At 35.2% G+C, this 57,671-nt stretch carries 56 protein-coding genes (2 of these 56 running past the window's edge); 17 read left to right on the top strand and 39 right to left on the bottom strand.

Annotation, left to right across the window (positions count from 1 at the left end; translation table 11 throughout):
• On the bottom strand, window positions 1-342 hold the 5' portion of the coding sequence (locus tag QA612_RS01320; RefSeq protein ID WP_278281927.1) for a lysophospholipid acyltransferase family protein. 384 nt of this gene lie to the left of the window's left edge; the window shows 342 of its 726 coding nt (coding positions 1-342); the start codon lies at window positions 340-342; its stop codon lies off the left edge, out of view.
• 499 nt (window positions 343-841) lie between these two features.
• On the opposite strand from QA612_RS01320, the gene QA612_RS01315 reads away from it, so the two are divergent.
• Both QA612_RS01315 and QA612_RS01310 read left to right on the top strand, forming a co-directional pair.
• Window positions 842-1,345 (top strand): DoxX family membrane protein, encoded by a 504-nt coding sequence (locus QA612_RS01315; RefSeq protein WP_278281926.1) that lies wholly within the window; start codon window positions 842-844, stop codon window positions 1,343-1,345.
• A gap of 716 nt (window positions 1,346-2,061) precedes the next feature.
• Window positions 2,062-3,279: a GNAT family N-acetyltransferase gene (locus QA612_RS01310; RefSeq protein ID WP_278281925.1), complete on the top strand. Its 1,218-nt coding sequence runs from the start codon at window positions 2,062-2,064 to the stop codon at window positions 3,277-3,279.
• A gap of 358 nt (window positions 3,280-3,637) precedes the next feature.
• Here QA612_RS01310 and QA612_RS01305 read toward each other — a convergent pair whose 3' ends face one another.
• On the bottom strand, window positions 3,638-5,014 hold the full coding sequence (locus QA612_RS01305; protein ID WP_278281924.1) for an aldehyde dehydrogenase: 1,377 nt from the start codon (window positions 5,012-5,014) through the stop codon (window positions 3,638-3,640).
• Between the two features lie 109 nt (window positions 5,015-5,123).
• The gene (locus tag QA612_RS01300; protein WP_278281923.1) at window positions 5,124-6,485 is read right to left on the bottom strand and encodes an MATE family efflux transporter; all 1,362 of its coding nucleotides are present in this window, start codon (window positions 6,483-6,485) and stop codon (window positions 5,124-5,126) included.
• Between the two features lie 236 nt (window positions 6,486-6,721).
• Here QA612_RS01300 and QA612_RS01295 point away from each other — a divergent pair, with 236 nt between their 5' ends.
• Entirely contained in the window at window positions 6,722-7,228 is a 507-nt protein-coding gene (locus tag QA612_RS01295) for a small multi-drug export protein (protein WP_278281922.1), read from the top strand.
• A 21-nt stretch (window positions 7,229-7,249) separates the two neighbouring features.
• Here QA612_RS01295 and QA612_RS01290 read toward each other — a convergent pair whose 3' ends face one another.
• Window positions 7,250-8,368 carry an alanine racemase gene (locus QA612_RS01290; RefSeq protein WP_278281921.1) on the bottom strand — a complete coding sequence of 373 codons (1,119 nt, stop codon included), beginning with the start codon at window positions 8,366-8,368 and terminating at the stop codon, window positions 7,250-7,252.
• A 154-nt stretch (window positions 8,369-8,522) separates the two neighbouring features.
• On the opposite strand from QA612_RS01290, the gene QA612_RS01285 reads away from it, so the two are divergent.
• The 5 genes from QA612_RS01285 to QA612_RS01265 all read left to right on the top strand — a co-directional run bounded on the left by QA612_RS01285 (window position 8,523) and on the right by QA612_RS01265 (window position 11,883).
• Entirely contained in the window at window positions 8,523-8,726 is a 204-nt protein-coding gene (locus QA612_RS01285) for a DUF1657 domain-containing protein (RefSeq protein ID WP_278281920.1), read from the top strand.
• A gap of 511 nt (window positions 8,727-9,237) precedes the next feature.
• Window positions 9,238-9,717 (top strand): stage V sporulation protein AC, encoded by a 480-nt coding sequence (gene spoVAC, locus QA612_RS01280; RefSeq protein WP_278281919.1) that lies wholly within the window; start codon window positions 9,238-9,240, stop codon window positions 9,715-9,717.
• Complete coding sequence (spoVAD, locus tag QA612_RS01275) at window positions 9,718-10,737, top strand: stage V sporulation protein AD (RefSeq protein ID WP_278281918.1); 1,020 nt, start codon at window positions 9,718-9,720, stop codon at window positions 10,735-10,737.
• 36 nt (window positions 10,738-10,773) lie between these two features.
• On the top strand, window positions 10,774-10,980 hold the full coding sequence (locus QA612_RS01270) for a DUF1657 domain-containing protein (RefSeq protein ID WP_278281917.1): 207 nt from the start codon (window positions 10,774-10,776) through the stop codon (window positions 10,978-10,980).
• A gap of 42 nt (window positions 10,981-11,022) precedes the next feature.
• Window positions 11,023-11,883, top strand: coding sequence for a DUF421 domain-containing protein (locus QA612_RS01265; RefSeq protein WP_278281916.1), 861 nt, complete (start codon window positions 11,023-11,025; stop codon window positions 11,881-11,883).
• 38 nt (window positions 11,884-11,921) lie between these two features.
• Here the strand turns inward: QA612_RS01265 and QA612_RS01260 are convergent, their stop codons facing one another.
• From QA612_RS01260 to ymzB, 13 genes are all read right to left on the bottom strand, one after another.
• Window positions 11,922-12,257: a nucleoside triphosphate pyrophosphohydrolase gene (locus QA612_RS01260; RefSeq protein ID WP_278281915.1), complete on the bottom strand. Its 336-nt coding sequence runs from the start codon at window positions 12,255-12,257 to the stop codon at window positions 11,922-11,924.
• Window positions 12,258-12,339: 82 nt separating this feature from the next.
• Window positions 12,340-13,785 carry a sodium/pantothenate symporter gene (gene panF, locus QA612_RS01255; RefSeq protein ID WP_278281914.1) on the bottom strand — a complete coding sequence of 482 codons (1,446 nt, stop codon included), beginning with the start codon at window positions 13,783-13,785 and terminating at the stop codon, window positions 12,340-12,342.
• Complete coding sequence (locus QA612_RS01250) at window positions 13,782-14,069, bottom strand: YhdT family protein (protein ID WP_278281913.1); 288 nt, start codon at window positions 14,067-14,069, stop codon at window positions 13,782-13,784. Before QA612_RS01250 ends, panF begins: the two co-directional genes overlap by 4 nt.
• Window positions 14,070-14,281: 212 nt before the next feature.
• Window positions 14,282-14,932 carry a response regulator transcription factor gene (locus QA612_RS01245; protein WP_278281912.1) on the bottom strand — a complete coding sequence of 217 codons (651 nt, stop codon included), beginning with the start codon at window positions 14,930-14,932 and terminating at the stop codon, window positions 14,282-14,284.
• Window positions 14,922-16,808: a histidine kinase gene (locus QA612_RS01240; protein WP_278281911.1), complete on the bottom strand. Its 1,887-nt coding sequence runs from the start codon at window positions 16,806-16,808 to the stop codon at window positions 14,922-14,924. The genes QA612_RS01245 and QA612_RS01240 overlap by 11 nt, the downstream gene beginning before the upstream one ends.
• Entirely contained in the window at window positions 16,805-17,755 is a 951-nt protein-coding gene (locus QA612_RS01235) for a substrate-binding domain-containing protein (RefSeq protein WP_278281910.1), read from the bottom strand. Before QA612_RS01235 ends, QA612_RS01240 begins: the two co-directional genes overlap by 4 nt.
• A 132-nt stretch (window positions 17,756-17,887) precedes the next feature.
• The gene (gene nrfD / locus QA612_RS01230) at window positions 17,888-19,036 is read right to left on the bottom strand and encodes an NrfD/PsrC family molybdoenzyme membrane anchor subunit (RefSeq protein ID WP_278281909.1); all 1,149 of its coding nucleotides are present in this window, start codon (window positions 19,034-19,036) and stop codon (window positions 17,888-17,890) included.
• A gap of 47 nt (window positions 19,037-19,083) precedes the next feature.
• Entirely contained in the window at window positions 19,084-20,169 is a 1,086-nt protein-coding gene (locus QA612_RS01225; RefSeq protein ID WP_278281908.1) for a 4Fe-4S binding protein, read from the bottom strand.
• 22 nt (window positions 20,170-20,191) lie between these two features.
• Window positions 20,192-20,815, bottom strand: coding sequence for a TorD/DmsD family molecular chaperone (locus QA612_RS01220; RefSeq protein WP_278281907.1), 624 nt, complete (start codon window positions 20,813-20,815; stop codon window positions 20,192-20,194).
• A 28-nt stretch (window positions 20,816-20,843) separates the two neighbouring features.
• Window positions 20,844-21,533 carry a 4Fe-4S dicluster domain-containing protein gene (locus QA612_RS01215; protein ID WP_278281906.1) on the bottom strand — a complete coding sequence of 230 codons (690 nt, stop codon included), beginning with the start codon at window positions 21,531-21,533 and terminating at the stop codon, window positions 20,844-20,846.
• A gap of 30 nt (window positions 21,534-21,563) precedes the next feature.
• On the bottom strand, window positions 21,564-24,107 hold the full coding sequence (locus QA612_RS01210) for a molybdopterin-dependent oxidoreductase (protein WP_278281905.1): 2,544 nt from the start codon (window positions 24,105-24,107) through the stop codon (window positions 21,564-21,566).
• Window positions 24,108-24,185: 78 nt separating this feature from the next.
• Window positions 24,186-24,377, bottom strand: coding sequence for a twin-arginine translocase TatA/TatE family subunit (gene tatA / locus QA612_RS01205; RefSeq protein ID WP_278281904.1), 192 nt, complete (start codon window positions 24,375-24,377; stop codon window positions 24,186-24,188).
• A gap of 307 nt (window positions 24,378-24,684) precedes the next feature.
• Entirely contained in the window at window positions 24,685-25,044 is a 360-nt protein-coding gene (gene ymzB / locus QA612_RS01200) for a protein YmzB (protein ID WP_278281903.1), read from the bottom strand.
• A 242-nt stretch (window positions 25,045-25,286) separates the two neighbouring features.
• Here ymzB and QA612_RS01195 point away from each other — a divergent pair, with 242 nt between their 5' ends.
• Entirely contained in the window at window positions 25,287-26,276 is a 990-nt protein-coding gene (locus QA612_RS01195) for a sodium-dependent bicarbonate transport family permease (protein WP_278281902.1), read from the top strand.
• A 78-nt stretch (window positions 26,277-26,354) separates the two neighbouring features.
• Here the strand turns inward: QA612_RS01195 and QA612_RS01190 are convergent, their stop codons facing one another.
• Entirely contained in the window at window positions 26,355-27,032 is a 678-nt protein-coding gene (locus tag QA612_RS01190) for an MOSC domain-containing protein (RefSeq protein WP_278281901.1), read from the bottom strand.
• A 495-nt stretch (window positions 27,033-27,527) separates the two neighbouring features.
• Window positions 27,528-28,697 (bottom strand): acyl-CoA dehydrogenase family protein, encoded by a 1,170-nt coding sequence (locus QA612_RS01185; protein WP_278281900.1) that lies wholly within the window; start codon window positions 28,695-28,697, stop codon window positions 27,528-27,530.
• 446 nt (window positions 28,698-29,143) lie between these two features.
• Here QA612_RS01185 and mreBH point away from each other — a divergent pair, with 446 nt between their 5' ends.
• Window positions 29,144-30,157 (top strand): rod-share determining protein MreBH, encoded by a 1,014-nt coding sequence (mreBH, locus tag QA612_RS01180; protein ID WP_278281899.1) that lies wholly within the window; start codon window positions 29,144-29,146, stop codon window positions 30,155-30,157.
• Between the two features lie 143 nt (window positions 30,158-30,300).
• Here the strand turns inward: mreBH and QA612_RS01175 are convergent, their stop codons facing one another.
• Together QA612_RS01175 and QA612_RS01170 are read right to left on the bottom strand one after the other, a co-directional pair.
• Window positions 30,301-31,560 (bottom strand): SulP family inorganic anion transporter, encoded by a 1,260-nt coding sequence (locus QA612_RS01175; protein ID WP_278281898.1) that lies wholly within the window; start codon window positions 31,558-31,560, stop codon window positions 30,301-30,303.
• A gap of 153 nt (window positions 31,561-31,713) precedes the next feature.
• A complete protein-coding gene (locus QA612_RS01170) occupies window positions 31,714-31,860 on the bottom strand; it encodes a lmo0937 family membrane protein (protein WP_347568851.1) in 147 nt (48 codons plus the stop codon).
• A gap of 273 nt (window positions 31,861-32,133) precedes the next feature.
• Here QA612_RS01170 and QA612_RS01165 point away from each other — a divergent pair, with 273 nt between their 5' ends.
• Together QA612_RS01165 and QA612_RS01160 are read left to right on the top strand one after the other, a co-directional pair.
• Window positions 32,134-32,697 carry a VanZ family protein gene (locus QA612_RS01165; protein WP_278281897.1) on the top strand — a complete coding sequence of 188 codons (564 nt, stop codon included), beginning with the start codon at window positions 32,134-32,136 and terminating at the stop codon, window positions 32,695-32,697.
• Window positions 32,698-32,766: 69 nt separating this feature from the next.
• Window positions 32,767-33,585, top strand: coding sequence for a GNAT family N-acetyltransferase (locus tag QA612_RS01160; protein WP_278281896.1), 819 nt, complete (start codon window positions 32,767-32,769; stop codon window positions 33,583-33,585).
• A 61-nt stretch (window positions 33,586-33,646) separates the two neighbouring features.
• On the opposite strand, the gene QA612_RS01155 is transcribed toward QA612_RS01160, so the two are convergent.
• Entirely contained in the window at window positions 33,647-34,432 is a 786-nt protein-coding gene (locus QA612_RS01155) for an SDR family oxidoreductase (protein ID WP_278281895.1), read from the bottom strand.
• 154 nt (window positions 34,433-34,586) lie between these two features.
• Between QA612_RS01155 and QA612_RS01150 the strand changes: the two genes are divergently transcribed.
• Window positions 34,587-35,741, top strand: coding sequence for a glycosyltransferase family 2 protein (locus QA612_RS01150; RefSeq protein ID WP_278281894.1), 1,155 nt, complete (start codon window positions 34,587-34,589; stop codon window positions 35,739-35,741).
• A gap of 73 nt (window positions 35,742-35,814) precedes the next feature.
• Here the strand turns inward: QA612_RS01150 and QA612_RS01145 are convergent, their stop codons facing one another.
• From QA612_RS01145 to QA612_RS01125, 5 genes are all read right to left on the bottom strand, one after another.
• Window positions 35,815-36,237 carry an RDD family protein gene (locus QA612_RS01145; protein ID WP_278281893.1) on the bottom strand — a complete coding sequence of 141 codons (423 nt, stop codon included), beginning with the start codon at window positions 36,235-36,237 and terminating at the stop codon, window positions 35,815-35,817.
• Window positions 36,238-36,267: 30 nt separating this feature from the next.
• A complete protein-coding gene (locus tag QA612_RS01140; protein ID WP_278281892.1) occupies window positions 36,268-36,399 on the bottom strand; it encodes a hypothetical protein in 132 nt (43 codons plus the stop codon).
• A 26-nt stretch (window positions 36,400-36,425) separates the two neighbouring features.
• Window positions 36,426-36,584 (bottom strand): YrzI family small protein, encoded by a 159-nt coding sequence (locus QA612_RS01135; RefSeq protein ID WP_278281891.1) that lies wholly within the window; start codon window positions 36,582-36,584, stop codon window positions 36,426-36,428.
• 20 nt (window positions 36,585-36,604) lie between these two features.
• Entirely contained in the window at window positions 36,605-37,468 is an 864-nt protein-coding gene (locus QA612_RS01130; RefSeq protein WP_278281890.1) for a permease, read from the bottom strand.
• 202 nt (window positions 37,469-37,670) lie between these two features.
• Window positions 37,671-37,994, bottom strand: coding sequence for an ArsR/SmtB family transcription factor (locus QA612_RS01125; protein ID WP_278281889.1), 324 nt, complete (start codon window positions 37,992-37,994; stop codon window positions 37,671-37,673).
• A 179-nt stretch (window positions 37,995-38,173) separates the two neighbouring features.
• Between QA612_RS01125 and QA612_RS01120 the strand changes: the two genes are divergently transcribed.
• On the top strand, window positions 38,174-39,427 hold the full coding sequence (locus QA612_RS01120; RefSeq protein WP_278281888.1) for an erythromycin esterase family protein: 1,254 nt from the start codon (window positions 38,174-38,176) through the stop codon (window positions 39,425-39,427).
• 1,165 nt (window positions 39,428-40,592) lie between these two features.
• On the opposite strand, the gene QA612_RS01115 is transcribed toward QA612_RS01120, so the two are convergent.
• The 10 genes from QA612_RS01115 to QA612_RS01070 form a co-directional block, all read right to left on the bottom strand.
• On the bottom strand, window positions 40,593-41,426 hold the full coding sequence (locus QA612_RS01115; protein WP_278281887.1) for a hypothetical protein: 834 nt from the start codon (window positions 41,424-41,426) through the stop codon (window positions 40,593-40,595).
• Window positions 41,427-41,615: 189 nt separating this feature from the next.
• Window positions 41,616-42,761, bottom strand: coding sequence for a hypothetical protein (locus tag QA612_RS01110; RefSeq protein WP_278281886.1), 1,146 nt, complete (start codon window positions 42,759-42,761; stop codon window positions 41,616-41,618).
• On the bottom strand, window positions 42,736-43,263 hold the full coding sequence (locus QA612_RS01105) for an RNA polymerase sigma factor (protein ID WP_278281885.1): 528 nt from the start codon (window positions 43,261-43,263) through the stop codon (window positions 42,736-42,738). The genes QA612_RS01110 and QA612_RS01105 overlap by 26 nt, the downstream gene beginning before the upstream one ends.
• A 173-nt stretch (window positions 43,264-43,436) precedes the next feature.
• Complete coding sequence (locus QA612_RS01100; protein WP_278281884.1) at window positions 43,437-43,883, bottom strand: GNAT family N-acetyltransferase; 447 nt, start codon at window positions 43,881-43,883, stop codon at window positions 43,437-43,439.
• Between the two features lie 100 nt (window positions 43,884-43,983).
• Window positions 43,984-44,811, bottom strand: coding sequence for an endonuclease/exonuclease/phosphatase family protein (locus QA612_RS01095; protein ID WP_278281883.1), 828 nt, complete (start codon window positions 44,809-44,811; stop codon window positions 43,984-43,986).
• A gap of 163 nt (window positions 44,812-44,974) precedes the next feature.
• The gene (gene pflA, locus QA612_RS01090) at window positions 44,975-45,703 is read right to left on the bottom strand and encodes a pyruvate formate-lyase-activating protein (RefSeq protein ID WP_278281882.1); all 729 of its coding nucleotides are present in this window, start codon (window positions 45,701-45,703) and stop codon (window positions 44,975-44,977) included.
• A 190-nt stretch (window positions 45,704-45,893) separates the two neighbouring features.
• Window positions 45,894-48,140 (bottom strand): formate C-acetyltransferase, encoded by a 2,247-nt coding sequence (gene pflB / locus QA612_RS01085; protein WP_278281881.1) that lies wholly within the window; start codon window positions 48,138-48,140, stop codon window positions 45,894-45,896.
• Between the two features lie 385 nt (window positions 48,141-48,525).
• Window positions 48,526-49,371: a 2-oxoacid:ferredoxin oxidoreductase subunit beta gene (locus tag QA612_RS01080; protein ID WP_278281880.1), complete on the bottom strand. Its 846-nt coding sequence runs from the start codon at window positions 49,369-49,371 to the stop codon at window positions 48,526-48,528.
• Complete coding sequence (locus QA612_RS01075) at window positions 49,359-51,113, bottom strand: 2-oxoacid:acceptor oxidoreductase subunit alpha (RefSeq protein WP_278281879.1); 1,755 nt, start codon at window positions 51,111-51,113, stop codon at window positions 49,359-49,361. The genes QA612_RS01080 and QA612_RS01075 overlap by 13 nt, the downstream gene beginning before the upstream one ends.
• Window positions 51,114-52,052: 939 nt before the next feature.
• Window positions 52,053-52,808, bottom strand: coding sequence for a (S)-benzoin forming benzil reductase (locus QA612_RS01070; protein ID WP_278281878.1), 756 nt, complete (start codon window positions 52,806-52,808; stop codon window positions 52,053-52,055).
• Between the two features lie 250 nt (window positions 52,809-53,058).
• On the opposite strand from QA612_RS01070, the gene ytvI reads away from it, so the two are divergent.
• Both ytvI and QA612_RS01060 read left to right on the top strand, forming a co-directional pair.
• Window positions 53,059-54,213, top strand: coding sequence for a sporulation integral membrane protein YtvI (ytvI, locus tag QA612_RS01065; RefSeq protein ID WP_278281877.1), 1,155 nt, complete (start codon window positions 53,059-53,061; stop codon window positions 54,211-54,213).
• Between the two features lie 139 nt (window positions 54,214-54,352).
• Window positions 54,353-54,685 (top strand): DUF2325 domain-containing protein, encoded by a 333-nt coding sequence (locus tag QA612_RS01060; protein ID WP_278281876.1) that lies wholly within the window; start codon window positions 54,353-54,355, stop codon window positions 54,683-54,685.
• Window positions 54,686-55,081: 396 nt separating this feature from the next.
• Here QA612_RS01060 and QA612_RS01055 read toward each other — a convergent pair whose 3' ends face one another.
• The gene (locus tag QA612_RS01055; RefSeq protein ID WP_278281875.1) at window positions 55,082-55,234 is read right to left on the bottom strand and encodes a hypothetical protein; all 153 of its coding nucleotides are present in this window, start codon (window positions 55,232-55,234) and stop codon (window positions 55,082-55,084) included.
• Between the two features lie 142 nt (window positions 55,235-55,376).
• Window positions 55,377-57,296 (bottom strand): ABC-F family ATP-binding cassette domain-containing protein, encoded by a 1,920-nt coding sequence (locus QA612_RS01050; RefSeq protein ID WP_278281874.1) that lies wholly within the window; start codon window positions 57,294-57,296, stop codon window positions 55,377-55,379.
• Between the two features lie 330 nt (window positions 57,297-57,626).
• Here QA612_RS01050 and QA612_RS01045 point away from each other — a divergent pair, with 330 nt between their 5' ends.
• A protein-coding gene (locus QA612_RS01045; protein WP_278282109.1) for a hypothetical protein crosses the window boundary here: on the top strand, window positions 57,627-57,671 show its beginning. 1,635 nt of this gene lie beyond the right edge of the window; 45 of the gene's 1,680 nt are visible here — the first part of the coding sequence; the start codon lies at window positions 57,627-57,629; the stop codon falls past the right edge of the window.

Raw genomic sequence — 57,671 nt, 5'->3', positions numbered from 1 at the left:
CCAGGATCGGATAACCGGCAGCTTTTTCACTTCCACTTTCGATATAAAGCCTAATTTCCTATCTAAAGAGCCTAAAAGTATCGGAATATCAAAATTTCCTTGATGATTACAAATTATGATACAGGTTTCGTTTTGTGGAATATTTTCTTTCCCATGTATATGTACAGTCACTCCCGCAACTTTTAGAAGTGAGTTTGCCCATTTAGAAGAAATATTTTTCACATGATTATAATGCTCGAACAGTTCTTCTTTTTTTAGCAATGCATTAGCTTTCCATAAGCTTGGAATAGAATAAATTAAATATAAGAAAAAATAAATAAACCAAAATAATGTTCGCAGCATCAACTAATCTTCCAATCTTTGTTTTTTTCTATTATAACAAAAGCCTTATTCTATCTGTTAATAATAATACGAAAAATGAAGTTTATTTCGTTTTTTAAACGAGAAAATATAATGGATAGGTACAGATAAGATAAATGAGGAAGACCTTGTTCACAATTCCTCTATCTGCGTTAAAAAATTCCAAGTACGTAACTTTAAAATGCATAATTGATTGATTGAAAATACAGGTGAATTTCCCTTCTTAATATACTCTTTTTCTATATTTGTTCACTTGTTAACAATTTCGTCACTGGTTTGAAACGTATTGTTCATATTTGTTCCGTGTATAGCTTTTTTTTAGCGTTATAATGAAATTAAGTTAGTTAGTGATCACTAACCCACACAAACAACTAATAGACAAAACACAACATAGAACTTATTTATAACTTTTGAGGGGGCTCCAAATCGTAATTGATCTTGGAGAAAAAAATAATCGTTTTTTCGAAAGGGGTATTATATTATGTTTATGAATTTTTTACGGAACAATACGATTGCTGCTGGAATTTTAACAGTACTACGTCTATATCTAGGTTGGCAATGGATGACAGCTGGATGGGGAAAAGTTACAGACGGATTTAGTGCTCAAGGCTATTTAACTGGTGTTGTGAATAACGAAACTGTTATGGAAACATATCCAACTTACCATGCATTTATCGAAAGCTTTGCATTACCAAATGCCGGTGTATTTAGCTTTATGGTCGCTTGGGGAGAGTTATTAGTAGGAGTCGGATTACTTCTAGGAGTTCTAACAACTGCTGCTGCATTCTTTGGAATTATGATGAACTTTGCATTCATGTTTGCTGGAACTGTATCTTCTAATCCATGGATGGTTTTATTAACAATCTTTATCTTAGCTGCAGGTTATAATGCAGGTAAATTCGGTGGAGACCGCTGGGTTATTCCTTACATTCAAGAAAAAGTATTTAAAAATAAATTCAGAAAAATATCGGAACAATCCGCATAATAAATTAACTTAATGTAACACAAATCCTTTATTAAACCATATATATGTTTCATTTTAACCGCCCCACACGAATTTTCGTGTGGGGCCTCCTTATTGTACTTATTAAAAAAAAGGCTATGTTAAATTTTGCGTTGAATTTTGCTACTTGGTGCTCCCTTTCCACGGCTCTAGAGAACAATTTTTTCTCTTCCTCTAAAAGTATTGTGCTGTTGTTAATTTCGGTGTGACAACTCAAAGATTATTCGTGCTGCAAATGCTCGAAGCATGCTTTTCCCGCTGAAGTCTAGCACCATCAGCAAAAATAAATTCACTACTAAAACAACACCATCTTTTAATAAAGCCAAGAAAAAAAGAAAAGAGCATTTGCTCTTTTCTCACTATGGGTGGTGTTTTTAGAATCACATGGAAAGCTAACAATTACAATTAATTTAACTGTGTTCTTTAATTATTTTAGCATGAATTGTAAGATTAATTGTATGTGATTGAATGAACAATCTGTGTCAATTTTAATTTATTACCTCCTGCTAGTAAGACTCTTGAAATTTATCTCCAAAACAAATAATACTCTCAAATGTCATTTCCCCATTCATAGAACAATTTATCATTGTCTAAAGCAAGTTTTGAGAAGGAAAAGAAAAACGAATAACGAAAGTAATAACTAGTATATATATTCCTAACATGAATTTCACAAAGTCCGATTTTAAGGAGAGGTTTACGTGAACATAAGAAAATTAAATGAATCAGAAATTGACCTCAGTATAGAACTTTCAGAATACGCTTTTCAATTCAATTTATCAGAAGAAGAAAGAAGAGAAAGACGAAAACTTGTGCAACCAGACAACACTTGGGTGGCTGAAGAAAATCATACTATTTTATCCAAAGCATCCGTTCTTCCCTTTCATACGTATATTCATGGGCAAAAAATACCGATGGGTGGAGTTTCTGGAGTTGCTACTTGGCCAGAACATCGGAGAAACGGTATGGTAAAGGAACTCCTTTTTCATAGCCTAAAAGAAATGAAGGAATCTGGACAGCTACTATCCTTTCTTTATCCTTTTTCAATCCCATTTTATCGTAAATACGGGTGGGAGTTATTTGCTGAAAAACAAACAGTTACATTAACAAAAGAACAATTACCAAAACGAATAGAAGTTCCAGGTTATGTAAAAAGAGTGTCTTCTGAATCCTGTAAGGAACTTGATTCCATCTATCAGATATGGGCAATCCAATACAACGGGACGCTTGTAAGAGAGGAAAATTGGTGGCATAAATCAATTTTAAGAAAGAAAGATCAAAATATTGCTATTTATTACAATAAAGAAAATACACCAAATGGTTATATGATTTATCAAGTGAAATCTGAAACGATGACAGTAAAAGAAATTATTTGGCTTAACCCTGAATCTCGTAACGGTCTTTTTTCATTCATTTCTAATCACGATTCTATGATTAAGAAGGTAATAATTACTACAAGTCCTAATGGTGAACTCCCCTTTATACTTCCTGATCCAAAAGTTGAAAGGGAAGTGCAATCTTATTTTATGGGCCGGATTGTTGATTTAAAGAGCTTTCTTGAGAATTATCCTTTCTCCTTACCTGAAGAAGATTATCCACCTATCGTTCTACATATTTCAGATGAATTCTGTCCATGGAATGATGGAACATTCTTTATTCGCTGCCAAACAGAAGAAGCTATTGATCAAGGAATTAACATTGATTTTTTCCAATCAAAAAAATCAGAGGGTGCAACATGCCAACATCCACCTAAAAAAGGAATACGCCTATCCATTCAAACATTGACCGCACTTTTATTAAATGCCCAGTCCATGGACCTTCTTTACCAAGAAGGATTGATCTTAGGGGACGTAAACACAGCAAAATTATTTGATCAGATTATACCTAAGAGAAAAGCATTTATTTACGATTTCTTTTAAAGATCTCCTAAGTCTACCCTGAAAATAAGTATTAGTTCAGGAGTGAAGGGCGACGACTCCAGCGACGAGCATATGCTTCACGAATAAACTTCGAGTTGTCTCGACGCAAATAACTACAGAGCAACACTTGTAGAGGCAGAGACAGGACAATGTACTTTAGCAGTAAACAAAGTGTATAGTGTGGAGGCTGAGGCATTGCCCGTGCAGCCAGGATGGTAGGATTACGCCGTTGCCCACAGGACGTGGGCAACGGCGTAATTGATTCGTCTGTAACGGATGAACAACCTAATGAGTATTTTTCATCCTCCATGTTGCAAAATATCGCTTGCATGGGCGGTCTATCCTATGAGATCGTTTTTTATTCCCACATCTTTCTTAAAGCCTTCATTGTCATCTTTGAGTTACTATAGCGTAAAGGTAAATCGAAACCTGAGCTTTGTTTTACAATACTCTTTAAATGAGTAAATGTATCAAACGTATATTTACCGTGGTAAGACCCCATACCACTTTCACCTATTCCACCAAAAGGTAAGTAGGATGTGGCTGATTGCATCAACGTATCATTTATACACCCACCACCGAACTCTAGACTATGAATAAAGTTTTCCTCTGTATCCTTATTTTGCGTAAACAAATACAACGCCAATGGACTCGGTCTTTTCCTCACTCTTTCAATTACTTCATGCTCCTCTGAATAAGTTAAAATTGGCAAAATCGGCCCGAAAATCTCTTCTTCCATAACTGGATCGTTATCATAAATGTCTATCAAAACGGTAGGTTCAAAGAAACGATCAACACGATCGTACTCTCCTCCAAAATAGATTTTCCCTTCATCATGTAAGAGACTAGCTAACCGATCTACATGCTGCTCATTCACAATTTTCGGATAGGAACTATTAAAACGAATGTCTTGTCCATACATTTTCCTTATATAATGAACAACATATTTGATAAACTTTCTTCGATGCTTTTCCTGTATCATCACATAATCTGGAGCAACACATGTCTGACCTGCATTGATAAATTTACCCCAAACAATACGTTTAGCTGCCAGCTTTAAATTTGCATCCTTTGTAACAATTACTGGACACTTTCCACCTAGTTCTAGAGTAACAGGGGTTAGATGCTTAGCCGCCGCCTCCATTACCTTCTTTCCTATGTTTACACTTCCAGTAAAGAAGATATAATCAAGCTTTTCATTTAGTAACGTTTTTGCTACTTCTCCATCCCCTTCTACTACTGCAACATATTCCTCTTCGAACGTATCGGCAATAAGTTCTCTTATAACAGAACTAGTATGTGGGGTAAGCTCTGAAGGCTTAATTATTACCGTATTTCCTGCTGCAATGGCACCAATTACAGGTCCTAACGCTAACCTAAAAGGATAGTTCCAAGGTGAAACCACTAAGGTTACTCCATAGGGCACTTTATAAACGAAGCTCTTCGTACCAGTATGGGTGAAAGGAGTCTTTTCTTTCCGGGGTTCTGCCCAGAAATCTATATTCTTAATAAAATCCTTTAATTCATTATAAACAAACCCAATTTCAGTTACATATGCCTCATGCTCTGATTTGTTTAGGTCTTGATTCAATGCTTGTAAAATACTATTTTCTCTATTCTTTATAGCATCTCTTAGCTTGGTTAATTGTTTTTGCCTAAAATAAATTTGTTTTGTTTCATTCTTATAATAATAGTTTCTTTGTTTTTTTATTAGTGCATGAATGGCATCCTGCATGCTTCCACTCTCCCTTAGCAAAAACGATTAATCTGAAGTTAAAAATTCAATTATATATATTAGTTAAATTCCCGGTTTAGCCCACTTTAATCAAAGAAAATATAATCACTTATTTTAGGGTAAGATCTTCTTTAAAAGAACGTTGTACAACGAATAACCTTTTGGTTAAAAGCATTGCACAAACTGCAAGGCTTAATATTAGGCCGAGCCAATATCCATAAGGACCAAAACTCGTATAGTTTGCTACAATAAATCCAAATGGTAACCCTACAAACCAAAAAGAGATTAATGCCATGACAAAAGGTACATTTACATCCTTATACCCTCGGAGTATTCCTTGGATCGGTGTGTTAATTGCATCTGACATTTGAAAGAATATAGCATAGATTAAAAAGGTTTGAATAAGTATAGCAACATCTTCATTTGTTGTATATAGACTTGAGACTGGACTTCGAAGAATATAAATAATCACACAAGCTACTAGACCCATGAAAACAGAAAAAATAATTCCTATAATGCTATAGGTTTTTGCATCATTTAATCTTTCCGCACCTACCTCATACCCTACTGCAATAGTCAAACCAAATGCAAAGCTTAGTGGAATCATATACAACAAGCTTGCAAAATTAATAGCCGCTTGGTGTGCTGCAATAACCTCTGTTGAAAATTGAGACATTAACAAGGTTACTGCTGAGAAAATACTTGTCTCAAAGAATATAGTTAATCCAATTGGTAATCCAAGAAAAAGTATTTCCTTCCACGTTGTGAACGAAATTCCATATAATTTACCAAAAACTTGATAACGAGAAAAACCTCTCATTTTTACAATAATGAAAAGTGTCACAAACAAAATAAACCAATAGGTTATGGCAGATGCATATCCAGCACCAATTCCTCCTAGCTTCGGAAAACCAAAATTACCAAAAATCAATACATAGTTAAAAATAAAATTAACTGGTAATGCAGCTAATGTTATCAACATCGTTACTCTCGTTTGTCCTAATGAATCAATAAATCCTCGTAATACGTTATAAATAAACAAGGGTACTATCCCAATTACTAAACCAATTAAGTAATGCTTCGCAATATAAACAACATCTGTACTTAACGACATCCATATTAAGATTGGATCTAAAAGGAAATATCCAATAATAATGACAAGAATCGAAATAATAATGGATAAATAAATTCCTTGTATTACATAAAAGCCTACATCATCTATTTTTCCTGATCCAATCTTTTGAGAAATAATTGGAGTTAACGCTATTAAAATCCCACTTATTCCAGTTAAAATAGGAACCCATAGACTAGAACCAATGGCTACTCCAGCTAGATCATTTGCTCCAGCTTGTCCAGACATTGTAGTATCTATGAAGTTCATGGCGTACATTCCAAGCTGAGTAATGAGAATGGGCCACATGACAACAATGAGCATTCGGATTTTTTCTTTAACAGTTTTCGTTTTATACAAATTATTCAGACCAACCTTCTGTATTACAAATATATTACATATCTTCCCTTTAATCTTTTACACTATTTTTATTCTCATAACAAGTATTATTCATTACAATGTTCATTTAGGAATTATACAAACTTTATACTAGATTAAATTAGTGGCATTACCTTTTGACAAATGATAAAATTCATTTCAATGAAAATAACCTTAAGGAAGAAAACTCACCTATCAATAAGGAGGCATGTTTCTCAATGCTTGTTTTTGAAGTTCTTTGGCAATACATATTACTATTCGTTATGGCTGCCACACCTTGGCTTGAAATATTAATTGTAATTCCAATCGGTATCGCTTTAGGGTTACCACCTATTCCTGTGGCCATTGTTTCTTTCATAGGTAACTTTCTTCCAATCGTTTTAATCGTATACTTATTTAATTGGGTTCAGCAAACCAACTGGTACGTTCGTAGGAAAAAGAAAAAAGAAATAAAAAAACAAGAGCAGTCTGATGATGCTAATAATGATAAAAAAGCAACAAAAAAAGAAAGAGCTTCTGCAATTTTTCATAAGTATGGTTTGCCGGGATTAGCCATTTTAGGACCAATCGTAACAGGCATCCACCTTGCAGCTATTATTGCTCTTTCTTTAAAAGCTAATAAGAGTAAAACAACCATCTGGATGGGGCTAAGCTTAATATTATGGACAATTGTAATCACAGTTGGGTCATTCTATAGCATCGATTGGTTAACAGGGCTCTTTTAAGTTTTGATAACTTGAAGAGCTTTATTGTGATTTCCCTCTTCCATCTACCTTCATCCGTTCGATTGTTCCATCTTCTTTCATTACATAGTAATAATCAAAAAGATTTACTACAGGGCATGCGTGATTTGGGATAATGTTTACTTTTTCATTTAGTGAAATTTGATTTCCGATCTGATCACCTGTTACTTCTATTACTCCATGTTCTTCAGATACTCGACTAACATATAAGGGCTTATCTATTAAGAGTTGTCCAAACCCTTTTATGCTTTCATTCCCATGCGCGCCCTTTTCCGTTGTTAAAGCTTTACTTCCTGCGTCAATAATACATCGATCTTTTTTTATTGAAACTACGGTTGCTAAAACAGTTAAAGCCACTTCTTCTAGCTGGGCAACCCCTAACCCTACTTGAATACCATCAAAAAACACAGCATTACCTGGTCGCACCTCTGTGATTCCCTCATATTGTGCTGCTTTTTCAAAGGTTGGGGTCGACCCCACACTACGGTGGCGAATAGAAATCCCTCTTTCCTCACATATCTTAGCAGACTGTACAATACTTTCCGCTTCAAATTTAGCTATTTCATCTATATGTTGTGAACGTGTAGCACCATAAGAATGGCCAGCGTGCGTATATAATCCAGTTAATTGTAAATCTGTTTTATCAATCGTTTCTTTTGCTAATTCATATACTTCTAATCCAGGTTCTACTCCACATCGATTCAGTCCACAATTAACTTTAATCCAAACTTCAGCCTTTTTATGAAGTTCCTCTGCAGCTTCATGTATAATCAAAGCTTGGTCCATACTATCTATTGTAAAAATAACCTTAGCTGTAGGCACCCATTTCAATAATCGGAAAATTTTCTTTTTATCTGATAAAGGGAATGCCACTAAAATATCCTCTACTCCATTTTCAAGAAGAAGTTCTGCTTCTGTTGCAGTAGCCACTGTAATTCCAGAAGCACCTTGCTTCAGTTGCTCTTTTGCAATTTTTATAGACTTATGGGTTTTAAAATGTGGTCTCACATTTACGTTATACTTTTCTTTCACACTTAACATACGCTGTATATTATTAATCATTTTACTTTCTGTCAAAATTAGTGCAGGTGTTTCAATGGAATAAACATCACTTTTTACCATAATCTCCTCCTACGTAATTGAGAATTTATTTATAAAACCTTTCCTCTATCTTACTAATAATCCTACATATTGACTATGTATTAGAAGAATAAATTCAACATCTAAACGCAATCTATAAACGCAACATCATCATATTATGCTGGAGGTAAAGAACATGACAGTTGCAACACAAGTTAAACAAACATTAGCTGGATTAAAAAGTGCACAAGCAAGCTTAGAAACATTTGCTCTTCAAACAGAAAACCAACAAGCTAAGCAAATGTTTCAAAATATGGCTCAACAAACCCAAAACATTGTAGATACTATTTCACCGCGATTACAGCAAATTGAACAAGAAGAACCTCAATATAAACAATAAAGAGTTATAGGTCACATAAGAAAAGCGCAAGGCTCCCCAATTACGCCTAAGTACAGCCCACGTCCTGTGGGCAACGGCGTAATGTCGACATCCTATCTCCGGCGACAAGCAAATGTTCTGTCCGATAAAAAGTGCGATCTTACACATTTAATCGGGTAGGTTATTTGACCACGAGCCGATGGCGCATGGAGCTAGAGAACGTTAGAAAAAAATTTATAAATTCATACCTTTAAATAAAAGGTTGGTGCTTACTCTTGCATCAACCTTTTATCAATGACCGGAAGAAAGAATAATTTTGAAAAATGGATTTAATTAAGATCAACACCATCCTTTAACATATCATTTTTAAAAGCTCCGAATGAAAAAATAATTCCTGTTCTCTACCTATTTTTATTGTTAAGGTCTCCTCTAGAGGAATAAAATCAGCTTATTTTTCAAATATTATTAACCAAGCAGTTCTAAACTTTATTTCTATTTTACATTACATACGTTAAGTAAAGGGGAGTAAAAAATGTCTGATCAAAAAAAGAAAAATTTAACTCCTGTTCAGCAAAAGTATCAAAAATTCGCAAGTGATCGAGAAGTAAAGCGCCCTGTTTTTAAGAATTGCATAAAAGCGTTCTTAGTAGGGGGAGCCATATGTGTTCTTGGTCAATTTATACAAATGTTTTATTATACTTTTTTCGATTTTACAGAAAAAACTGCAGGTGATCCAACTGTTGCAACCCTTATTATTATTTCTGTTATATTAACAGGCTTTGGTGTATATGATCGATTCGGTCAATTTGCTGGAGCAGGTTCTGCAGTACCGGTTACTGGCTTTGCTAATTCCGTTGCCTCCGCTGCCATTGAGCACCGTACAGAAGGATATGTTTTAGGGGTAGGAGGTAATATGTTCAAATTAGCTGGATCTGTTATCGTCTTTGGTACGTTCGCAGCTTTTGTTATTGCTCTTATTCACACGATGCTTACACAATGGGGAGGTTTGTAAATGTTAGTCGGTCATCAAACATGGGAATTTGAAAATAAACCAGTAATTGCTTCTACTGGGACAGTTGGAGGGCCATTTGAAGCGAAGGGAGCTATACCATATGATTTTGATACACTCCATGATGACCTTTGGTTAGGACAAGATTCATATGAAAAAGCAGAAAAAGTATTGTTTGAAGAATCATGTATAAAAGCAATTGAGAAAGCTGGGTTAACACAAGAGGATATGCAGTTTTTTTTTGCAGGAGATTTAGTTAATCAGCTAACACCTACGAGTTTTGCAGCAAGAACCTTATCAATCCCGTACTTTGGGTTGTTTGGGGCTTGTTCAACATCTATGGAAGGACTAGCTTTAGCTGCTTATATTATTAATTCTGGAGGAGCAAAATACATTTTAACTGGTTCTTCTAGTCATAATTCAGCAATTGAAAAGCAATTTCGATATCCAACGGAATATGGTGCACAGAAGCCACCAACTGCTCAGTGGACTGTAACTGCAGCAGGTTCAGCTGTCATTACAAATGAAGGTAACGGTCCCTATTTAACATCTGCAACGATAGGTAAGGTTGTTGATATGGGCTTAAGTGACCCATATAACATGGGTGGAGCTATGGCACCAGCGGCTGTTGATACTATTGAAGCTCACTTAAAAGATCGGAATGTGGATCCATCTTATTATGATCTTATAGTGACTGGCGATTTAGGAAAAATTGGTCAAATAATTGCTCATGATTTATTAATTGACCATGGATTTAATGTTACGAAGGAACAGTTTCAAGACTGTGGGTTAATCATTTATAAGGAGGACCAGCCTGTTCTCGCTGGTGGAAGTGGTTCCGGTTGCTCTGCTGCTGTAACATATGGTCATCTTTTAAATCGAATGAAACAAGGAGAATTTAAACGAATGCTTGTTGTTGCAACTGGAGCTCTACTCTCACCATTATCCTTTCAACAAAAAGAAAGTATTCCTTGTATAGCACATGCTGTTTCTATAGAAAACGGTAATGATTTAAAACAGTAAGTAATTTTCTGTTATCAAAAAGGGGGACATTATCCAATGACTGTTGCATCTCAAGTAAAGCAATGTGTTGCAAGCTTGAAGAATATCGAAGCTACGCTAAATAGCCTTGCTATTCGTTCGGAGGACAAGGAAGCTTCTGAAGTATTTAGGGAAACATGTCAAACTACAAGAAGAGTTTTAACAGACTTAGAAACAAGGGTAAAAGAAATGGAATTTGAAGAGCCTCAATATAAAGGTTTTTAAATCCAGTGAGCATTTATGGTGAGATGTTAGGAGGTGGAGAAATTGCCTGGATGGTTAGAGGTTATCTTGCGTTCATTTGTAGCATTAGTAATTTTATTTACGTTATCGCGAATTTTAATCAGAAAATCGGTGTCACAAGTAACGTATTTTGAATTCATTTGCGGGATTGTTATTGGAGGGATTCTTGCTCTTGGATCCATTAACCTACAAATTCCCATTGCTTATCCGTTAATGGGTTTACTTATTTGGGTTACAATACCACATATAATAGGTTGGCTAGCTATAAAGAGTGAAAAATTACGGAATTTTGTATATGGTAAGGGGATACCAATAATTAAGGATGGAAAAGTGTTAGAGGATAATTTAAAAAAAGAACGATATTCATCGGATGAACTACTAAAACAATTACGGCACAAAAATGTCTTTCAAGTTGCAGACGTTGAATTTGCAGTTTTAGAAACTACTGGTGATATAAGTGTCCTTTTGAAAAAGGATTATCAGCCATTAACACCGAAAGACATGAATTTGCAGGTTGCCCCTATAAAAGAACCAGAAACAGTTATTATGGATGGAAAAGTACTTGATGAACCACTAGCAACTATAGGAAAAAATAGACGTTGGTTAGAAATGGAGTTAGAAAAAATCGGTGTTGCCATTGAGAATGTATATCTAGGTCAAGTTGATTCATATGGACAACTAACAGTGGATTTATTTGACGATAAATTAAAGGTTCCATCTCCACAGGAACTGCCACTTTTATTAGCAACAATAAAAAAATGCCAAGCTGATTTAGAAGCATTTGCTCTTGAAACGGATAACCAAGCTGCTAAAAATATGTACACAAATAATGCAAAAGAAATGGATGAAGTAATTGAAAAAGTAAAGCCATATCTTCAGCAATGAAGGTAGGCTTTACCTTTCTACTTCCCTATTTTCTAGGTTTATTTATCATCATCGTCATAGACCTCTTCTAAAAACCATCGTTCATGGAAGGAACCACGTCGTTCAGCCTTATCCTCACGAATAGATTCTAATTCTTCTTTTGAATAGCCATGATGGTCACTTAAGCAATAAATTAGCTCCAATAAATCTGCTAGCTCTTCAACAGCTTGTTCTGGATTTCCAGCTTCTAAATACTCCCCAACCTCCTCTTGTAGCTTTTTTTTAGCTTCCCTTTCAAATTCATTAGCTTCCATTCTTCTAACACCACAGCTAGTCCCATTACGACGAATAATTTCTGGAATTCGATCTCTTACTAGCTTTTTATAAACAGGCATTCTTAACTCCCCCTTTATATTTGGCTATCCTTTTCAAACTGTCACTCGCTACACCCACTTTGTTACCGAGTATGACTAGTCATTATATTTCCACACTTTTTTTGCTGCTTTCATAATAAATGTAGGTTCCTATAATAAAGGCAAAAAAGGAAAGTACTACTGGAAATACAACAGAGTGCATCCCTAATGGATTTGGATAAAAATTATGAATGCCTATATAAGTGCCAACACCAACAACCATGGATGCGATAGCCCCACCCTTATTCCCTTTGCTCCAATATAGACCAAAAATAAGAGGCCAGATAAATGCTGCTTCTAGTCCACCAAAAGCGAACAAATTTAACCAGATAAGTAATTCAGGAGGACTTAGAGCAAAGGCAAATACAAGAATACCTAAGAATGCTGTCACACCATAGCTCACTTGTCTAACTCGTTTGTTTGTTGCATCCGGTTTAATATAGTTTAAATAAACATCCTTTACGACAGTTGAGCTCACTAGGAGAAGCAATGAATCTACCGTACTCATGATGGCTGCTAAAGGGGCTGCCAAGACGATTCCAGCTAACCACGGTGGTAGTACCTCCATCGTGATTAATGGCATTACCTGATCAGCAACTTCAATACCAGGAAGAATTGGACGACTGAAAACACCGATTAAATGCATACCTAGCATAATAAAACCTACAACAATTGTCCCTACAATTAGTGCTCGGTGCATGGAACGGGAATCTCGATATGACATAGCACGAACAGCAACTTGTGGTAACGCTACTACACCGACACCTACTAATATCCAAAAAGACGAAACATAGGCAGCAGATAAACCGCCGTCATGACCATAAGGAGTAACGAGATTTGGATTTTCTGAAATAAGGTCATTCATTATATTGCTTACCCCACCACCAGCCACAATTGTACCAATTAAAATGATTAACGTTCCAAAAAACATGACTACACCTTGAATGGAATCTGTAAATACAACTGCCCTAAACCCACCAATAATTACATAAATTAATACTGCTACAGCAAAAATGAACAAGGCACTTGTGTATGGAATTCCTACAATGGATTCAATTAAATACGCACCACCAATCCATTGAGCTGCCATTGCAGAAAATAAAAATACTATAATACTAATAGCTGAAAATAATACAACAATTGAGCTTCTATAACGATTCTTTAAAAAGTCAATGAGAGTGACCGCTTCATATTTCCTTGCCATTATGGCGAATTTCTTCCCTAGAATTAAAAGCACAAAATACCCTGTAGCTACTTGAGACATGGCTAACAAAACCCATCCCAGCCCTTGTGTGTATGCAGCTCCTGGTCCTCCAAGGAAGCTACTTGCACTCCCGTAGGTTGCTACCATTGTCATGGCAAGAATAAATCCACCTAATTCACGGCTTCCGAGAAAATATTCCTGTAAAAATGTACTACCCTTCCGACTCGAATGCTTCGCAGACATAAAACCAACAACAAATATAATGAGAAGAAAAATGACTAATGAAATAACCACTTCCACATTCATTCATCCATTCCCTCCTCATCATGATCAAAGGGTACTTCTACTAAAAAGAATTTCACAACAATGATTACTAGAATAACCATAACGAAAAAGCCGACTATACAGCTATAAAAAAACCAGGCTGGAAATCCTAATATATAGCTATAGTTTTCCACTGAATTTGAACCCAAACCATATGCAAAACCATACCACCATATAAAATTTATAATTACAAGTATTACACCTATTACGGCTTCTCGATTTGCGACAATGAATCGGGAATCCGTTTTTCTGTCCCGCTTATTCATAGAAATCACCTCTTTTAAACAAATTCATTTAAAACAACAAAAAATCCTTCAAAAATCTTAATGAATTAATAATATAATTTGTTGTAAGAAGCATTAACAATACTCTACTTACAATAAACATTAAACGGAATTTCTTTTGGATAAAAAAAACGATCTATATTCTCTACAGATCGTTTCATAGCTTATGGAGATTTATTATCAGTAATAGCTAATCAATCCTTGCTTGAAATAACACCATGCTTTAATGCATATCGAACAAGCATCGATTTCTTCTTTGTCCCTATCTTATCCATAATTCTTGACTTATATGTGTCTACTGTTTTTATGCTAATGAAAAGCTCATTAGAAATTTCCTTTTGGGTATAGCCTAATGCAATATATTTTAGAACTTCTCTTTCTCTAGGACTGAGAATGACTTCTTTTTCTTTTTTCGTCATATTCTGTTCTTGACTATTCGTATATAAACTAGGAATCAATGTTGGATAAATATAGTGTTCGCCTCTTACAACTGTTTGAATCGCTGTAACTAATTCTGTATCCACTGCGCGTTTTAGTACGTAACCAGAAGCTCCTGCATCTAAGCCTTCTTTTAAATAAGCCTCATCAGAGTACATCGTTAAAATTAAGATTTTCGTCTCAGGCAAAAATCGCTTAATCTCCCTAGTAGCTTCTATTCCATCTTTAAATGGCATATTTATATCCATAATAATGAGGTCAGGCTTTATTTCTTTAGCATATTTTATAGCATTTTCTCCATCATCAACTTCACAAGCTACATCAACATTTTCCTCGTTTATTAAAATGTTTTTTAAACCGGAACGGAATACTGGATGATCATCAACTAACATAATTTTAATTGGCAAGTAAATCCCTTCCTTTATCTTTTGTAGGAATTTTAACCATAATTGCAGTCCCTTCATTATCAGCCGATTCAATATTAAGTGTTCCACCAAGCAACGTCACACGTTCCTGCATGCCACGTAAACCTAAATTATACTTAGAAGGGTCTTTGTTTAACACCTTTTCCACATTAAATCCTACTCCATCATCCTCAATAATGACCGAAATCATATGGCTATGTTTCATAACTATTACACTGATAGAAGTAGCTTCAGCATACTTCAGAATATTCGTCAACGATTCTTGAACAATTCTAAAAATTGCCGTTTCTATCTCTGGTCTTAAACGTTCAACTTTAATCCCATTGATAATTATTTCAAACTCAACTGGGTATTTCTTTGTAAACTCTTCAATATAGCGTTCAATAGCAACTTCCAATCCAAATTTATCTAAAATTGTGGGCCGTAACTGCCATGCTAAGTCATGTACTTCCTCAATTGCTTGGTGAGTCAATTCTCTTAGTTTATTAATTTCTTTATGCTTTGCAATATCCGTCTTTGTTTCTTGTAATAACTTTAATCCTAATAAAATGGAGGAAAGGGAGTGACTAGTCTGATCATGTAATTCACGGGCTATTCGTTTCCTTTCTTCCTCTTGCACTGTCATAATTTTTTCCAATAATGATAAGCGTATTTCCTCTTTCTTTTTTATTTCTACCCACAATTTAATATTTTCAATTGTGACAGATAACTGCTTTGCAATAGAATTTAATACCTGTGCCGTATAGGGATCTAATTGATTCTTACTACATATTTGAAGCTTGCCAATATCCTCTTGTTTATTTCTTAATGAAAAAGTATTAAATACCTTTAAACCCTTCCTACAATAAGTACATGGTTGTTGATTTTGTTCAATGTCTTGATCGTTCACTGGACAGCTATCCATTGAGTGAGAAAAAGTTGATACTTGACCAGTTATATTGACTTTAATTAGTGCACTATTTAATGAAAGCTCTTCAACTAAATGAATGACAAATTGTTCTAGTAATCTTTTCAATTCAGTATAATTCGTAATTGTTCCAGAAATATCATGCAATAACGTTAATTCTTTATTTCTACTGACAATTTTATTTAAATACTCTTCCTTTTCCATTTGTGTTTTTTCTAAATCAGTTAACATAATATTAAAGGACTGTGTTAGTTTACCAATTTCGTCTTTTGGATAATTGTTCACTCTTTTACTAAAATCCCCTTGGGAAACTAGCTTTGTTAGATCTACTAATTTTTTTATAGGCAAGGTAATAACTCTTGTTAATCCAAGGACGATAAGAACAGATAAAATAAGAACGACCATCATCGTCATCAATAATTGTGTTGTAACACTGTGTAAAGCCTCATCTAAGGAATCGTTTCTTAAGCCCACTCTTGCTGTTCCTCCAATTCCTTTAACTATAGGAACAGCTACATCTCGTATTATTCCTTCTTCTGAATCAATTTGAATCAAATTTATATCATCTGTATTCTCTAATAAATTTACTTTTAGTAATTCTTGACTAATATCCATATTTTCATAGGAATGAACAAGTATTCTATCGTGTTCATTTAAAATAAATACATATTCAATATCTGTATGATTATCAACTTTATCATTTACTAGCTTCTGCAAAGCATATATATTGTTGGTAAGCATAAAATCGCTACTTTTCGATGCAACATCGCTACCAATTGATTTCACTCGTTCATCCAATTGAAGAGACAACGTATCTGAGATGGAAATTCGGACGACGATTAAACTTATGAATGTTACTATGAATATAACCGCAAAAACCATCCCGTAAATCTTCATATGGATGGAACAACCTGATAAAAAATCAATTATTTTTTTCCTTATTCTCTTCATTGATCTTCACCTAGAAGTGGTAACAGCTTTCGTATAGGTTCATAGCTGCTTCTATCTATTGGAACATAGTGGTCAATTTTTAATTCTTTAAGTATGTTTCTTCCTGCTGAATGATGATGCAGCGTTAGCAGGACATTTTGAATATCCTTTTTAAGCTCCGGATCTGTTTTACTAGAAACAACAATGGGTGGAGAACCAGCAAATGGACCGAAGTCTATAATTTTTGTCTGTTTTGCATCCTCGTTTCCAAGTTCTATTAACTGATCAAATAAAATACTGTCTATAGTAGCAATATCCACTGCACCTCGTGCTACAGCACTTACAGAATAATCATGACTGTACGTATAGAAAGTTTTCTCAAAAAAGGTATTTGGGTCATTATTACTTTGAATAATCAAGTCTTGTAATGCTAGTTTCCCTGTATAAGAATATGGATCTACAAATGCAGCACGACTACCCTTCCCATCCTCTAGGTTTTCAATAGAACTGTTTTTATGAGTAATAACATAGGCTTGATAAACATTTTTACCGTTAACAACAGGGGATGCAATGTCAATCATGTATCCTTCCTCTGTACCAATTACATACGATAAAGAACAAATAAAAGCTAAATCAACTTCTCCGTCTTTTAATAATACGTTCACTTCATCATATGTCTGTTTTTGTATGATTTCAATTTCCCTAGATAGTGTGTTTTTAAGATAATCAATTAATAAATTATACTTATTACGGGTTTCTTGTGGAGAAACAACAGATGCGAAGGCAACTTTGATCGTATTATCGTTTTCTATAAAGGTTTCTTGTTCCTTGTTCAATTCAGATGTAGTTAAAGAAATATAAGAGGATGAATTACTTGTTGAACAGGCCATCAATAAAATAAAAACAAATGGATAAAGATAAGTTATTTTAATGATAATCCCCCCTCCTTTTATTGATTCTAATCTCATTATACTTCGTTAATATTTCCGTTGACCAAACCTTCACATATTGTCATTTAATTGTTGAATCTAAATGTGAAGTATAAGAAAAGCTGTTGATAGCTATGATCAACAGCTTACATTTAATATTTACATTTTTTCCTATCCTACCTTTTGGGAGGAAGGGGTTAAGTTTTCTACATTTGAATGCTTATCACCTGGATCATCTAATGAAAATTTATAAACGCCCAGCATATAAATAAATACTGATGCTGCAATACCACCGATAATGATTCCCCACTCCGTTAAGGTTGCTGAATATGATGCTACCTCCCCAGACATTTGTACAATTTGACCACCTATAATTGTTATATATTTATCAACAAACATTCCTATTAGTACAAATACTCCAGCTAAAACTAGTTTGTACCCGGTTCTATTTTTCATTAATAATAAAATCGGAATTATTAAACCTAACGATATGACTCCTCCCCAAAAGAGTATAGAGTATTCCCCATTAAGAACTAGTTGGAAGTCTGCTGAGCTAACATAAAATAGCGTAATTAGACGCCACGCATGAAATCCAAGGGCAACAGCCAGCAATATTGCAAGTGCTTTTCCTAAATAATCTAGCACTTCTTTTAATTTATAGCTCATTTCTTGTTGAACAACTTTATAGGTTACAATTGTTGCGATTAATAACATGGCAATCCCAGTTATTAATGCCGACAATACAAAGAAGACAGATGTAGCTCCACCAAACCATAGGGGTCTTTGAATAACGACTGCAAATATTCCTCCTAAAATGCTTGTTGCTGCTATAGCTCCACACAAGGTAATATATGATGTAACCTTTATTATCCTATGATTTTTCGTTTGTACTGCAAAAAATTCTACTAGTAAAACAATTACATATATGCCGTATGTTGCTCCCATCCACCACATAGGAGCTGTTAAATTAGGGGATGTAATAAAATAAAATACTCGATCAATTCGCCCTAAATCCATTGCTAATACTAGCAATGCAGGTAATAATACCGAAATAGCCAAATACAATGATCGTTTACTAATTACCCCAAATCGTTGAAACCCTAATGCATGACCAAAGGTTGATACTAAACACATGCCACTAGCCATTAAAGCCAAAAATACGTAAGCAACGATGAGTATGTTCCATGGAACTTCATCCGATGACCCAAACACAACCTGTCCTTGTACTAACGTATTCCACATACTCAAAAGACCAATTCCGATACCTATAAACGTAATAATCACAAAAATTAATCTCTTTTTTGTTAGACTTATTTTCATCTCTTCCCCCTCCTCCTTAAACTTCCTAGCATTTTTAAAGCAACTTTTTACCAATTTTTAAGAAGATCCTTTTTAGAAAATTTGATCTGACAGTCCTCACAATAACATTCACTTTTAATTTTAAGTGACGTACATTGAGGACACGTATCCAATTGTTCTTCACGGACAATTTTTTCTTGATCAAAATCATCACAGATAAAAGATGATTTTCTTATTTGCATACAGCTTGTTGTACAACTATTACAGTCAACACATAGATATCCTTGAAAAGTCATGGTTTTCTTTTTTTCGTCCTCATATTGATTAAGGGCTCCTGTTGGACAAACCGTACAGCACACACCACATAGATTGCAGTTATCAGTAACATTTACATTTCCTAAATGAATTTCCTTTGCCACCGTTTTTAGCATTTCCATTGATAACTCTTTTTTCTTCTTATAGGCAACTAACACGTTCCTTTTCTCTGAAATAGGTATTTTATTTCTTATGCTTGGGATGTTTTCAACTGTGTCCAAGGCTATAGATGCTACGCTATTTGTGGCTTTTTGTTTCGAAAACGAAAACATTTCTCTTCTTGTGACTTTTCGTTTAGAACCTGCCTTTTCTTTTCGTTCATGAATAATTTCTACTCTTTCCTTCGGTATAGCTTTTTCATTCCAAGCATGTAGCCACTCTAGCTTCCCTTTTTGAAACCAATAATGTTTACATGAATGACATTTCCTTTCATCCCAAAAAACTTGTATTTTTTTCTCATGTAATATACCATTCATTATCATTTCTGGAGTCAATGAAGCAATACACGGTAGTGTTACATCTTTATCGTAATTTCCTTGTTCTTCACAGGTAAAACAGACAACTTCTTTATATATAATTTTTTGTTCGTAATGGTTCATCATTTCGTACTCATGATAAAAAGCATTTGTTGGGCATTCGTGTACACATATACGGCAATTAGTACACGTTGTATCATCAAAGGAAATTTCCCCTTCCAATAAACTTATGGCTGGGGCACCGCAAGCATCTAAACACCTTTCACAAGTTGAATGCTTATTACGGAGACGCAAACATCGATTTTCCATAAACTGAACCGAGTTTTTCTCAATTACACGCTTAATAAGAAATGAATGCCACATACCCCTATCCACCTTCTTTTTATTAATGTATAGTCACATTTCCTTTAAATTCATTTAGCTCATGAACTACAACCTTTGTCGTCAGTAACGTTAACGTCTTATAAAACTCCAGATTAGCCCGCTTCCAAATTTGATCATTTAACTTAGCAACCCATAAGCTTAAATGAGACTCTAAAAAGGTTTCTATATTCAATAAAAATTGCACTTCATTCGTATCGATATAAGAAAAATAATTGTAGTAAATAAATTCAAGTTCCGCCGCAATATGATCTGGTAAATCTTTAAAGCTATCAGATATTTCTAAACCGGCATTACGGTATAGTTTTTCAACATACTTCGTTGACTCTCCCAATATTTGATGACCACTATCTAAATAAATGGAACTATATGGTGGAGCTAACACATCAAAGGGACCAATAAACAACTTTGCGTACTCAACTGAGAGTGGCGTTATGTCACCATGCAACTCTAAAAATTCTGATTCTAACTCTTTTCCATACGTGACTAAATCTGGATAAAGAGCTACTAAACTATCATTTAAAGGAGCATATAAACTTTGCATATCATCCTTTGGTTTATTGTAAAACTCCGATAAAATTTTAAACAAATTTGCTTTATATTGTAGTGTCCCTAATGATTTTTCCATACTTTAGTCACATCCTAAGTCGTTAAATTTAAAACTCTCGTAAATAGAATACTTTTGGTTTGGTTCCTAAATCTTCTCTAAGCTTTTTATGACCATATTTACCTAGCAACTCATGAATAGGGTCATTCGGATCATTTAAGTCTCCTACATATCTAGCTTCTGCTGGACAGCGAGAAACACAGTAAGGTTGTTCATCTCTCGCTAATCGATGATCACAAAGCTGACATTTTTCAACGATCCCTCGATATCGCATTCCTTCGTAGTTATATTCACGTTCTGGATTGTAGTAAGGTAATTTTTCTCCCGCAATTTCCGAAACTTCCTTTGGAGATGCTGTCATCCCTTCAACAAGCGCAGTCTGTTCCGTCCAATATTGATGGGGATCCTTTTTGTTAAATGAAATTACTCCATAAGGGCAAGATGCCATGCAACTTTTACACCCAATACATTTATCTGCATCATGTAAAGTTAATCCGTTTTCATCCTTATACATAGCCTTTACTGGACAAGCTTTGACACACGGAGCATCTTCACAATGATTACACAGTGTTGGTATATATTCATATTTCACATTCGGAAATTTTCCTGATACATTGATGATGTGATGAGACCAGTTCATTCCTATATCTGTATTGTTTTCATTTTTACAAACCACGGAGCACGCAGCACACCCTACACACTTGTGTAAGTCAATAGTCATTGCATAATTTTTTCCCACATCCGTCACCTCCAAGCTTTTTTATGTGTATTAAACTTTCTCTACCTTTACTCGAGTAGATCCACCATGTCGAGCTGAGCTTCCACTAAGTGCTTCGTACACATCAGCTAAAATGATATTATTATTGCCACCTCGAGGAAGTTGTTTCTTAAAGTCTAAGGATGCTATATGACCATAAGCCCAATGACCCTGACCATAACATTTGTTTACTACGCCTGGTCTCGTACCTTCCCATAGCTTCGCCTTGACCGTTATTTCTCCCACAGGTGACGTTACTTTGACCATATCTCCATTAGCAATTCCTAATTTCTCTGCATCTACTGGATTGATTTTTAATACATCATCCCACACCTCGTCACCAGGGTCCGCATCTTTAAACTCTTGATACCATGATGTGTTGGCAGAACGGGCTTCCCGATTCAATCTTGATCTATGCTCGGAGAAAATAAGGGGATACTCTTGTTCATTTCCTACTCGGTAAGCTGGCTCATAGTGACCAACAAAAGCTAATTCTCCTTTTGCTGTATTGAAGGTTGCTTCCATTACATCATCAACTGAAACATTGTGCTTTTCTGCATGTGCTTCTAAAGCTTCTTTTAATGTTTCACTATAAAACTCAAACTTCCCGGTTTTTGTACCGAAATTCCCTCCCCATTTTTTGCGATAGTTATATTTCACTGAGTTCCATACACCTATTTCTTTTAATTCATCCCAACCATTAATTGTATCTCCGGCTTTCTGAACAGATGGATTCCAAAGGGGTTCTGTATACATTTTCACAGCGATTTCATTAAACTCTAATCCATTTTCCGGACTTTTCCCTGTCTCTGGATCGGAGAACTCATTTCTAAAATAATTAATTAAGTTCGGAAAACCTTTTCTTTCCAGTGCTTCTCCAAGCATCCAGGCAATTTCCGTTTCATCGATCTTCACATCAAATACTGGATCGATAAGTCTATTTTGCATAGATAGATGTGCATACGTGTTTCCTTTACTTCCTCGAACTGCACTAAGCCTCTCAAACATATGATGAGTAACTGGTAAAACGATATCCGCAAAGTGAGTTTGCTCTGCTGGATTTACTGTCATGTGTACATGGAATGGTATTTTTGCTAATGCCTCATCCCATCTTTTCGTGTTTTGATTACTAAAATTAAAATTTGTCCAATAACTCAAAACAACTTTCAAATCATATGGATCTTCTGCCAAAACAGCATCAGCAACATAATTTGTCATTTTTACTCCACCAGATGTACTATCCTTCAATGCGGGGAACTTTAATGATCCACCATGATCAATACGAGGCATGCTATTTCCTTTTTCTGCAATTCTATCTACATATGCAGTAAAATCTGGCAAACTATTAACAGGAACACTTTCCCCATCTAACGTACCTCCGACATTATCAACAGAACCAACTAAACCATTTAGTCCATGTGTTAGCATGGAGGTGTAGCCTCCACGAACGTGCATGCAAGCACCTGGAGATAAAAAAGAAATAGCCCTTGGTGCAGCTCTCCCAAAATCCTGTGCCACTCTCCGAATTTGTTCGGCTGGAATTCCACTTTTTTCTTCTGCCCATTCTGGTGTAGCATCCTTTAAGGAAAGGTTCCACCATTTAACGACGCCGTATGTTTCATTTTCTTCAAAAGCTGATTCACTTACTGTCCTACCATTTACGAAACGATTCACACCATCTTTAAAGTCCCCGACAAATGGCTTATACCATAAACCTTCTGTTAATAGAACGTGGGCGATAGCAGCAGCTATAGCACCATCTTCTCCTGGAATTACTGGTAACCATTCATCTGCTTTTGCTGCAGTAGCTGAAAGCCTTGGATCAATACAGGCTATTTTTGCTTGATCCCTTACCTTCCCCCAAACATTTGTTGAATGAGGAATTTGACGATTGGAAGAAACAGGATCAGCTCCCCACAATAATTCGTAATATGTTTCAGTATGGTCGTAGTCACGATAACCCCACATTGTTTCTGAATAGTATGGTCCGAACTTTTCTGCTTCAGCGCAAATGGAACTATGAGATATATTATTTGGTGTTCCAATTATTTTTGGTAAATTACCGTATAAAATTCCGTTTAAGGCCGTATACCTTCCACGCCAAACAGATAATTTATGGGTTTCCTCATTTTTTCTAAGTTCAATAATTTTATCTGCAATTTCATCCATTGCCTCTTCCCACGAAATAGGAACAAACTGAGGATCTTCCTCTCTTCCTTTTTTCGGATTTGTTCTTTTCATTGGCTGCTTCACTCGATCTGGGTCATACACTTGCTGTAAAGCTAAGTGTGAACGTACGCACGAATGACCATGATTCGCTTTAGCATTTGGATTTCCTCTGACCTTTGTAGCACGACCATCTACAATATAAATTTGTACTGGACACCACGTCGTACACCCTTGGCATGTTGATGCTATCCATTCTCCTTGAGCTTCATTAGTTTCCGTCGCTTGTGCATTCTTAGAAAAGGCATTTAATACAGGTTTTGTTTGAGATGCACCCGCCACAAATAACCCTGTAACAGCTGATAACTTTAAAAAATTTCTTCTATTCATTTCCACCAGTTCCACCTCCATAATTTAAAACTGAGAATATAGGATAATAGCCATTTATAGATTATCTACGTTTAACAGTTAATCTTCTTTAACAGGAGCTTTACTTCTAACTTTTTCATCATCATCTTCTGTTAATTGACGTGTGGATTTTTTGAATTCCCTAAGGGTTTCCCCTACAGCTTTCCCCATTTCCGGGAGTTTCTTTGGACCAAAAATAATAAGAGCAATAACTAAAATTAAAATCAAACTAGGAATACCAATGTTGTGCATCTTTGTACCCTCCTTTATTGGTTTTATTATTTGTAGTCACAGTTCTTGTTCTGAAATAAAACGATTACACTCCTTTATTTTTATATATTTGTGTAATATTTCACTATCAGAAAAATGGATAGTCTCTGTAAGGAAATTACGTAAATGTGAATAAATTTTTCCCTACAAGAGAAATAGGTAATTTAAAGTTCAGTGAATTTCACCTAGCTTAGCCCTCATCCCAATTTGAAAGATATAGTTAGAACATACAAAAAGTACCTTTGACAATTTTCAAAGGTACTTTTTGTAGATGGACTAATTTCCTACTTTATTCTGAAAAGATTGTATAGATTGCTTTTTCTGTTTCTACTTTAACAATATTTTTTTCATTATGTGTCGTTATCTCACCTAATAATGGGATCTCATAAACCTGCTGAGGTAATTCCATTATCCCTTCATCACTGTAAATATGACCAACTCCATGAAGTATAATTTCCTGGTCAGCTAGGTAATCATCTTCATCATGATGCTCTATGGTACGAGCAGTGATATTCTCCAACAACATCTGAACACGATCTTGATCAATTACTTCCTGCTTTCCTGTAGCTAGTTCTTCTTTATAGATAACTAAATTACGATCCTTTTGTCTTTCTAACCATTCTGTTAACTGAAAAATAGGATGAACCATACTCTTCCTCCTCAATCTTCTTACATATTTGTACTATTTCCATCTTCAATGAATTCATTCATTTGAAAATGGAAAGGGATTAAAATGTGGTATAACAACAAATACCTAACGAAAACAATCAAACCTTAGCAATAATTTTATAGTTAAAAAGTTTATAAATGTTTTTTTAAACTTTAGTTTGTAGTACATTAAACATTAGAGATGATAGAGATGGGATTTTCTTTTGAAAGAGAGGAATTATTATGGAGTTAATGTTTGAAATAGCCGTATCAAATTTATTATCACCAATGATCTTATTTTTTCTATTAGGAATTATTGCAGTACTTGTAAACTCAGATCTAAAAGTCCCTACAGCTTTCTATTCTGGTTATACAATGATAATTCTTTTTACAATTGGAATTAAAGGGGGAGTGGAATTAAGAAGTGTTTCCCTTTTTGAAATGCTCCCTACGATTATATCCGCTGTAGTATTAAGTATTATAATGTTATTTATCACACATTTCTTTGTTCATCGAATATTTAAATTTCCATTTGTCGATTCTTTAGCAATCGCAGCTCATTATGGTTCTGTTAGTGCAGTTACTTTTATTGCTGGACAAGCCTTTTTAGATAAAGCGGGAATACATTACGAGGCGTACATGTCAGCTATACTTGTTATTATGGAAGGACCAGCCATCATCCTCGCCATTATTCTTTATAAAATGTATTTACAGAAGCAAGGGGAGATAGGAACACCTTCTCAAACTAGCTTAAAGCATGTGTTTAAAGAAGCATTTTTCGGAAAGAGTATCTTTTTATTACTTGGTGGAATTTTCATAGGAATGGTTGCAGATGCTGATGGGTTATTATTAATCCAACCGTTGTTTGGGGATCTATTTTATGGAGTCTTATGTATTTTCCTTTTGCATATGGGAATGATTGCTACACAAAGCTTAATGAAGATAAAAAATATAAAGTTTACTACATTTTTATTTGCTTTTATCGTTCCGATTATTGGGGGAACATTAGGGGTATTAACTGGACACTTTATTGGTTTATCTGTAGGTGGATCAATGATTTTAGGAACATTAACAGGAAGTGCCTCTTATATAGCAGCTCCTGCTGCAATTGCTCAAGCAATGCCTAAAGCTAATTCAGGCTTATATTTAGGATCTGCTCTCGGTTTAACATTACCATTTAACCTTATTTTCGGTATACCACTTTACTATTGGATAGCTACATTACTCGGATAATTAATAGGGACGAAACATAGACTAGAAGTAACAAGCTATGTTTCGTCCCTTATGTTTTTTATACGAAATGGATTGATATTAATTTGTCTCGTCCTCCATTCGTTCTTCAGTTTTGTTTAATTGTTTTTGTAGCATTCTCCGCCATCCACTTGCTAGTTCATTTAAATCAATGATCTTATTTAAGCTTTCCACGTCATATACATTTTGATAAAAAACATGGTTGATATAGGAGATGGAGATATCCGTTGACCTTTTAATAAAACGAAGTGGTGTGTCAACAGACACTGTCCCTTCCTTTAAAACTCTGAGATAAAATCCTGTGTAACCTGTCTCAGAAACTAGTTGCGGCATATTTTCTACCTCGTATCGCTTTGCAAGTTTATGACATGGGATCCTGGGCTGACTTACCTGTACTACTGCACTTCCCCACTGAAAGACATCACCAATATGCACATCGTTCTCTAGAAATCCTTTAATCGTCAAGTTTTCACCAAATGCACCTAGTGGTAATGTTCTACCTAATTCTTTTTCCCAGAAAGTATAATGCTCGTAAGGATAAACACAAACTGCTTTATCAACACCACCATGATTTATCTTATCAGCTTGTTCATCTCCTTGAAGGCTTAACTTAGATAAAAAAATTTCATGATCAACTACTTGTTTTTCAATAGAAGTGGTGATAGAACTACCAAGGCCCTTCAATTCTTTTGGCTTCCCTATATTTACAGATATAATATTCGCATTTAACCTCTTCACATTACCACTCCTTTTAGAATTAGTTAACTAGGCATTTAGATTTGGATAAGAAGTTGATGGACGGTGACACCAGACACGAGTATACGCTTCACGGATATGTGACGAATTGTCTTGATGATATGACGACAGAGGAACACATGCAGAAGCAGAGACAGGACAATGTACTTTAGCAGTAAACAAAGTGTATAGTGTGGAGGCTGAGGCGTTGCCCGCTGAAAGCTGTCACCAGTAACGTATGAACCTCTTTGATAAGTATTTTCATCCCCCATGGTGCAAGTTTTGCTTGCATGGGAAGCCTACCCTGAAAATAGCTGTAATCAAATTTAATAGTATTAGCAAATAAAGGTCAGGTTAATCATTCATTCCAACTGGATTAAAATTAATTTTCATCCTCCATGGTGCAAATTTACACTTGCATGGGCGGTCTACCCTGAAAATACTTCTTCTGTCTCCATTCCAATTCTCCGTGATTCGTTTTCTTCACAAACCGAAAAGCTATTCAAAAGCTCTGTTAGCTAACGCTAACGTAGTTATATCATCTGATGGCGGATTATGAAGTCCTGCTCTTACATCGCGGTAATAACGTTCAAAGGATTGTGTTTTATGAAGACTTTGTCCTCCAACAATGCGTAGCGCTAAATCGACCACTTTTATAGCTGCATTCGTACAAACCGTTTTAACTGCAGCAAGTTCTGGCCCTAAGCGTTCCCTCTCTTGTGGAAATTCATCCCAAATAGATGCAACATGGTACATAAAGTGTCTAGCTTTTTTAAGCTCTAAGTCCATTTCAGCTACTTTCCTACGGACCTCAGGTACCTCTGATATAGGGTGGGGTAAACTATTGGGCTGATAGTTTTTCGCAAATTCAATTGCGTCATTACGTGCTGCTGAAGCGATACCTATATAGCAAGCTGGTATATGTAAAAGCCAACCTTGTGGGGTTTTGCCGTGTCCTGGGTCTTTTGTTGCAACTAGAGAAGTTTCACTTACTTCTACATTTTCTAAAATCATGTCATCACTACGAGTTGCTCTCATTCCTAACGTGTTCCATGTTTCGTTAAATGTAATTCCATCCAATTGACGATTTAAAAGAAATTCTCCTATTTTCTCATTTCCTTCATCATCTGTAATAGTAGCAGTAATAATGATCCAATCTAGTATGGGTGCTAAAGAAGTAAAAGTTTTTAAACCATTGATTACCCAAACTCCACCAGATTTGACTGCCCGTGTTTCTGGCTTTCCACCTCTAGCTGGACTCCCAGTACTAGGCTCAGTAGCAGCTGTATTTATAAGTGTTAAGTTTTGAACGACACTTTTGGAAACTTTTTCGAATACATCTTCAGTCCACTTTTTCGTATCTCTTAGCTGCATCATTGTTCCATTATGCCATCCTAGAGATAAACCAGTAGCCCCATCTCCTTGACTAAGGGTTTCTTGAACAATTAGAAAGTCATAAAGACTTATTTCTTCTCCGCCATATTTTATAGGAACAGTTAGCTTTGTCATCCCTTGTTCCTTCAATTCATTGAAATTTTCAATAGGGAACGTTGCATCTTGATCGTATTTTGATGCTCGTAATTGAAACCGTTCAATGAACACCTTTGAACGTTCATAAAGTTCCTTTTGTTTCTCTGTTTTTAAAAATAGAGACATATTTTTATCCAATTGCTAACACTCCTTTACTTATTACCCGTTCATAGAGGCAAATACCTTGTATGTAGTATTTATTATTAAATATTTTATTTGACAAAATCTTACCACCTTTTACTAAATAATTATAACAATAATACATTCATTTTAATTGGTAAAACTTAAAATAAATATCTATGATTCATATACCTTTTTTTCTACATTTACTACTTCTTCTTATTATAAATTTTCTTCTTTTATAGGATTTTACCGCAACCGATGCTGAAAATGTTTTATGAAAAAAATAGAAGGTTATTGTCAATGTAACGGTTTTCTAGGGTTTTCAACAAATCTTTTCCTGGGAAATGATTATTTCACGCATATATTCACATGTTTTTGCAAAGTTCTCGTCTTAAGAATCGACATGTAAAGAATATTTACATGAAAGGTGTTAAAGATATAAAGATTGGAGGAATGGACTTATGTTTGGTAATTCCCAAATTGGGATTGACTTAGGCACTGCCAATATTCTCGTCTATACAAAAAATAAGGGAATTGTTTTGAATGAACCATCCGTAGTAGCCATTGATATAAATACGAAAGCAGTGTTAGCAATCGGAAATGAAGCAAAGGATATGGTAGGAAAAACACCAGAAAATATCGTTGCTATTCGCCCATTAAAGGATGGGGTAATTGCTGATTACCAAGTAACAATCGATTTACTTAAGCAGATAATGAAAAAAGTAAGTAAAAAAAATGGTATATCCTTAAGAAAACCTACAGTAGTGGTGTGTACTCCTTCTGGGGCTACCTCTGTTGAAAGAAGAGCAATTCATGATGCTGTTAAAAATTTTGGAGCAAAGCAAGTTGACCTGATTGAGGAACCAATCGCCGCTGCAATCGGTGCAGATTTACCTGTTGCTGAGCCAACCGCCAACGTTGTTGTGGATATTGGTGGTGGCACAACTGAAGTAGCCATTATTTCCTTTGGAGGAATCGTTACTTCTCGATCTATACGAGTTGGTGGCGATCAATTTGATGATGATATTATTCAATATGTACGAAAAAATTACAATTTTCTTATAGGTTATCGAACTGCAGAAAATATTAAAATTGACATAGGTTATGCTCTTATCAAGCATGATGAATCTAAAATGGATATTCGAGGTCGAGACTTAGTAACTGGATTACCTAAAACAGTTACATTGTCTTCTTATGAAATTCAAAATGCGATTCGTGAATCCCTTCTTGCAATTTTAGATACTATTCGATCCACTTTAGAAAATTGTCCACCAGAATTAAGTGGAGATATAGTCGATAGAGGAATTACACTAACTGGTGGTGGGGCATTACTAAATGGAATAAAGGAATGGTTAAGTAATGAGATTAATGTTCCCGTTCACATAGCACCAAATCCTTTAGAAGCAGTTGCAATTGGAACTGGTCGTTCCCTCAACGTCATCCAAAAACTTCAGAAGTCTAAAAAATTCTCTTAGCCTTATCACAGTATTGTCACAAACCATGTCCGTGAACTTTTTGTTCACGGACATGGTTTGTGAACGTTTTTTTACTATTGCGATTCCTTGCTCTTTACTTCTTCTCTCTTTTGGACTTGGAGACTTCCTTTTTTCTTTAATTTCTATCCATAACGTTTTTGATAAAGAATAACAAGTAACGAAAAGATAATCCCTATGGCAATACCCCATTCAACACTAATAATTAACGTAACTAAAAAGGTTAGCAAAAACGTAATTCCATCGACTCGTTTAGTATTCCATAGGTTCATAAATCCCTTTACATTAATAAGCCCATATACAGCAACAAGAATGATAGCTGATAGGACTGCTTTTGGTAAATAATAAAGAATAGAAGTAAAGAAAAGTAGCATGAGTATAATGAGTATTGCAGTGACAATGGATGCTAATCCTGATTTGGCTCCAGATTGGTGATTCACTGCTGAACGTGAAAAACCACCGGTTATAGGATAACCAGAAAAGAAGCTTGCTGTAACATTTGCTAACCCTAAGCCATTCAACTCTCGATTTGCATGAAGACTGTATCCTTCTTTGTCAGCTATCACCTTTCCGATTGCATAGGATTCAATAAACCCGATAATAGTAATCGTAATAGCAGCAGGAATTAATTCTATTAGTAATTCTAAGGTAACTTTAGGAAATGAAAATAGTGGAAGTCCACTTGGTATAGTACCTACAATATTTATTCCAAGAGTATCTAACTGGTAAAACCATATGACTACAATGGATAATACAACAACCACTAATGGACCCGGTATTTTGGGTATTTTTACTTTTATTAGAATAAGAAACAAAATTGCTAGTACCCCAATAAAAAATGTCATGTAGTTAATTTCATCCAATCGCTTGCCTATTTCTCCACTTATTAAGAACACATTCCCAGAAGCTTCTAATGGGATACCAAGTAAATACTTTAACTGACTAAATCCAATAATTATGGCAGCTGCTGATGTAAATCCACTAATGACCCCGTGTGAAATATATTTCGTAACAGACCCTAGTTTTAATACTCCTAAAAGGATTTGCAAAACACCAACCATGAGTGTAAGAAGTAGAACATATGCTATGTACTCCTGTGTCCCTGGTTCAGCTAAACCTGATATACCTGTATATACAAGAAGAGATACAATTGCAACAGGACCTACTGATAAATGACGAGAGCTTCCATAAAGAGCATAAATAATAAGAGGAAAAGTAGATGCATATAAGCCAAAGACAGGAGGTAACCCTGCTAACATGGCATATGCCATTCCTTGTGGTATTAACATTATTGCAACAATAGTACCAGCATATAAATCTCCCTTTAAATTTCTTTCTACACTATATTTCCCCATCCAATCTAAAAAAGGAAAAAGATACTTCATACCGAACAACCACCTTCAAAGACACAAAATTGTCAGGGACATGGTCCCTGACAATTTTGTGTCTTTCTTTATGTCCATAGAATTACATTGTTGGTATGAAGAAACTCATTTATACATTGAGGTATTCTTAACCCGAATCATTTCGTATTTTGGCTAAACTTTTCGTTGTAAAAAACGGAATATCAAAACTGCTAGTGCAATAACTAAAATTAGGTGTATAAGATATCCAGCTATATTAAGGATTACTCCAGCTAACCAAATCGCAACAAGAATAGCTATAACCGCCCATATGATTGACATTATAATTATCCTCCAATCTATATTTTTCTATTTTTATCGTCACCTATTTAAATATTCCCAAACCTAAATGCCATAAAACAGTTAAGAATCTTAATCCATACCCTTTCACACTCTCACATATAGTAGGTTTTGCTATACATTTTTTTATAAATAAACAAAACTATTCTTACTCCTTATTCGTCTACTAAAGGGAAAGAATTTGTTCCTATTTAGTTTCCTTTCCAAAGCATTATAAAAGTGAAAGAAACAGAAAAATCTAAAGGAGTACCAACTATGTACATCATTGACCTATCTTTGATTGGATTTTACTTATTAGTTATTTATATTATTGTAGATTTCATTAGAAAACGTACTGAAAATTTAGGAAAGCGTATTGTTTTGTATACATTTATATTTTATGTAGCTAACGTTTTACAGCTCACCACTGGTGGCATTGCAATACCACAATCAATTATAGATAACGTTGTGCGTATCCAACCGATCCCTTTTTATTTCGTATTGGATCTACTAAATCATTATGAAAGAAGTGGGTTAGACTGGCACTTTTGGAATGCATTGCAGCATTCCTTTCATAATTTCATTATGCTACTTCCCTTAGGAATATACTTACCTGTGTTATTCCAAACAAAGTCTCTTAAAAAGGTCACTATCATTATTTTCCTTTCGTCCTTAACTATAGAAACATATCAGTTAATATTGAGCTATTTAAATGTATTGTGGATAGGAAGAACATTCAACGTAGATGATCTTATATTAAATACAGCAGGAGGGGTCGTAGGATTACTTATTTATTTAGCAGGTGAAAAGGCATTAAAAAGAATTGAAGTCCACAATTGAACTACCTCCTCCCTCATTCCATGAGATGCTCTTATTAATAACCATAAACAATGTGAAAGGAGAGTAGTAATGACATCATCGAATGTAATTACAATAGAATTTGCAAAGGAATTAGAACAAAGTGAAATACAGATGGTCTCATCAAGACTCCAATCCATAAAAAATATCCAAAACAACCATCTGGATGTAGAAATCGCAACATTTGGCTCCGCAACGGCTTTTTCAGTAAAAGGCATCCCTGGACCATCCTTTAACACCGTAAAAGGGTTAGATCATTCAAATATAGATGACATTGATGAAATCTTGAGATTTTACAATGAGAAAAAAATTCCATGTCGTTTTGAAATAACACCAGCCCATTCAACACCTGAACTACTAAAGACATTAACGAGTTATGGATACTATCAATCAGATTTTCACACAACACTTTACGGGTACGTTGATGAAAAACTATATACTCCGCCTGAAAAAAACATTTCTATACGACTACTCAAAGAGGAAGAATTTGACCTTTTTACAGAAATATATGCAAAAAGCTTCCAATTACCACCGTTTATTAAGCCAGGAGTGGAACAAAACAATCAAGTCCTTCACGACCACCCTGACTGGAGGTTTTATATTGCAACATATGATGGAGAACCTGCAGCCATTGGAGCTTCTCACGTCAAAAACAATATCTGTACTTTAGCCGCATCAGCAACATTACCTCATTTACGAAATAAAGGCCTTCACACAGCATTGATACAAAAACGAATACAACACGCCATATTAAATTCTTGTAGTTATCTTGTCGGACAAACTCGTTTTGGTAGTATTAGTCAAAACAATATGGAACGAAACGGAATGACAATAGCCTATACGAAAGGAATTTGGACGTCTATTAAATGAAAAAGAACTGAATAATCATAAAAAAATCAGGCGGAATTCCTCCACCTGATTTTTCATATATTTAATATGCTTTTGACAATCCACCATCTACTACAAACATTTGTCCCGTAATATAAGTATTAAGCCCAGACCCTAAAAAAAGAATTGCATTTGCAAATTCATTAGGAGTTCCGTAGCGTCCTAGTGGAATTTTATCAGCAGATCGAAGGCGCACTTCCTCTTCTGAAATATTCTCTATCTCCGCAGCCTTTTTATCTAATGATTGCACTCTTTCTGTATCAATTCTACCTGGCCCTACCGTATTAATTAAAATTCCATGTTCAGCAAATTCCTTCGATAATGTTTTAGCAAGACCCGTAATACCCATTCGATACACATTGGAAAGTAGCAACCCTTCTACTGGTTCCTTCATAGAAATTGAAGTAATATTAACTATTTTCCCCTTAGAAACTTTTAAATATGGTAAAGCATAACGAATTGCTCTTACCGTACTCATCAGGTTAAGGTTATAGGCATAGTCCCAATCTTCCTCCGATAAATCCTCAAACTTCCCTGGAGGAGGACCACCTGCATTATTCACTAGGACATCCAGTCCACCAAAACGCTGTGCCGTTTCATCTACAAGCTTTTTTATATCATCAGGGCGTGTAACATCACACGGAAGCCATGCGATTGACCCTTCAGCAAATTCATTAATCTCTGCTGCTGTCTGTTTCAGTGTTTCAACAGATCTACTACTGATCATCACATTTGCTCCAGTTCTAGCATATGCTTCAGCAGTTGCTCTTCCAAGCCCTTTACTTGATGCTAACACTAATACATTTTTTCCCCTTAATCCAAAATCCATGACCCCACCCCTTCTCTATAATGTACTTTATACATTCGTCTTTCTCCTATGAAAACCCTTTAATTTTAAATACATTCATACTTCATGCTAAAATATATAGGAATTCAATCTGCTACAAAGCACCCTAAATTTTTCATAATGTTAGGAGATTATCATGTATACCATTCTGTCAGCCGTTATTTTTATTGGTGCTCTCATCATTTCACTACAATGGTTTTTTGGAATACAAAAATTAGCAACCTTAAAAGATGAACCTACCGTTGATGAAAAAAAGGGAGGTATCTCTGTATCCGTCATTGTTGCTGCAAAAAATGAAGAGCAAGATATTAGAAAATCAATTGAATCACTCCTACAACAATCCTATCAACCATTAGAGATTATCGTTGTGAATGATCGTTCCACTGATAGAACAAAGGAAATTCTTGAAGGACTACTAGTTAAGAGCATGGATCATTCTAGCCTCTATCCACCCTTTAAGCTCATTACCATTTCTGAACTCCCTGAAGGTTGGTTAGGAAAAAATCACGCATTGTATGTAGGGGCTCAGCACGCTACTGGTGATTGGCTTCTTTTTGCTGACGGGGACGTCTTTTTTTCAAAAAATGCAATAAGCAAAGCTATACACTATGTAAAAAGAAAAAAGCTAGACCACCTAACACTCATGCCAGAAAACATTAAAGGAACATGGTCCTATCGTTCCTTTCACAGCTATTGGAGTGTTATTGGCATATGGAATTTCATTCAGCTCGGACATGCTGGTGTCGGTGCCTTTAACCTGATGAAACGTACCGTTTATGATGCAATTGGAACACACAAAGCTCTTCCATTAGCACCAGACGATGACTTGAAGCTTGGGAAGAAGGTTGTTCAACATGGATTTAAGCAGCAGCTAGGCTTTGGAAATGGCCTTATTCGTATTCAGTGGTATGAGAATGTGAAGGAAGTGATTCAAGGGTTACAAAAAAACCTTTACGCCTTTATGAGATATAATTTTCTCGTCTCCATCTTCTTTTCGTTGGTTATAGTTCTCGTTCATATCGTTCCGTTTATTGGCGTCTTTTTCAGCAATCCTATAGCTAAAGGCTTTCATGTAGCAACCCTTCTCTTATATAGTGGTATATATTTTTATAACAGTCGATATGTAAATGAATCACCTTGGTTCGTCATCACCATTCCATTTAATGGTGCAATCTTTATTTACTGTATTTTACGTTCCATGTTGAAAGCAATGATTAAAGGAAATGTAGAATGGCGAGGAACACACTATTCCCTCAAAACATTAAAAGATGGAGCTAGGAAGAAAAATTAACTATAAAAAAAGAAGCAGTCCTTAAAATGATACTTTTGAGACTGCTTCTTCTCATTGTCACTATTTTAGCTAATTACAGTTTTTCTGGAGGATCGTGAGTCACATAAGTACTAGCAATGAAATCGTGAATAGCCCGTTTATCCTCCCTAATTCCTATCATAAAGGCACTGACAATAATACCAATACCTAATGTTAAACCATATACAATAGCTGCTACAACATTTCGTAGAAGCATTGTCCCAATTCCTACCTTTTCCCCATCCACTCTAGCAATACGAATCCCTACTATTCGTTTTCCAATGGTGTAACCATACCAAATGACAGGTAAAATTAAGTAGTATAGTGGACTAATAAGTTCAACAAAAGTAAAGGTTTCATTAAAAACTTGACCGTACAGTGTCAGCCATAAAAAAATCAATACGAAAGTCATAATCACGCCATCGAGGATGTTCGCCAAAAGTCTAATCCAAAAACCAGCTGGATTATTCGTTTCCACAAGATCATTCCTCCTATAAATCAATACAGATTACTTACTGGGTTTAGAGGTAGAACAGCATGGTAATTTTGGTTCAACCTCTTTAATTTCAACTTTACAGCAAGACGAGCTTTCTATAGACTTCTCTTTTTTTATTACCCTATTAAACAATCGTTTAATCATATTTTTTCCTCCTCGCATTATATGATTTACATTAATCGACTATACTGAGCTTGTTTGACCTGCATCTTTATTTTTTGATCGCGACTAAAGCTTCTTCGCCGTTCCAATTCTATCTCTTCTTCCGTGAATGTTCGTTTCGTAATATTAATAGATAGGAAAAATAAATTAAACACCACTGAAATCACCTCCGTTTTCCCCTAAATATTTATAAAATATAAAATATGAAGCCAGATATTGTTGACATGGAGACTACTGCAAATACAAAGGCTATAATTAACTCCTTTTGAAAAATTGATTTTAGTAGAACTAATTCAGGTAAGCTTGCACCAGCTGAACTAATCATCATTGCCATAGCAGGTCCAATAGCCATACCATTGACGATGAGCACTTGGGAAATAGGAATCATACTGGACAATCGAATATAAAGAGGAATGCCTACTACAGCTGCAACTGGTATAAGCCACCAAGTCTCCCCACCAAAATGTGTGCTAATGAATTCTGCTGGAACAAGGCCATGTATGATAGCACCAATGGCTGCACCAATAATTAAATAAGGATACACAGATTTCATCAATGTCCACGTTTCCATCCAAGCACCTTTCCAAGAAAACGTCTTCTTATTTTTTTCAAAACCAGTCATCACTACATTCTTCACAGCTCTTTCAAAACCAAACTTTTCCAATAAGAGGCCAATTATTACTGATAAAACAGCAGTAATTAACGTATATAAAATCGTAATCTTCCACCCCATAATGACAGTCATGATTGTTAAAATTGTTGGGTCTAATACTGGGGAGGCAAATAAGAAAACCATGACAATGCCGAACCTCACATTATTTTTTAGAAGGTTCACTACTACCGGAATAGTAGAACAAGAACAAAAAGGTGTAATGAAAGCAAATAGTAATGCAATAAAGCTTGCAAAAATAGGATTGGATTCTTTTAATTTTTTTTCTAGCTTATCGTAAGGAATAAAAGATTGAAGAAAGCTCAAAAGAAATGAAATTCCAATAAATAAAATTGTCAGTTTAACAGCAATTGAAATAAAGCTTTGAAACGTTTCAACCATGATCCTTCCTCCTTAAATCAAGAAAATTTGATATAAAAACCTCGCAGTTATACATCAAGAAGACTTGATGTTTCAATTGTAAAAAAGCATTAATTTTTTATTTATCAAAAAATATTGATATATGATCCATAAAAAAACAAAGCTCATTTAAATCAAATAAATTTGATTTAATATTTATAATTTCTCATCACTCCCTTTATCATTATTTTGCTGGACGAAACAAGCAACAGAGCTCTTCAGACAATAAATGGTCAATGACTTTATTATTGATTTCGTAATAATTCCAGGTTCCCTTCTTTTCCTTCAATATAATATCAGCCTCTAATAAAATTTTTAAATGATATGACAACTTAGACTGAGGTAAATCTAACATTTCCGATAAATCACATACACAAGTAGAGCCGTTTTTACAGAGAATAGACAGTAAATGTAACCTTTTTTGATCAGCTAGGGCTTTAAATCTTTTTTCATAAAACTGAAAATTTGGATTATCTGTATTTACCATTAATGGAATAGAAAGTTTCATTCTTTTAATACTCCTTTTAAATCAAATTTATTTGATGTAAGTTCATCATACTACCAACATTTTCTAAAAGCAAGATATAAATCAAATTATTTTGATTTATTCCCCAAAAATTTGCTTATTCGAATTATTCTATCATGAAGTTATATTTTAGGTTCATACTATAGTGGAGGTGATATCACTTGTTAAAAACAAATAAATTAGTAAACGACATTAGTGAATTTGCAGTTTCTTTTACTTATACATCAGAGCTTAAGCCATTAATTCAAAAAGCAAGGAACGCTAAGTTTGCCTTGCTAGGTGAAGCAACACATGGAACTAGTGAATTTTATACTTATCGAGCTGACCTGACAAAACAGCTTATTAAGGAACACAGCTTCTCTTTCATAGCTGTTGAAGGAGATTGGCCCGCTTGTTATGAGGTAAATCGCTACGTTAAAGGATTGACACCAGAGTATTCCAGTGCTGAGGATGTTTTGAAAAAGTCATTTCAACGATGGCCAAGCTGGATGTGGGCTAACAATGAAATGGTTGACCTTGTGGAGTGGTTATATGAATACAATCACACAAATCCAAATGAAATGGTTGGCTTTTATGGCCTTGATGTATACAGCTTATGGGAATCGATGGAGGCAATCGTTGACTATTTGAAAAAAACGAAATCACCTCATATAAATAAAGCATTACAAGCAATCGAATGCTTCGAACCATACAAACGAAATCCAGAAATGTATGGCATTTCTGCAGCCTTTTACGGAGAGGATTGTATGAATGAAATAATGGAACTCCTCCTCTCCTTACAAGAAAATAAAACAATCAGCAGTGATGATCCAGAATCAGTACTCAATATGAAAGTAAATGGAATCGTTACAAGGAATGCTGAACATTACTATCATACGATGGTAACAAATGATAATGAATCATGGAACATTCGGGATCGACATATGATTGATGCTCTTCAGTACATCAGTGAATTCTATGGAGCAACCGCTAAAGGCATCGTATGGGAGCACAATACACATATTGGTGATGCGAGAGCTACAGATATGGCTAATGAGGGTATGGTAAATGTAGGTCAATTAGCACGGGAGAATTATGGGAAAGAAAATGTATATGCTATTGGCTTGGGAACATATGAAGGAACTGTTATCGCTGCGGATAAATGGGGAGATAAGCCCAAAATTTTGACTGTTCCAGCAGGTTCCTCCGGGAGCTTTGAAGAGAGCTTTCACTATACAGGTAAAGGTAATCAATATATTATGTTTACAGAAGATAATAAACATCTATTTCAGAATAATATTGGTCACCGTGCTATCGGGGTTGTCTATAACCCATCATACGATCAATATGGAAATTACGTACCCACCCGCCCTTCTGAAAGATACGATGCTTTTATTCATATTGACAAAACGAAAGCTCTAACACCATTAATTTAAGCATGTATATTCAGTTCAGACTCCACTACTTAAATACCTTTTTCTTGTTAAAGGCTACTACTAAAAATGTGGTGGCAGTTTTTATGATCAATGCGGAGTCTTCACCTGTTACTTTTCCCGGTCAAACCTCCGCCTTCCACTACTGAACCAATACTTATTTTCGGGGTATACCTACCTTTCTATATGGTTTATTCTTACCTAGTTCAATTGTACCTGCTTCGTTTTACCCTGGTTCAATCTCACTCTTACTCCATCATGCTCGCGGATTGAACCGGATACTTTTGTACCTGCTTCAACTGTACCTGCTTCAATTTACCCTAGTTCAATCTCACTCTTACTCCATCATGCTCGCGGATTGAACCAGATACTTTTGTACCTGCTTCAACTGTACCTGCTTCGTTTTACCCTGGTTCAATCTCACTCTTACTCCATCATGCTCGCGGATTGAACCGGATACTTTTGTACCTGCTTCAACTGTACCTGCTTCAATTTACCCTAGTTCAATCTCACTCTTACTCCATCATGCTCGCGGATTGAATCGGATACTTTTGTACCTGCTTCATTTCGCCCTGGTTCTCCTTCATTCTCTGTCACACTCTGTTATTGGAATCTGTTAGAACCTTCTATTCTTCCTTGCAAGCAAAACTTGCACCATGTGGGGATGAAAATGTTCATCAAGTTGGTTCATCCGTTTCTGGCAGTGCTTTCACCATAGGCATAAGTGCGACTTCTGTTCATACTTCACAGTGTCTGGGGCACGGCCTTAACTTCTTAGACTTACTCAGTAAATGCTAGGGGACTTTCGGTTCGTGCTGATTCCGTAAGAGTCGCTGCCTTCCACTACTGAACCGCTTCTATTTTCAGGATAGACCCCAATGCAAGAAAAACTTGCACCATCAGGTATGAAAATAGTTATTTTTGTCGATACTTCATTTTGCTTTTATACCGCATATTTTCAGGGTAGACTCCAATACAAGTGTAACTTGTACGGGGGAAGAAAATTACTTATAGGGTGGTTCATCCGTTGCTGTCGACAGCTTTCCGTGGGGCACGGCCTCAACTCCCAAGCACTTACTCGGTAAGTGCTTGGGGATTTTCGGACACGTGCTGATCCCACTGGAGTCGTCACCCTCCACTCCTGAACCGTATCTATTTTCAGGGTAGCCTATTTATTAATAGAGGAGTACACATATTTACCTACCCATATGCTTAATATCTTCGTTACAAAAGAAATAGGATAAAATATTACTCCATTTGAAATAGTAATGACCTTCTTATTTATTAAGTAGCCTTCAAATGCTATTAATGAAAAACACGTTAGTATGGATACATACCATTTTTTTATTATTATGCTTCCAATAAAAAAGATGGAGCATAAAGCCCCGTATAATGTAGCAAAAGCAACATGACTTCGGTATAAGTTCTTAAACACACGAATATTAAATAGACATGTTTTCAGTAGTGCGACATGATAAAAATTTAATGTTGTGTAGGAAACGAAAATAGCTAAAAAAACTGTAAATATTTCGATGAATCTGTTCTTTTTCTCTATAAGCAGTTTACCAAATTGCTTCCCTAAAAAATAAAAAAATGGAACTCCAATAGTAGTAAAGTATGTTTTCCACCAGTGTAACCTAAAAATTTTATTTTTCAAAAATAGCTTTTCAATTAAGGTCAATAAAATAGCAAACAGAAGAAACCACCGATATTTCAATTGAAAGATAGTTAGGAATAGTCCTGTCGTTGGTACAACAAATAATTGTGATACATTGGATCCAAAAACATTATCAAAGTATTTAGTTTTTAACATTTTGGGTTTATAGGTATATGCACGACCAATTATCAGAACCCAGAATTCAAAGATATAATTTAGTCCTGTTAAAGCAAGGAATAAGGGGAGAATGTAACGCTTCTTCTCACTTGGCCCCTTCCAAAGGGTGAAAAAGAATAACAGTAGTGACAAGAAGTTTAAACTTAAATAAAGCGTTCTATTTTTCATATATATCCACCATTTTATCCGTTCATTTTTATTACAGTGAGAAACATCACTTTCCACTATGTCTTGTTATAGATTTCCCTTTATGAAAGCTTTCATTCTAGGACAAAAAAAATGCAACAAAAGGTATAACTTTGACAAGTTATTCCTTTTGTTGCCTCTACAATTACTGATAAGTATCACTTACATACATTATCTATTCTGTTTTAAATCACTTATTATTTGTTCGATTTTCATAATGATTTCATTATCTGTGTATTGATTGTTTCTATCATAAAACACTATGGAGAAATCATATTCATCATTAAATACACCTGTTGCCGCAATGACTCTATCTGTAAGTTCCCCATATTCATCCACTGCTGAAGTAACTCCTTCAAATATTCGATAACCATCACCATCGATGAGGGTATTTCTTTTTGTTGCTACTGAAACTTGATCAACATTATTAACTAAATACACCACAACTAATTGTTCCGGATCCCCAACTTTCTCTTCTCGATAATGGAACTCTATACCAGAACCTGAAACAAAGGTACCTGCATATATCTTAGAATCGAACTCAAGTACAGGCTGGATACACGGAATTGGATGTGAAGCAGAATCATCAAAGTAAAACTCATAGCTTCTATTATTTATCCAAGCAGTACACTGTTCTTGGATTTGTTTATCCTTTATCGTCTTCTTTCTATTCTCTTCCTCTACCATAGAATGAATTTTTTCAAAAATATCGGGATGCTTACCTTCTATTTTAAACTCCATTCGATCATTACTTTCATCTTTTGTAGCCATTAATATGTTTCCTGATTTTGAGATAATAAAATCAGTATACAATCTCTCATAACCTTCATAAGTCATAAAACCTATCACTACACTATTCTCAGATACTAAACTGCTATCCTCTTCAGAATCATCTGACTCTCCCTTTACTATCGGTAACGAATGTAACATTTGTACAACTTCTAATGAGTTGTCTTTAGTAATGGGGTAAAACCTTCCCTCATGTACTAACTTGCCAATTTCAATTTCGTTGTAGCTATTTAAATTACTGACGTCCTCAACAAGGGTATTATCAGTATCCACCATCGTTACTTCTTCATTATCCCCATCATTCATGCTAGTTTCAAGTTCTATAAATGCTGGTACAAATAAAATCATGATGATAATGGCAGCGGCTGATATAGATAAATAATATTTATATGGAAATTGTCTTTTTTCTGGCGCATTCTTAATTCGTTCCATCGTTAAGCTCTTCTGTTTATCCGTTCTAGTCGGTTCACGAAGCTTTGCAAAGTTTTCATCTAAAATAGGATCATTGGATTCTTTCCGTTTTGTCATTGTAATCACCCTCCTTTCGATCTTTTTGCAATTCTACCTTCAAAGCTTCCAAAGCTCTCATCGTCGTGGACTTCACTTTACTTTCTGACCAACTTAGGGCTTGAGCCGTCTCTTTCACGGAAAATTCTTCAATCTTCCGTAATATAAGAACTTCTTGGTACGTTATCTTCAGCTTCTTTATTCCCTCATATAGTTCATGGACTGCTTCACCCTTTTCCACAATTTCCTCTGGTGTTTTATTGTCAATGACAGGATGAGATGATTTTAGAGGTAAAAAACGAATCCGCTTCTTTTTTTTCCAATGATCATAAACAACATGCCTTGCTATAGAAATAACCCATGTATAATAGCTAGAATCTCCACGAAACTGATGGATCGTCCCCTTCACCTTCAAAAAAGTATCATGGGTAAGGTCTTCAGCTATTTCCCCATTTCCTACCATTAATAAAATATATTGATGAACCCGATCACTATAGGTAATATATAATTCCTCCCACGTCATTCCAACACCTCACTTTCTATATCAATAGTCGAACGAAATAAATTTCCGTTGCGTTTTATGTAAAAAATTTTGATCTTTTTATAAAAAGACGATGCATTAAAAAATGGAGTCCATTTGGAACTCCATTTTTCACACTTCTTTTAATGATTGTATTAGTTTTACATTCATCTGCCTTATTGCTTTATATAAAGCATATCTAAATGTGGGATTCCGTCCTCTAAATATACGTCTGTTATTGGTTTAAAGCCAAATGAACCATAAAAATTTCTCAAATAATCCTGTGCTTGAATTTTTATGGACCTCTCCTTTAATTCATCATGAATAAAGGCTATTGCCCTCTCTAATAGGTCTCTACCAAGCCCTTCCTTCCGATATTCCATTTTAACAATGACTCTACCAAAAGAAGCTTCCTCGTAATAATCTCCACCTTTAAAAATTCGGGAGTAGGCAATAATCTCTCCGTCCCTTTCGTGGAATAGATGAAATGCAAATTCATCCTTATTATCTAATTCAGGGTAAGGGCAGTCCTGCTCTACAATAAAAACATTTACCCTTTCTTTCATTATTGTATATAGCTCCCTTTTCGAAAGCTCTTCAAACGTCTTTATTTTCCAGCTCATATACTGATCTCCTTTTACAATGAATTATGTTTGATTCTACACAGAAAAAGGTTCCATTGTAAAATGGTTTACTCAACATTCTTTCTTTTAAAATAAATGATTAATTATCTTCTAAAAGTTGAAATGTTCCAACTAATGGATAGTGATCCGATACTTTACTTTCGTACACTTGAATATCATATCTTTCCAAGCCTTCACTGTGAAAAATATAATCGATCTGCCAATTATGCTTGTAAAAGGTTGTTATTTCCATTCCTTCATTACTCTTTATTAACAACTCGTTCCACAGATTGTATTCCTTTTGGGAAGGAGTTGAATTTAGATCACCGGTTACTAAAACAGGATACTTTATGGTTAGTAGTTTTTCGTGTATTTTTTCAATAGCTAACTGCCGTTCCCCATTGTTTAATCCTAAATGTGTGTTTACAACGTATATAAAGGATTCTTCTGAAAGCTGAATTTTAGAAAAAATGGCTGATCGATCCTCCACTTTGTTATTAAAAGGTATGGTAGTTGATTCTGAAATAGGAAATCTTGAAAGGATAACATTCCCATAATACAAGCCTGGATAGGCTAAGGATGGATAAAAATACGCTTCCATTTCTAATGCTTTGGCTATTGTAGTCACTTGATCATTAAAGCTAGATCGCAAGCTATTCCTTTCCACTTCTTGTAGACTAATTATATCTGCATCAAGCATTTTCAATTTATTTATTGTTCTATCAATATCCACTACTCCATCCTGCCCTCGTCCAAATTGGATATTGTATGTTGCAACTGTAAATGTATTTTCTGTTCCCAGTTCAAATTTTTCATTTCCTGTCGTGTTGGCAAAAACAAATTCTCTTTTATGTTCATGATGATATAAATAAATGATTATTCCTAATAGAAAACATATACGAATACATACCATGAGGTTTTTTGACATTTGTCCAACAACTCCTCAGAAAAGTGTATATATTTCATTTTACAAGAATAATCAGAAAAATTAGTATGTAATAATTTCCATATTAAATCAAGCTTTCATATGTTCAGGAATCGCCACAAAAAAATAACAGGTGACATTTTTATTGTCATCCTGTTAATGAATGTTATTTAATTTCAAGTAATTCCTTTGCTCTTTGTACTTCCTCTTCAGAAGGACTATTTACACCTTCTAGTGGATAGTCTAAGCCAAGTTCTTTCCATTTGTAAACACCCATTTTATGGTATGGAAGTAGTTCTACTTTTTCCACATTCTTTAATGTTTTTATGAAAGTCGATAAGTCTCGTAAATCTTTCTCATCATCTGTTACACCAGGTACTAAAACGTGTCGAACCCATACTGGTACATTTTGATCAGAAAGTAACTTTGCAAATTCAAAAATGTGCTTATTTGAAACACCTGTTAAACTACGGTGTTTAGCTTCATTCATTTGTTTTAAGTCAATTAACACTAAATCCGTTAATTTCAATAACTTTTTCAGATTCTCCTGAAAAACTGGATTTGTTGAATAGCAACCACCAGAGCTATCAATGGTTGTATGAATGCCTAACTTCTTACATTCTTGAAATAACTCAATAAGAAATTCTAGTTGAAGCAATGGTTCACCGCCACTGACAGTAACCCCACCTTTTGAATGCTTCATATAAGGCGTGTATTTTTTTATATCTTCTATTAATGATTCAACTGTAACAACTTCCCCACCACTTTTATCCCAAGTGTCAGGATTATGACAATATTGACAACGTAATAAGCACCCTTGTGTAAAGATAACGTAACGGATTCCCGGTCCGTCCACCATCCCTGACGTTTCTACTGAGTGGATTCTTCCTTCCATCACTTTAACCCCCTATGACTAGCATTATCTTGGTTGAAAAAAGAAATACAATTTTAATTTCCAATCAAAGTTCAATTCAGCATTAAACCTCAAATCCAAACTAAAATTTATATTTTCTAATTATATTTCAATTCATTAGAAAAGGGAGCTTGAGCCCCCTTTTCATGACCTTAAAAATACTTAATCTTTATTACATGCTTTCGTGGAAAGTACGGTTAATAACATCAATCTGTTGCTCACGAGTAAGCTTTATGAAGTTAACTGCATATCCAGAAACACGAATTGTTAATTGTGGGTACTCCTCAGGACGTTCCATTGCATCTAATAACGTTTCGCGATCAAATACGTTAATGTTTAAGTGATGTCCTTTTTTCTCCATGTATCCGTCTAGAATTGCAGATAAGTTACCCTTTTGGTCTTCTTTTTCTCTTCCTAGCGCTTTTGGTACGATAGAGAATGTGTTCGAGATACCATCTAAAGAGCAGTTATATGGCATTTTTGCCACAGAGTTTAAGGATGCTAATGCACCTTTTTTGTCACGACCGTGTAATGGGTTTGCACCTGGTGAGAACGGCTCTCCGTCTTTACGCCCATCTGGAGTGTTACCTGTTTTCTTACCATACACAACATTAGAAGTGATTGTTAAGATAGACATAGTTGTTTCTGCATTACGGTAAGTGTGATGCTTCTTCAACATATTGTAGAACTTAACAACTAACTCTTTTGCAATGTCATCTACTCTGTCATCATCGTTACCGTATTGAGGGTACTCCCCTTCAATTTCATAATCTACAGCTAAACCATCTTCGTCACGGATAACTTTAACATTTGTATGCTTGATGGCACTTAATGAATCTGCTACTACAGAAAGTCCTGCGATTCCAGTTGCCATCGTACGACGAATTTCTTTGTCGTGTAACGCCATTTCAATTCTTTCGTAGCTATATTTATCATGCATAAAGTGAATAATGTTTAACGTGTTAATATAAAGCTCAGCTAACCATTCTAGAACGATATCATAGTTTTTCACAACTTCATCATAATCAAGGTACTCTGATGTAATTGGTTCAACTCCTGGTGCTACTTTCTTCTTCGCCTTTTCATCTACACCACCATTGATTGCGTAAAGTAATGCTTTACCAAGGTTGGCACGTGCTCCGAAGAATTGCATCTGCTTACCAATTGCCATTGCAGATACACAGCAAGCAATACCGTAGTCATCACCATATTCTGGACGCATAATGTCATCGTTTTCGTATTGAATAGAGCTTGTTTCGATAGACATTCTAGAGCAATAGTTTTTGAATGCTTCCGGTAAAGCAGTAGACCAAAGTACAGTTAAGTTAGGCTCTGGAGCTGGGCCAAGATTGTTTAACGTGTGTAAAAAGCGGTACGAGTTTTTCGTTACTAATGGACGTCCGTCTTCTCCAACTCCTCCAATTGATTCTGTTACCCAAGTTGGGTCACCACTGAATAGTTCATTATAATCAGGAGTACGAGCAAATTTCACTAAACGTAATTTCATGATGAAATGATCGACAATTTCTTGTACTTCTTCTTCTGTAATTGTTCCGTTTGCCAGATCTCTCTCAATGTAGATGTCTAAGAATGTTGATACACGGCCTAAGCTCATTGCAGCACCGTTTTGTTCTTTAATTGCTGCAAGGTATCCAAGGTATAACCATTGGAATGCTTCGATGGTGTTTGTTGCTGGCTGAGAAATATCAAATCCGTATATAGTTCCTAATTCCTTTAATTCTTGTAGTGCGCGATATTGTTCAGAAATTTCTTCACGTAAGCGAATTTTATCTTCAGTCATTGCCCCTGTTAAGGTAGAAAATTCTTCTTTTTTACTTTCCATTAATTTATCTACACCGTAAAGTGCTACTCGACGATAGTCACCAATAATACGACCGCGTCCATATGCATCTGGTAAACCAGTGATAATTCCTACTTTACGAGCAAGAAGCATTTCAGGAGTATATGCATCAAACACACCTTGGTTATGTGTCTTTCGATAGTCAGTAAAAATCTTTTCAACATCTTTGTCTAGTTCATAACCGTAAGATTCCAGGGCACCCTTTGCCATGCGAATACCACCGTATGGTTGCATAGAACGCTTAAATGGTACATCTGTTTGAACTCCAACAACTTTTTCTTTTTCCTTGTTCAGGTAGCCTGCACCATGTGAAGTAATTGTTGATACAATCTTTGTATCTAAATCGTAAACTCCACCTCTTTCTCTTTCTTCTTTCGTAAGTTCCATTACTTGCTTCCAAAGATCTTTTGTTGCTTCCGTTGCATCAGAAAGAAAGCTTTCATCACCATCATATAGACGATAGTTCGCTTGAATAAATTCACGAACATTCACTTCATTCTGCCATTTGTCCCCGACGAAACCTTCCCAAGCATGTTTAACATTTTTTGTTGCTTCCATTTTAACCCCTCCATTTGTAATATCTTTTTCACCATATATATGTTTAATACCATGTAATCCTTGTTAACTAACGTATAATTATTATCTCAAAAAACTACGCTTATTAATATTACTATTTCATGATGTTTTTTTGACGATTTCTTGAACCACTATTTAAGGATTATGGTTTATTGTGAAATCATTCACATTTTGTATCTATACTTAGTATAAAATACAAAATATACGATAACAACATTAATTTGTGACACTTCTATGAATTGTGATACAGAGTTCATTTTTCAGTAAAACAGTTTATTCAATTAAAGCGTTTTTTATAGAAACACAAAAAGACCCCACTCATATCAAGGTGAGTAGGGTCATTTCTGTTATAATATACTTTCATCTGTTACTGAAACTGTTTCTCCATTTTATGAAACAGGTCCTCGTCCATCTCTCCATTTGTGCAAGATTGTGTGTCGAATTCAATACCTAATTTACCTTGGAAATCTGGTCGTTTCTCTTCATATAATACACCTGTAACTAATCCACTTAGCTCACGTACCTTAGCCAATGCTTCATCACGATCTTCAAATGGCTTTTCAATTTTGGTTAAACGTTCTTTATAAAAATCGTACGTATTCACCTTATTGAAAGTAACACATGGGCTATAAATATTTACATGACTAAACCCTTTATGTTCGATAGCTCTTTCAATGATATCTACCATTTGTTTAATATCTCCAGCAAAAGCTTGAGCAACAAATGTTGCACCGTTGGCTAAGGATGTTGAAACAGGGTCAACAGGGTATTCCTTATTTCCTTCTTTTGTTGTTTTCGTTACAAAACCATGTTCACTTCGTGGAGACGTTTGTCCCTTTGTTAACCCGTAAATATTATTGTCCATAACAATATAGGACATATCTATATTTCTTCGAGATGCATGTACGAAGTGTCCTAACCCAATTCCATAGCCATCACCATCTCCACCTGAGGCAATAACCTTTAGATCGGGATTCCCCATTTTCACTCCTTGAGCGACAGGGACAGACCTTCCATGAATTGTATGAAATCCATTCGTCCTCACATATTCTGATACTTTCCCTGAACAGCCAATACCAGAAATAATTGCAAACTCATGTGGTTCATATCCTAATTGAACGACAGCTTTTTGAATACCAGCCATAATACTAAAATGTCCACATCCAGGACACCATGACGGCGTATCACCTCTTAAGTCCTTTAGCGTTGCCATGAAATCAACTCCTTCACTTGTTTTGCAATGGTACTAACCGTAAATGGATCTCCGTCATACTGCGTGATTGCCTCTGAATTGTTGTGAATAGGTGCATGCTGTCTTAATAACTGTAATAATTGACCATTATAATTATTTTCAACAGTGACAACGCGTTTCCCATCTATAAGTGGTTGCAATTTATCTATCGGTAACGGATAAAGCTGTTGAATGTGTATATGGGAAGCGTTAATAACACCTTCTTCATTCAACTGCTTAATTGTTTCTTGTATCATTCCATACGTAGAACCCATTCCAACTAAAACAATTTCTGATTCTCCACCATTGTCATCATATTTAAATGGTTCTTGAATCATGGCATCTCGTACTTTCTCTAAACGTTTTCTCATCATATTTATACGATTTGTTTGATCCTCCGAGATATATCCGCTTTCGTCGTGCTCGTTGGAACTAGTTGTATGAACAGCATGAGGCATTCCTGGTAACGGTCTTGGAGAAATTCCATCCTCGGTTAAACGGTACCGCTTGAAATGAGTTTCGTTAAAATCTTTTGCCTCCTCATCTGTTATAAGCTTTCCTCGATCAATCTTTACTCGTTTAGAATCAAAGGTAGGAACAGTCATTTTGTTCATTGACAACCCTAAATCTAAACCAACAATAACCGGACACTGGTATTGATCTGCCAAGTTAAAGGCTTCCGCAGCTATATAGAAAGCATCCTCAATTGTTGCTGCATAAAGAACAATTCGAGGGATTTCCCCATGTGTACCATAAATCATTTGCTGTAAGTCACTTTGCTCGTGCTTAGTAGGTAAACCGGTAGATGGCCCACCACGCTGTGAGTTAACAATCACAATTGGAACCTCACTCATCCCGGCCATTCCCAATGCTTCCGTTTTAAGACTTAATCCTGGACCCGACGTAGATGTCATAGCACGTGTACCACTGTAACTCGCACCAATGGCAAAACAAATACCGGCGATTTCATCTTCCACTTGCATGACAGTACCTCCAACCTTTGGAAGCTCATCAGATAACCACTCCATTACTTCACTTGCCGGTGTAATAGGGTATGCACTAAGATAGCGACAACCTGCCATCAAACTTCCAAATGCCGTTGCTTCATTACCAGAAATAAACAACTGATTTGATACAGGAACTACACTTAAAGGCTTAATTTGGTTTGGAACATGTTCCTTTGTGAGTTCTACTCCTTTTAGTACAGCTTGCTTATTGGAATTGATTACTTCCTCACCTTTTTTACCGAAAATTTCTTCTATGAATCCATTTAAAATTTCAACAGGTAATTCAACTAAACCTGCACTAATACCTAAGGCAATCATATTTTTGGCAAGAGGATTTCCTAGATCTGTTGCGATTTTCTTTAAAGGAAGGGTAAAGGTGGTATAAGATACACCCGTTGAAGCTTGACCAGCTTCTACAAGAATCTCTTTCCCTTCTTGGATCACAACAGCCCCCTGGTTAAGAGATTGTTCATTTTTTGGAAGCGTTTCCTTATCTAAACACAATAAAATATCAATACCATCACCTGAATAATAGTTCTGCTTTTCAGTAGCCTTGATCTTGTAATTTGTATGTCCACCTTTAATCCTGGACATAAACTGTTTATAGGTGGAAACAGAATAACCGTAACGTACTAACGTTTTTGCAAACAATTCACCAGTAGAATCAACACCTTCACCTTGCTGACCACCTACCATCCATTCAACTGACTCTCTCATAGTAAACCTCCTTTAATAATTTATAGTTTCATTATTTTATAGTTACTAGCTTTTAATGAATTAATAAGGCCATAAATTCTTTTAATTCATGAACACACCTCCTCAAAAAAATAGAGACACTTCTAGTATACAAAATATTTTCTGTATTGTCAGAAAAATTATAATATTTTGTTTATTATATTGATATTGTTTCTCCCTATAAAAAATGCTCCATTTATATACTTTTGGTTTGTAAGTTTCTCTTGGTGTGTTGCGGGTAAATAACTTTTTGCAGGACTGAGGTACATTACTGTTATCTTTCGGTAATGAGTTTTTTTTACTTTGAGTGATTTGATCGTAGGTGTGTGTATCTGTAGAGTTAAAACGTTGTTATGTTTGCTTTTATGAGTATGTGAAGAACGAATGAAGTAGTGTAGCAATTGTTGTTTTCTAACTATTGAATTATTTTATACGAGTTTTTTATTCTATTTTGCAATTCTAACTTTAGATAAAGGTTACAATATGACGAAAAAAAACACAAATATTTCTATGTTTTTTTCTTTTTCTATTTTCTTTCAAACTACATTAATTATAGTTATGAAAAACTCTTACATTTGTTTTTAAAGATAATGTAAGAGTTTTATAATTACTATTTTTATATTTTATTCCGTTCATTTCGAAATTATTCTCTGCACTAATGGAATAAAAAGTGTTTCCCTTTTTTCCTCTAATTGTTTCATTTTTTATAAGTGCGTGTTCAAAAAGGAGAATAAAAATAGCCGAGTCGGCTAAAGTCGCAACGTCCTGTTGCAACGCCGACACTAGCACGTCCTGTGCGTCGAAAGATCAAGGCGGGGTAGCTTTGAGTACCGCAGCGTATGCTTTTAATTCGTGAGGAACGGAAAAGCAAGCCAACGCAGAGATTCGACAGATATTTTCCCCGGACTTTTTGAACATCCTCTATAAATACTCTTTTACTGATGTTACTTTTCCTGTAGGGAAATCAACTACTTCTAATAGCTCTACGATCACTTTCGCTACTGTACTTGGGGCAAGTAATTTTCCTTCCTCTTTATAGTCAATGAACTTGTCTACTTGTGCAAAATCTTCTTTTTTTGTTGAACGTATTTCTTTTTGCATTCCTGTATCAACAATACCTGGTGCGAATGAAGTTATTTTGACGGGATGGGATTTTTCGTTTTCTTCAATTCCAACTGTTTGACTAAATAAATCGACACCTGCTTTCGAGGCACCGTAGCACCCCCAACCAAAAATTGGACTTTTTCCTGCTCCAGATGAAATATTTATTACTCTTTTTTCTATAGGGAGGTCTGTCGTTTTTTTAATAAACTCTGATACGAGTATCATTGGTGCTATTAGATTAACATTGATATTTTTTGTGATTTCTTCTGAATTACATTTTTCAATTGGCTTCATTGGCTGTAAAATACCAGCATTGTTTATAAAGTGAATACTTTGAGCAATTTTTACATCAACATAAGAGAAAATTGTATCCATTAAGCTTGGAAGGGATTCCACATTATTTAAATCGTACTGTATATTATCAATTTTAGTTCCTTTTTCCTTTGCTTCCTTTAGCATTTGTTCATTTTTTGTCCTTGCAACAGTAATAAGATGATAATTAGGCTTTAATAGTGCTTCAACAGCGGCTTCCCCTAGACCTTTTGATGCGCCAGTTATAATAATATAGTTCATCACAAACCTCCTATAATTTCTCTGTTTTCTCTCCATACTATACCAATTTAAAACGCTATTAACAAAAAATTCTTCCTGTCAATTCGTTTAATTTTCTCATATGGAATTTTCTGCTATGATAAAGAGGAGCATCGTCTATAATAGTAAAAAGTAATAAGTTATTACACTTTTCTACTCGTAGTATGACTAAATTATTAACAAATACTTAATACATAACTGAGTTAAATGAACATATTTGAGGAGGACAGTCATGACAAAATCCCACGGATGGATTATCGCAAGATTTCTAGCTTTAGTAATATTAACTTTTGGTGCTATATGGTTTGTTGGCTGGCTCTTCACAATTTCTTATCCTTTTTGGATTGCAAGTATTTTAGTTTGGATGTTCTTACCTTTAATTCGTATTATGCGTAGTAAGGTTAAGTTTCCAAATGGACTTGCTGTCCTTGTAGCCTTACTTATTGGATTAGGAACCCTTATCGCTTTCTTTACTGGAATTGTTTTCCTCATTATCTTTGGTGTAAGGAGCATTTCAGACAATGTACCAACATGGATTGAGACAGGGTCTATTCAAGTACAAGAATTTTTCAATCAACGAATATTACCTTTGTGGCATAATTTCACTGGATTTATGGATTCGTTAACACCTGAGCAACAACAGACACTACAAGAAGGTATTACACAATTAGGTGGCCAGCTAGCAACCATGTTTGGAGAAATGGGACAAAAAGTAGCAGATGCCTTAACTAATTTAATTATGTCTATTCCAACCTTCCTAATTGCTTTTTTCTTTATATTCCTAGCTTTTTATTTTATAGGAAAGGAATGGGACGGAATTACTAAAAAAGTATTAGACACATTTCCAGCTATCTTCTTAAAAAAAGGTAGAGAGTTCCGTCACATATTCCGTTTTCGCGTTCTTGGGTTTTTACGAGCCCAAATTATTTTAATGGGAATTGCATCTATAATTGTATTAGTAGGACTTTCCATACTTCGAATAGAGCATGCATTAACGATTGCTTTGATTGTAGGAATAGCTGAAATACTACCTTATTTAGGATCTGGGACAATTCTAATTCCATGGTTTGTTTACTTGTTTATAACAGGTGATATTAGCTTAGGGATTGGTATAGCAATCGTGTACGGTGTAACTGTTGGTGTTCGTCAGACAATAGAGCCTAAGGTTCTATCTTCTAGCATGAATCTTAACGCTTTATCAGTCTTAATTTCTCTATTTATTGGTCTTCAACTTTTCGGTATCTTTGGGTTATTTATTGGTCCCTTTGTCCTTGTTATTTTAGTTATTCTAAAGGACATTGGTGTGATAAAGGAACTTATAAAGTTTGTTCATTATGGTTTTAAAGAGGAAAAGGTTGAAACATCAAGTAACAAAAAGAAAAAATAGCTTCTAGTATTTTAATAAATTTAAACGATTTCCTCAGTGAGTATTGCTGTGGGAATCTTTTTTTTGTATACTTATGGTGAATGTGGTTGATAACGATTATCATTTTCAATAAATGTTATTGCGATAGGAGAGATATATTGTGGCATCATTATTAGTTATTGGTGGAGATAAATTAGGAGCAATACCAAGCCACTTAAAGGATGTTGGCTTTCATGAAATCATTCACATTGACGGTCGTAAAGTTCAAATGGTTAAGCGGGAAATCCCTGATAATATCGACCTTATACTTGTTTTAACTGATTTCATTAATCATAACTTAGCAAAGAAAATTAAAGATAAGGCCAATAAGAAGGATGTTCCAATATGCTTTTCTAGACGTTCCTGGTGTGCGATCTACCAATCACTTACTACTAATGAAATTGCATGTGACCAATGCCCCTTCTTAAAAGTGAACCCTTCTAATAATCATTGATTAGTTTACGACACTTCCTAAACAATTGGAGTCATGTGTGTGAATATTGTGGTGGTTTTGGTGTGTAGGTGTGATGCTCATAGATGATGGAATTAGACTCAATAGACAACTAATTTCGGCTCTTAGAAAAACAACTTGGCTTCATACTATCTCCAATAGTGGAAACCAATCGGCTCATAGAAATCAAAATTCAGCTCATAGGAAGGAAATATTTGGTTCATATACGGACAAAATTCTGCTCAAAGTCGAGAATAGATGGCTAGTACACGAATTACAACAAAAAACATGCCGTTTCTCGAAACCCAGCATGCTAAAGGATTTTCCATCAATTGTGAAAATTCTTAAAACTCTAATATTCATTCGTAGTAATGTTACTTCATAACTAATATATGGTGTTTAATTTATTTCTTTATCTTCGTCATATCCTCTCATCATCTCTTCTTCTTCTACTGCAATTCTGTATTCTTGAATAAATGTGTAGACAATGCGTAACTCCCCATCTGTTAACTGATCTATAAGCTGAAGGACCTCTTCTTTTGTTACCGTCATTGATGATTCCCCCTCTTTGTTATATACGATCCTTATTTATGGTGTACCCACTATCCGCAATGAATAACCTCTGTTTACAAATTTTATATAATATTGTCACAAAAAAGTACGAGACCATGTCCCGCACTTTTTTGTGACATTTTCAATTATTTCTTGCTGATTCTATTTCTTCTACTAGGAGAGAAAGTTCTTCCCATCGTTCCATAGCAGAATCTAAAGCTTCTTCTACTTTCTTTTGTTCATCATATAGATCTCGAATTTCATCAAGGTTACTACCTGCATCGATAATTCCCTTTTCAAGTTGTTCCTTCTTTTCTTCTAAGGCAGCGATCTTGTCCTCAATTTGATCCCACTCTTGTTGATCTTTATAAGATAATTTTTTCGGTTTCTCTTGCTTCGACTCTTTGTTTTCTCTTAGGTTTTCTTTATTTTCAGTACTTGGTGTACTTGACTTTACATCTTCTTGACTTTTTCTCTCTTCCATCAGTTCGCTATACGATCCAAAGTAACGACTTACTTGACCATCACCTTCGAAAACTAACAATTTTTCAACCACTCTGTCTAAAAAGTAACGATCATGAGAGACCGTTACAACTACACCAGGGAATTGGTCTAAATAGTCCTCTAGTACAGTTAAGGTTTGAGTGTCTAGATCATTTGTCGGTTCATCTAAAAACAAAACATTAGGCTCCCCCATTAACACTTTTAACAAATATAATCTTCTTCTTTCTCCCCCAGACAAACGATGAATATACGTCCACTGCATCGGTCGATCAAATAAAAAACGTTCGAGCATTTGTTCAGCAGTTATTACTCGTCCATCAACAGTGTGAACAACCTCAGCAATTTCCTTAATATAGTCGATTATACGAATAGAAGAGTCTAGATCTTCATGTTCTTGTGTATAGTACCCAATTTTGACTGTTTCCCCTACTTTAACATGACCACTATCTGGTGCAACTCGGCCAGCTATTACATTTAGAAGAGTAGATTTCCCTGATCCATTTGGACCAATGATACCTAATCGTTCACCTGGAACAACGAGATAATCTAAATTATGAAATAATCTCTTCCCATCTAACGTTTTCGTCACCTGAGAAAGTTCGATTACATCTTTACCTAATCGCGTAGAGCCAATGGCAAAATCTAAATCTCCTTTTTCTGTAACATACTTCTCCTCTTGTAGCTTTTCCACTCGTTGAATACGAGCTTTTTGCTTCGTGGTTCTTGCTTTAGCTCCCCGCTTTAACCAAGCAATCTCTCTTCTTAACAAATTATTAAGCTTTGTTTGGCGTTGACTAGCTATTTCTTCCCGTTCTGCTCTTTTCTCTAAAAACAACTCATAATTCCCTTCATATTGATAAAGAGATCCTTGATCGAGCTCAAAAATGCGATTCGTAACACGATTTAAAAAATAACGATCATGTGTAATAAGTAATAGTGCCCCACGATAATTAGCTAAAAATTGCTCTAACCATTCAATCGTATCATTATCAAGATGGTTTGTAGGTTCATCTAGCAGAAGTAAATCTACTGGTTGAATTAATGCATTCGCAATAGCAACCCTCTTTTTTTGTCCACCAGAAAGATGCCTTACTTGTCTTGTAAAGTCTGTAATACCGAGCTTTGTTAAAATAGTTTTTGCAATTGTATTGGCGTCCCACGCCTCAGCTTCATCCATTTTTTCCTGAACTTTCGCAACTTTGTTTTGAAGCCCTTCATCTAAAGGATTCTTCTCTAACTCCAATAAAGCCGATTCATACTCGCGCATGACACGCATGATTGTAGCTTCACCGAAGTAAACTTGATCTAGTACCGTTAACTCTTCCTTTAATTGTGGTTCCTGTGGAAGATATTCTATTTCAAAATTATTTGAATGATATAACTGACCATCCTCTTTCCCTTCGATGCCCGCTAATACCTTTAATAAGGTAGATTTACCGGTTCCATTGACACCTATTAATCCAATTCGATCTTTTTCTTCAATATTAAAGGAAATGTGATTAAACAAATCCTTCTCTCCATACGTTTTATGTAAGTTTTCTACACGTAGCATACTCATTTATAATCATCCTCATATATAAATACATTTTTTGCTCCTCTATTGTATCAAAAATCGAGAGACAATATTAAAAAACAGGGTTCTAATATGAAACATAAGAGTTAGTAATACGTATATAAAGAAGGATCTTATAGACTCTTGAATGCTATAATGGTATCATTTTCAAGGATAGATAACCTATATAACATAAGGACAAGTTCCTTTTTCTATTGTCCGGTATTAATTTTTACTCTGTTACATTAAGTGTACGATAGTCTTTCGAGGCCGGTCCTTAAACAGAGTTCATTCTGAAGTTATAATTATTATGAAGAGGTGATGATTTTGCTGCAAATGCTATTAATTAGTCTTCTGTTAGGTCTACTATTTTTACCATTA

The sequence above is a fragment of the Evansella sp. AB-P1 genome (genome assembly GCF_029688925.1).
Lineage (GTDB): Bacteria > Bacillota > Bacilli > Bacillales > Salisediminibacteriaceae > Evansella.
This window is presented reverse-complemented; position numbering and strand designations above follow the sequence as displayed.

Bases quoted from the DNA above. Each gene is read 5' to 3' on its own strand.
- QA612_RS01315 (WP_278281926.1), top strand. From the start codon at position 842: ATGTTTATGAATTTTTTACGGAACAATACGATTGCTGCTGGAATTTTA.
- QA612_RS01305 (WP_278281924.1), bottom strand. From the start codon at position 5,014: ATGCAGGATGCCATTCATGCACTAATAAAAAAACAAAGAAACTATTAT.
- QA612_RS01295 (WP_278281922.1), top strand. From the start codon at position 6,722: ATGCTTGTTTTTGAAGTTCTTTGGCAATACATATTACTATTCGTTATG.
- QA612_RS01290 (WP_278281921.1), bottom strand. From the start codon at position 8,368: ATGGTAAAAAGTGATGTTTATTCCATTGAAACACCTGCACTAATTTTG.
- QA612_RS01285 (WP_278281920.1), top strand. From the start codon at position 8,523: ATGACAGTTGCAACACAAGTTAAACAAACATTAGCTGGATTAAAAAGT.
- spoVAC (WP_278281919.1), top strand. From the start codon at position 9,238: ATGTCTGATCAAAAAAAGAAAAATTTAACTCCTGTTCAGCAAAAGTAT.
- spoVAD (WP_278281918.1), top strand. From the start codon at position 9,718: ATGTTAGTCGGTCATCAAACATGGGAATTTGAAAATAAACCAGTAATT.
- QA612_RS01270 (WP_278281917.1), top strand. From the start codon at position 10,774: ATGACTGTTGCATCTCAAGTAAAGCAATGTGTTGCAAGCTTGAAGAAT.
- QA612_RS01260 (WP_278281915.1), bottom strand. From the start codon at position 12,257: ATGCCTGTTTATAAAAAGCTAGTAAGAGATCGAATTCCAGAAATTATT.
- panF (WP_278281914.1), bottom strand. From the start codon at position 13,785: ATGAATGTGGAAGTGGTTATTTCATTAGTCATTTTTCTTCTCATTATA.
- QA612_RS01250 (WP_278281913.1), bottom strand. From the start codon at position 14,069: ATGAATAAGCGGGACAGAAAAACGGATTCCCGATTCATTGTCGCAAAT.
- QA612_RS01240 (WP_278281911.1), bottom strand. From the start codon at position 16,808: ATGAAGAGAATAAGGAAAAAAATAATTGATTTTTTATCAGGTTGTTCC.
- QA612_RS01235 (WP_278281910.1), bottom strand. From the start codon at position 17,755: ATGAGATTAGAATCAATAAAAGGAGGGGGGATTATCATTAAAATAACT.
- nrfD (WP_278281909.1), bottom strand. From the start codon at position 19,036: ATGAAAATAAGTCTAACAAAAAAGAGATTAATTTTTGTGATTATTACG.
- QA612_RS01225 (WP_278281908.1), bottom strand. From the start codon at position 20,169: ATGTGGCATTCATTTCTTATTAAGCGTGTAATTGAGAAAAACTCGGTT.
- QA612_RS01220 (WP_278281907.1), bottom strand. From the start codon at position 20,815: ATGGAAAAATCATTAGGGACACTACAATATAAAGCAAATTTGTTTAAA.
- QA612_RS01210 (WP_278281905.1), bottom strand. From the start codon at position 24,107: ATGAATAGAAGAAATTTTTTAAAGTTATCAGCTGTTACAGGGTTATTT.
- tatA (WP_278281904.1), bottom strand. From the start codon at position 24,377: ATGCACAACATTGGTATTCCTAGTTTGATTTTAATTTTAGTTATTGCT.
- ymzB (WP_278281903.1), bottom strand. From the start codon at position 25,044: ATGGTTCATCCTATTTTTCAGTTAACAGAATGGTTAGAAAGACAAAAG.
- QA612_RS01195 (WP_278281902.1), top strand. From the start codon at position 25,287: ATGGAGTTAATGTTTGAAATAGCCGTATCAAATTTATTATCACCAATG.
- mreBH (WP_278281899.1), top strand. From the start codon at position 29,144: ATGTTTGGTAATTCCCAAATTGGGATTGACTTAGGCACTGCCAATATT.
- QA612_RS01175 (WP_278281898.1), bottom strand. From the start codon at position 31,560: ATGAAGTATCTTTTTCCTTTTTTAGATTGGATGGGGAAATATAGTGTA.
- QA612_RS01170 (WP_347568851.1), bottom strand. From the start codon at position 31,860: ATGTCAATCATATGGGCGGTTATAGCTATTCTTGTTGCGATTTGGTTA.
- QA612_RS01165 (WP_278281897.1), top strand. From the start codon at position 32,134: ATGTACATCATTGACCTATCTTTGATTGGATTTTACTTATTAGTTATT.
- QA612_RS01160 (WP_278281896.1), top strand. From the start codon at position 32,767: ATGACATCATCGAATGTAATTACAATAGAATTTGCAAAGGAATTAGAA.
- QA612_RS01155 (WP_278281895.1), bottom strand. From the start codon at position 34,432: ATGGATTTTGGATTAAGGGGAAAAAATGTATTAGTGTTAGCATCAAGT.
- QA612_RS01150 (WP_278281894.1), top strand. From the start codon at position 34,587: ATGTATACCATTCTGTCAGCCGTTATTTTTATTGGTGCTCTCATCATT.
- QA612_RS01140 (WP_278281892.1), bottom strand. From the start codon at position 36,399: ATGATTAAACGATTGTTTAATAGGGTAATAAAAAAAGAGAAGTCTATA.
- QA612_RS01130 (WP_278281890.1), bottom strand. From the start codon at position 37,468: ATGGTTGAAACGTTTCAAAGCTTTATTTCAATTGCTGTTAAACTGACA.
- QA612_RS01125 (WP_278281889.1), bottom strand. From the start codon at position 37,994: ATGAAACTTTCTATTCCATTAATGGTAAATACAGATAATCCAAATTTT.
- QA612_RS01115 (WP_278281887.1), bottom strand. From the start codon at position 41,426: ATGAAAAATAGAACGCTTTATTTAAGTTTAAACTTCTTGTCACTACTG.
- QA612_RS01110 (WP_278281886.1), bottom strand. From the start codon at position 42,761: ATGACAAAACGGAAAGAATCCAATGATCCTATTTTAGATGAAAACTTT.
- QA612_RS01105 (WP_278281885.1), bottom strand. From the start codon at position 43,263: ATGACGTGGGAGGAATTATATATTACCTATAGTGATCGGGTTCATCAA.
- QA612_RS01100 (WP_278281884.1), bottom strand. From the start codon at position 43,883: ATGAGCTGGAAAATAAAGACGTTTGAAGAGCTTTCGAAAAGGGAGCTA.
- QA612_RS01095 (WP_278281883.1), bottom strand. From the start codon at position 44,811: ATGTCAAAAAACCTCATGGTATGTATTCGTATATGTTTTCTATTAGGA.
- pflA (WP_278281882.1), bottom strand. From the start codon at position 45,703: ATGGAAGGAAGAATCCACTCAGTAGAAACGTCAGGGATGGTGGACGGA.
- pflB (WP_278281881.1), bottom strand. From the start codon at position 48,140: ATGGAAGCAACAAAAAATGTTAAACATGCTTGGGAAGGTTTCGTCGGG.
- QA612_RS01080 (WP_278281880.1), bottom strand. From the start codon at position 49,371: ATGGCAACGCTAAAGGACTTAAGAGGTGATACGCCGTCATGGTGTCCT.
- QA612_RS01075 (WP_278281879.1), bottom strand. From the start codon at position 51,113: ATGAGAGAGTCAGTTGAATGGATGGTAGGTGGTCAGCAAGGTGAAGGT.
- QA612_RS01070 (WP_278281878.1), bottom strand. From the start codon at position 52,808: ATGAACTATATTATTATAACTGGCGCATCAAAAGGTCTAGGGGAAGCC.
- ytvI (WP_278281877.1), top strand. From the start codon at position 53,059: ATGACAAAATCCCACGGATGGATTATCGCAAGATTTCTAGCTTTAGTA.
- QA612_RS01055 (WP_278281875.1), bottom strand. From the start codon at position 55,234: ATGACGGTAACAAAAGAAGAGGTCCTTCAGCTTATAGATCAGTTAACA.
- QA612_RS01050 (WP_278281874.1), bottom strand. From the start codon at position 57,296: ATGAGTATGCTACGTGTAGAAAACTTACATAAAACGTATGGAGAGAAG.